The following is a 56,105-nucleotide window of genomic DNA, read 5'->3' on the forward strand; positions in this document are numbered from 1 at the left end:
CCAACGGATCCGGCGTCGACATCTACGCGCGCAAGCTGGCGGAGCCGCTGACCCGCGCCCTCAGCCAGCCGGTGGTGGTGGACAACCGCACCGGGGCGGGCGGCAACATCGCCTCGGACTACGTCGCCAAGGCGCGGCCGGATGGCTACCTGTTCCTGCTCGGCACCGCCGGGACGCATGCCATCAACGCCTCCCTCTACCGCAACCTGCCCTTCGACCCGATGCGCGACGTGACGCATGTGGCGCTGCTGGGCGACGTGCCGAACGTGCTGCTGGTGAACCCGGAGAAGCGGCCGCAGTACAAAACCTGCCAGGACGTCATCGCGGCGGCGCGGGCGCGGCCAGGGGTGCTGAACTATGCCTCCACCGGCAATGGCGCCTCCACCCATCTGGCGGGGGCGCAATTCGCTGCGGCGCTCGGGATCGAGCTGACGCATGTGCCCTATCGCGGCCAGCCGGGGGCGATGCAGGCGCTGCTCTCCGGCGATGTGGACCTGTTCTTCAACCAGAGCGGGCCCTCCATCGGGCCGGTGCGGCAGGGGCAATTGCTGGCGCTGGGCGTTTCCCTGGCGCAGCCGGTGCCGGCGCTGCCGGGGGTGCCGACCATGGCCCAGGCCTGCAACCTGCCGGGCTTCGAGAGCAGCACCTGGTACGGGCTCTTCGCCCCGCCCGGCCTGCCGGCGCCGATCCTGGCGCGGTTCAACGCCGAGGTGGCGAAGATCCTGGCGCAGCCCGATTTTCGGGCCTGGCTGGTGGACAACCAGGGCATCGCGCCGCCGGCCGACACCTCCCCGGAGGCGTTCCGGCGCGTGCATGCGGCGGATCTGGCGCGGTGGGCGGAGATCGTGAAGAAATCCGGGGCGAGCGTGGATTGAGAGGGGGCGTCGCGCCGTAAGGCGCACCTGCGGCGCGACCCCTCTCAAGCTCTCCCCGCCAAAGGCCGAAGGGCCTTTGGAAACCATGAGTCCGGGCCCCGCAGGTTCAACCTGCCGACTCAAGGGGTCCAGGGCCTTTCGGCCCTTGGCGGGTAGGAGCTCGAGGAAGGGCAGCGCCCTTCCTCGACACTCAGGTTCAGCCACGGCGCCCCGCCATGAAGCGGTCGAATTCCTCCCGGTCCCGGGCCCGCTTCAACTGCTCCATGAAGCCGGCGAATTCCTGCTGCTGGGCGTCCAGCGCCCGGCGCTCCTCCTCCAGCCGGCGCAGCACTTCGGCGCGGTGCTCGTCGAAGGCGGTGTTGCCGGAGGAGCGGCGCGGCCAGGCGGGGATGCGCTCCCGCCGTGCTGCCTGCCAGCCGTAGAAGGCGGCGCCTTTCCACAGCAGCAGCAGGGCCAGGCCGATCGGCCACCAGGCGATGAAGCCCAGCACCACCGCGGCGACGGGAAAGACCGGCGGCAAAGCGGGCAGGGGCGGGAAGCCGGGGCGGGCGAGGCTGCAGAAGGACATGGCTTTTCCTCCATGAATGTGCATGACATTCACTTTGGGGCGGGCCAATGCCGATGTCAAGACTATTCACATTCGGCCCAGCAAGGCGGCGACACCGCTTTCCAGCACCGCCTCCGCGCTCGGCGCGCCGGTGGCGGGGGAGGGCAGGCCGGCGCGTTCCAGCATCGCCACCCCATGGCTGAGCGCCCAGACCTGCAGCGCCACCAGCCGCGGGTCCCGCCCATCCGCCGGCAGCAGGGCGGAGATGGTGCTGGTCAGCGCGGTGAAGGGCGCCTCGCCGGCCGGGCCGGGGGCCTCGCCGGGCAGGTGGAAGGCGAACATGGCGGCGTAGTAGCCCGGCTCCTCCCGGGCGAAGCGCAGATAGGCGGGGCCCATGCGCATTAGCGCCTCGTCCGGGGTGGCGCCGCCCTGGGCGGCGGCCTGCAGCCTTTCGCCGAACAGGGTGAAGCCGCGGCGGCAAAGCTCCGCCAGCACTTCCTCCCGGTCCTTGAAGTGGCGGTAGGGGGCGGAGGGGGAGACGCCGGCGCGCCGCGCCGCCTCGGTCAGGGTGAAGCCCATCGGCCCGCGTTCCGCGACGAGCTGCCGGGCGGCGTCCAGCAGCGCCTCCCGCAGATTGCCATGGTGGTAGCCGCGGCGGGCGGCTGGGGGGGACTCGCTCATGGCGGGAGATGGCGCCGACCGGGCCAGGGTGTCGAGAGGGGCGCCGCCCCTCCCGGTCGGGCGCAGGGCGTCCAACCCCGCCAAGGGCCGAAAAGCTCTCGGCGCCAGCAAACCGGCAGATCCGATCCGTGCGGCCCAGACTCATGGTTTCCAAAGGCCCTTCGGCCTTTGGCGAGCGGGGTCGGGCGCGCTGCCCAACGAAAGAAGTCCCTCAACGCCGCCGCTGGAAGAATTCCCGCAGCATCTCCCCCGCCTCGCTTTCCCTGACCCCGCCGATCACCTCCGGCGCGTGGTGGCAGCTTGGCGCCGCGAAGATGCGCGCCCCGTGCTCCACCCCGCCGCTCTTCGGGTCATAGGCCCCGAACACCACCCGCCGCACCCGGTACAGGCTGGCCGCGGCGGCGCAGAGCGGGCAGGGCTCCAGCGTCACGGTCAGGGTGCAATCCGCCAGGTATTTCTCCCTCCGGGCCCCCGCCGCGGCGCCCAGCGCCAGCATTTCCGCATGCGCCGTCGGGTCCTGCCTTGCCTCCACCTCATTCCCCGCCCGCGCCAGCACCGCCCCCGCGGCATCCGTCACCACCGCGCCCACCGGCACTTCGCCGCGCGCGGCGGCGGCCTTTGCTTCCTCCAGCGCGATCTCCATGGGGGTGGGCATGCGGCGGAGCTTGCCCCGGCGCGGCCGGAAGTTCTAGCAAGCCCCTATGCGCACCCGTCCCGTCATCGGCGTCACCCTGGATGCGGAGGAGCCGGGCGGCTACTCCAAGCTGCCCTGGTATGCGCTGCGGAAGAATTACTTTGCCGCCCTGGCCGAGATGGGCGCCCTGCCCATCGCCCTGCCGCATCACCCGGAACTGGCCGAGAGCTATCTCGACGAGATCGACGGGCTGCTGATCACCGGCGGCGCCTTCGATGTCGATCCCGCTTTGTATGGCGGCGGCCCCACCCACCCGACCGTCACGCTGAAATCCGGCCGCACGGATTTCGAATTGGCGGTGACCCGCGGCGCCCTGGCCCGGAACAAGCCGGTGCTCGGCATCTGCGGCGGGGAGCAGCTCCTCGCCGTGGCGCTGGGCGGCACCCTCATCCAGCACATCCCGGACAGCATCGCGGGGGCGCTGGAGCATGAACAGCCCAACCCGCGCGACGAGCCCGGGCATGAGATCAGCATCGCCCCCGGCACGCTGCTGGCCCGCATCACCGGCCGCGCCCGCATGGCGGTGAACAGCGCGCATCACCAGGCCGTCGCCGCGGCCGGGCAGGGGGCGGTGGTGAATGCGCTGGCGCCGGACGGCGTGGTGGAGGGGCTGGAGCATCCCGGCTACCGCTTCGCCCTCGGCGTGCAATGGCACCCGGAATATGCCGTGGACCCGGCCGATCCACTGATCTTCAAGGCCTTCGTCGAGGCCGCGCGTGGCTGAGGAAGACGCAGCAGGCGAGCGTGGCGAGCGGATCGCGCCGGAGGCGCGTGGGGAGAGAATCGCCAAATGGCTCGCCCGCGCCGGCATCGCCAGCCGGCGCGATGCGGAGAAGCTGATCGCCGAGGGCAAGGTGAAGCTGGACAACCAGCCCGTCACCTCCCCCGCCACCTTCGTCCACCCCGGCGACCTGGTGACGGTGAACGGCAAGCTGGTGGCGGAGCCGCAGCGCACCCGCCTCTTCCGCTACCACAAGCCCGCCGGGCTGGTGACCACCCACCGTGACGAGAAGGGGCGGGAGACGGTTTTCGACAAGCTGCCGCCGCAGCTTGGCCGGGTCGTCTCCATCGGCCGGCTGGACCTCACCTCGGAAGGGCTGCTGCTGCTGACCAATGACGGGGAACTGGCCCGCCGCCTGGAACTGCCCAGCAATGCCTGGCTGCGCCGCTACCGCGTGCGGGTGCATGGCGAGGTGGATGAGAAGGTGCTGGCCGGCCTCGCCCAGGGCATCCAGATCGGCCGCACCCGCTACGCCCCGATCGAGGCCGGGCTCGACAGCCGCAAGGGCAGCAATGCCTGGCTCACCATCTCGCTCCAGGAGGGCAAGAACCGCGAGATCCGCCGGGTGATGGAGCATCTCGGCCTGGTCGTCACCCGGCTGATTCGCATCGCCTATGGCCCCTTCCAGCTCGGCGCCCTGCCGCGCGGGGCGGTGGAGGAGGTGAACCCTAAGGTGCTGCGGGACCAGCTCGGCCTTGGCGCGCCGGCGCGGGCCCGGCCGCCCGTCTCGCGCGCCGGCCGCTTCACCGCCGAGGCAGGGACGATCCAGCCCCTGGGCAGGATGACGCTCACCGGCGGCGAAGCCGATCCCGAGGAGGAATAGGGCCGGGCGATGCGGATCATCGCCGGGCGCCATCGCGGCCGCCGCCTGGCCGCCCCTGCCGGGATCGCCACCCGCCCGACCGCGGAGCGGGTACGGCAGGCGCTGTTCGACATGCTGTGGCACGCCCCTTGGGCCGGCCGCGCCGCCATCGAGGGGCAGCACGTGCTGGACGCCTTCGCCGGCACCGGCGCGCTGGGGCTGGAGGCGCTGTCCCGCGGCGCCGCCTCGGCCGCCTTCATCGAGCAGGACCGCGCCGCCCTGGCCGCGCTGCGCGCCAATATCGCCGCCTGCCGGGAGGAAGCCCGCAGCCGGGTGATTCCCGCTGATGCCCTCCGCCCGCCCCGTGCCCCCCGCCCGGCCAGCCTGGTCTTCCTCGATCCGCCCTACTCCCTCCCCCGCTCCGCGGGGGAGGGCTGGGGTGGGGGTGAGACCGCGCGTGGGGGTGAGACTGCGCGTGGAAGTAGGACCGCGCGTGCGGCCGATGCCGCGCCTGGGGCAGGCGCCGAGGCAGCCCCAGCCCCCCCCGGCGCCGGGCACGCGCCCCCGCCGATCATCGACCGCGCCCTCGCCGCCCTCGCCGCCGCCGGCTGGATCGCCCCCGGCGCCCTCATCTCCGCCGAATACGGCGCCCCTCCCGTCGCCCCACCCCCGGGCTTCGACATCCTGGCCGAGCGCGCCCATGGCCCCGCCCATCTGCTGCTGCTGCGCGCCCCATGACGCGCCGGCTGCGCCGCCTGCTCATCGCCTTTCCCTCCGCCGGGCTGGGCGGGGCGGAGCTGCAGACCGCCATGCTGGCCGAGGACCTGGCCGAGGCGGGCATGGAACTGGCCCTGGCCATCGACCCGGCGCTGCTGCCGCGCTTCGCCCGGATGGTCGGCCCCCGCCTCGCCCCCCTGTTGCACCCGGCGGAGATCGCCTGGCGCGGCGAGCGCGGCGCCGGCGAGAACATCGCTCGCCAGGCGCGGGAGGCGGCGCTGCTGCGCGACCTGCTCCGCCCCGATGCGGTGCTGCTGCCGCTGCCCTGGCCGAGCCATGGCCTCGGGCTGCTGCATGGCTTCGCCGGCCTGCCCCTGCTGGCCGTCGCCCATCTGGCGCCGGAGGCCCTGCCGCACGAGGAGGAAGCCGCCGCCCGCGCCGCGCCGCCGGCGCAATTCGTCGCCGTGGCGGCCCCCACCGCCGCCCGCCTCGCCCGTGCCTTCGGCCTGCCGGTGGCGGCGGTGACGGTCATCCCCAACGGCGTCCCGGTCCCGCCGGACAGCCCCGCCGCCCGCCGCGCCGCCCGCGCCGCCAAGCGCGCCATGCTCGAACTGCCGGATACGGCGAAGCTGCTGCTCTTCGCCGGCCGGCTGGACCCGGCCAAGGGGGCCGACCTGCTGCCCGGCATCGCCCAGGCCCTGCGCGGCCGCGCCAGCCTAGCCGTGGCCGGGCAGGGCGGGTTGCGCCCCGCCCTGCAGGGCCAGGGCCTCTGGCTGCTCGGCCAAGTGCCGGATGTGCCGGACTGGCTGCTGGCCGCCGATGCGCTGCTGCTCCCCTCCCGCCACGAGGGCTGCCCGCTGGTCTTCCTGGAAGCCGCCGCGCGGCATTGCCCGGTCATTGCCACCGAAGCGGCGCTGGAAGCCTTCCCGGAGCCCGCAACCCTCGCCGCCCTTTCCCGCGGCCCCGGCATCGCCCGGCTGGCGGCCCTGGCTGTCGAGGCGCTGGACCGCCCCGACCCGGCCCGGATCGCCGCCGCCCACCGCCTGGCCTGCCGGCAGGACCGCGCTGCCATGCTCGGCCAGTATCGCGCGCGGCTGCGCGCGCTCATCGCTTGATCGGCGCGTGATGCCGGTGCATTCCAGCCCGCGATGTTGCGGCCACGAGACAGGCAGAATGCACGCTGAAAATGCAGGCTGAAGTCGCCGTCATCATCCCCGCCTACCGGCAGCCGGCGCTGCTGGCCGAGGCGATGCTGTCCGTCCTCACGCAGGAGGGCGCACCGGAAACCGCCCTGGTGGTGGTGGATGATGGCTGCCCCTTCGCGGCGACGCGCCGCACCGTGGCGGAGCTGGCGGCGCTGCATCCCGGCCGGGTGCACCTGCTGCGGCAGCGCAACCAGGGGCTCTCCGCCGCGCGCAATGCCGGCATCGAATTCGCCCTCGCCGCCTTCCCCGACTGCCGCGCCCTCTATTTCCTCGATGCCGACAACCGGCTGCTGCCGCGCTTCCTCGGCCGCGCCATGGCGGCGCTGGCGGCGGCGGCGCCCGAGGTGGGGTGGATCTACCCGGATATCGACGAATTCGGCGGCCGGGAGAATTGGGGGCTGCCCGGGGAATTCTCCCTGCTCCAGCTCCTGCTGACCAATTACTGCGAGGCCGGCAGCCTGGTGCGGCAGGCGCTCTTCGCTGCCGGGCTGCGCTTCGACACTGCCATGCGCCAAGGCTTCGAGGATTGGGATTTTTGGCTCGCCGCCGCGGCGCGGGGCTGGCGCGGGCAGCATCTGCCGGCCTCCGGCTTCCTCTACCGCCGCCGGCCGGAGAGCATGCTGGCGGCCTCGGAGCGCATCCGCCCGCTGCTGCTGGGCGAGCTGTACCGCAAGCATGCGCCGCTGCTGGCGCCGCGGCGCCTGCTGGCGCTGGAGGCGGCGGAGGCGCCGCGCCATGCCATCCACCTGCTGGATGCCGGCGTGGTGCGCTGGACCCTGGACCCGGCGGAGAAGGGCGAGGAACTGCCCCCCGCCACCGCCCGCCGCCGCCTGGCCGCGGCGCTGGAGGCACAAGGCGCCCGCTTCGCCCCGCCCATCGCCGCCTTCCTGGACAGCGCGACCCTGGCCTTGCTGGCACGCTTCGGCGTGCTGCACCTCGTCTTCTGGTGGGCCGGGCGGCTGCTGGAGAAGACGGAGCATGTCGCCCTGGACATCCTGCCGACCGACCGGCCGGAGATGGCGCTGGAACGGGCGGGGACGGCGCTTCTGGCGCCCGACCGCGCCGCCGCCCTCTTCCTCCGCGCCGCGGCGCTGGCCCGGCCGGTGCCGGAGCTGCCGCCCGGCACGGCACCAGAGGTGGAGAGGTCCGAGGCCGCCCTGCTCCGGCTGCGCCTGCCGCTGGAAGGGGCGGAGGTCCCGGCAAGCCGCGCCCCCTGGCAAGCCGCGGCGCTGGAGCAATCGGCGATGGCCGCGCTCCGCCATGCCCGCCGCCCGGGAAGCGGCGAATGGAAGCGGGAATACCGCCCGCCGCGCGCCGGCATGGCTGCGGCCGCCGCCGCCCTGGCGGGGCTCGGCCCTGCCTTGCCTTTGGCTCCGGGCGGGGGGCGGCGCATCGGCTTCCTGCTGCCGCTCTTCTCCTTCGCCGGGCTGGAGAAGGTGGTGCTGAACCAGGCCATGGTGCTGCGCGCCCGGGGCTGGCGCTGCATCCTCTTCGTGCTCGGTGCCGGGCGGGTGGAGCGCGGGCCGGATTTCGCCGCCGCCTTCGATTCGGTGGTGCCGCTGGACGGGCTCGGCGAGACCGCCGTCGAGTGGCAGGGCGGCTATTTCGGCGCCGGCTTCTCCCGCTTCGACCGGGAAGCCGCCTCGCCCGAGGTGCTCGGGTTGCTGGCCGGGATGGATGTGGTGGTGAACGTGCATTCCCTGGCCGGCCAGGCGCTGATGGCCTCGCTCCGCCGCCTCGGCACCCGCACCTATGGCGGGCTGCACTTGGTGGAGCGCGGCCCCTGGGGCGAGCCCCAGGGCACGCCGCATATCCAGCTCGCCTATGAGCACGCCTATGACGGGGTGCTGGTCATCTCCGAGCAGCTCCGCGACTGGTGCCGGGCGGCCGGCATTCCGGGGGAGAAGCTGCACCTCATCCGCAACGCGCCGGGCCATCGCACCCCGCCCGCCCGGGTGGCGGCTGCGCTCAGGGCAAGGCGGCTGCGCCCGGCAGGGCCGCTGCGCGTGCTCTATCTCGGAAGGCTGGATGCGCAGAAGGGGATCGACCGGCTGGCGGCGATGATCGCCCGGACCCAAGGGGCGGAGCAGAGGGAGGAGATCGCCTGGCGAGTGGTCGGCCGCGCCGTGCTGGGGGAGGCGGAGCTGCCGCTGCCGGTGCCGGTGGAGCCGCCGGCGCTGTCGGCCGAGGCGCTGGACGCGCTTTACGCCGAGGCGGATGTGCTGCTGCTGCCCTCCCGCTACGAGGGGGTGCCGCTGGTGGTGCTGGAAGCCCAGCGCATGGGCTGCGTGCCCGTGGCGACCGATGTCGGGGCGGTGGCGGAGGCGATCGCCGATGGGGTGGATGGGGTGCTGATCCGGCATGACGCGCCGGAGGAGGTGGTGGTGGCCGATGGCCTCGCCGCGTTGCGCGGGCTGGCGGCGGACCGGGCCAGGCTGCGGACGATGGCGGAAGCGGCGGCGGCGCGCATCGCCGCCCTGGGGTGGGAGGAGGCGATGGCGGAATTCCTCGGGCATCTGGAGGCGGTCTGCCCAAGGGAGCGGCCAGGGGAACGCCGTGGGGAGCGCCCCGGGGAATCCCCGGCGCCCCCGCCGACCTCCCACCCGGCAGACCACCCCGGGGCGGTCCCCCTTGGGGCCTGGCCGCCCGCCGCCGGAGCCGCGCCGTGACGTCCCACATCAAGCCCACTCTGCTCGCGGACCTCCACCGCCCCGCCCCGCTGCTGCTGGCCGTCGCCGGAGCCGCGCCATGACGCCGCGCATCGAACCCGCCTTGCTGGCCGAGTTCCACCGCCCCGCCCCGCTGCTGCTCGCCGCCGCCGGGCTGCCGGGGCTGGAGGCGCTGGCCCTGCCCGGGCTCGGCCTCTGGCTGGTCGATGCCGAGGGGCGGCTGCACCGGCCGGGGGGCGACCCGGCGCGCGCCACCCAGCCTTTGGCGGCGGTGCCGGGCGAGGTGCTGGCGATGATCGGCCCGCCTGCGGCGCTGGACGGGCTGCGCGGCTGGTGGGCCGGCGTGGCGCCCGAATTGCCGCCTTTGCTGCCGGCCGGGACCGGGGCAGAGGCGCTGCCCGGCCTGCTGCCTCTGCTGGCCGCCGCCCTCGCCCCGCGCAGCGCCGCCGCGGGCGAATGGCAGCGGGCCCTGGTGGCGGCGCGGCAGGAGGCGGAGGCGCTGCGCGAGGCGATGCACGCCCTGCTGACCGAGGCCGGCCCGCCCCCCAGCCTGCCGCCCCCCGCGCTGGCCCGCGCCGCGGAGCCCGACCCGCGCGCCGCGCTGGCGCCTGCGGGCGGACGGCTGGTGGCCGGCCAGGCGCTCGGCCTGCCGCTGTCCGGCCTTACCGCCCTGGCGCTGCATCTGGCGGAGGCGGCGGTCGGCGGGCTCGGCCGCCTGCGGCTCCGCCTGCATGGCGCCGAGAGCGGCCGGGTGATGGCCGCCTGGGACATCCCTGGGGAGGCGCTGGCGCCGGGCTGGCTGGCGCTTGACCTGCCCCAGCCGCTCGGCCCGGTGCGCGAGGGGGCGGTGCTGGATTTGGCGGCGGAGCTGGGGCCGGGGGATGCGCTGCGCCTCTCCCTGGAGGACCGGGAGAGCGACCTTCCCGTGGCCAGCCCGGCGGCCGCGCCCGGCGTCCCGCCCGACCGTACTCCCGACGGTGCCCCCGGCCGCGCCCTGGCGCTGCGCGCCTGGACCGCTTCGCATGGCCGCCGCTTCGTCCAGCCGCTGCACTGGGATGCGGAGGCGGTAGGGCTGGACGTGGCGCCGCATGGGGTGCGGGTGGCGCTGCCGGAAAGCCTGCTGCTCGGCGCCCGGCTGCCGCTCGGCCGGGTGGAGCGGCGGGCGCTGGGGCGGGAGGCGCCACGGCTCACCGCCCGGCTGCGCGGCGGCGAGGCGGCGCTGATCCTGCTGCCCGCCGTGCCGCTCAACGGGCTGGATCTGCTGACGGTGGAGTTCGCCCCGGCCCTCGGCGATGCCATGGGGCTGGAGGCGGCGCTCTGGTTGCAGCCCGAGGGGGCGCTGGTGGCGGGGCTGGAGGAGCTGAGCCTGGAACCGCCCGGCGCGCGCTGGTCCGGCTGGCGCGGCGCCCCGGCGGGGGAGGGGCTGACCATCAGCCTCGCCTTGCCGCTGGCGGCGCCGCGCGCGGCGATGGTGGCCCTGGCGCTGCGCCATGGCGGCGCGCCGGAGGCGGAGGCGAGGCTGGAGCTGGCGGCGCTGTACGGCAGGCGGGTGGCGCAGCCGAGCGCGGTGAAGCCCCGCCGCCGTGCCCGGCTGCCGGAGACGCCGGAGGAGGCGGGCCGGCCCCGCCTGGCCGCGGCGCGGCTGGAGGACAGCATGGTGCTGGGCGGCGGCAGCTACCGGCATTTGGACATCTCCCTGGAGGGGGTGCGGGCCGGCGGCGAGGCCTGGCCGCGGCTGCGCTTCAAATTCGTCATCAGCGGCGGGGCGCCGGTGCTGGAATTCCGCGCCCGGCCGGACTGGCCCGCGATGTTCGAGCAATGGCCGGAGGACAGCGCGGCGATGCGCAGCGACAAATACGGCCCCTATCTCTGGCTGACCGAGGCGGCGCTGGCCGAGGGGCTGCTGGACGGGCTGGCCCTGCCGCGAGACCGGGCCATGCTGGCGGCGGTGCTGACCCTGCTGCCCGGCGCCGTCGCCACGGTGGCGCGGGATGCCACGACGGACCCGGTGGAGTTCGATCTGCTGCTGGGCAAGGCGCGGCGGCTGGCGGCGGCCTTGTGAAATCCCCACGGCAGCAGCGCGGCATCACCGGCGCGTAGGCTGGACCCCCTCCCCCCGCGGGGGAGGGTTGGGGTGGGGGGTGGCGCACCCGAAGCGGCGCAACGCCCGCCGCGCCGGCGGGCAGGCCTTTCCTCGGATCACCGCCTTCCGAACAGCTTCTCCAGCTCCGCCGCGCCGAGCCTGAGGAAGGTGGGGCGGCCATGGGAGCAGGTGGCGGCGCGGGGCGTCGCCTCCATCTGGCGCAGCAGCGCATCCATCTCCGGCGGGGTCAGGCGCCGCCCGGCCCGCACCGAGCCATGGCAGGCCAGCCGGGCGATCGCTGCATCCAGCCTTTTCTCCAGCGCCACCGCCTCGCCCTCGGCAGCCAGCTCCGCCGCCACGTCCCGCAGCAGGGGCCCGGGATCGGCCGGGCCGAGCAAAGCGGGCAGGGCCCGCACCAGCACCGCGCCAGGGCCGAACCCCTCGATCTCGAGGCCCAGCCGGGCGAGATCCGGCGCGGCCTCCAGCAGCCGGGCGGCCTCGGCCTGCGGCAGATCCACCACAGCGGGCAGCAGCAGGGGCTGGGCGCGGACGCCGCCTGCCAGCAACTGCGTCTTCAGCGCCTCCTGGGTCAGCCGCTCATGCGCCGCATGCTGGTCTACCAGCACCAGGGCGCCGTCCGGCGCTTCGGCCAGGATGTAGGTGTCCAGCAACTGCGCCAGGGCGCGGCCGAGCGGATGGTCGGCCGGGGCGGGCGGTGCCTCGGGCGCTGCGGCCGGGCGGGGCGGGGCGAAGCCGAGGGGCAAGGGCGCCGGCCGGGGCGCCGCCGCGCCGGGCGCGCCGGCCAGGGCGAGCTGCAGCTCCGCGAAGCCGCCGGCCGCCGGCAAGGGCGCCGGGCCAGCCATGGGATGGCGGGACCAGCCGCCCCAGCCCGGGCTCGGGCGGTACTGGGTGAGGGCGGGGGCGGGCGTCGCCACCCCGGCCCCGGCCGAGAGCGCCCGCTTCAGCGCCGAGATCAGCACCCCCCGCACCGCCGCTTCCTCGCGGAAGCGCAATTCCGTCTTCATCGGGTGGACGTTCACGTCCACCGCCTCTGGCGGCAGCTCCAGGAACAGCGCGGCGACGGGGTGGCGGCCAGCGGCGATCAGCTCGCGATAGGCGACGCGCAGCGCGGTGCGTAGCAAGGGGTCCCGCACCGGGCGGCGATTGACCACCAGATGCTGCTCCGTGCCCGTCGCCCGGGTGAAGGCCGGCTGGGCGGCGAGGCCGGAGAGGCGCAGCGGGCCGGACTCGGCGGTGACGGGCAGGGCGGCGGCAGCGAATTCGGCGCCGAGCAACGCGGCGATGCGGTCCTCGCGGGAGGCGGGGGCGAGGGACAGCACCTCCCGCCCTTCCAGCGTCACGCGGAAGCCGGTCTCCGGCCAGGCCAGGGCGAGGCGGCGCACCGCCTCCACGGCCTGGTCGCCCTCGGCGCGGGGGGATTTCAGGAATTTGCGGCGGGCGGGGACGGCGTAGAACAGGTCCCGCACCTCGATGCGGGTGCCGGGGGCGCCGGCGGCCGGCCTCACCTCCCCCTTGCGGCCGCCCTCGACGGCGAGGGCATGCGCATCGCCGCCGGCGGGGCGGGAGGTGATTTCCATGCGGGCGACGGCGCCGATGGAGGGTAGCGCCTCGCCGCGGAAGCCCAGCGTGGCGATGCGGAACAGCATCGCCTCCTCGGCCAGCTTCGAGGTGGCATGGCGCTCGACGCAAAGGGCGAGGTCGGCGGGGGCCATGCCATGCCCGTCATCCTCGACCAGGATGCGGCCGATGCCGCCTTCCTCCAGCGTGACGGAGATACGAGAGGCGCCGGCATCGAGAGCGTTCTCCACCAGCTCCTTCACCACCGCGGCCGGGCGCTCCACCACCTCGCCGGCGGCGATGCGGTTGGCGGTGGTTTCGGGGAGGAGTCTGATCCCCATGACGCTAATCCCCATGACGTCGCTGCGCGCCGTCATGGGGGCCCCGAAGGGGGGTTCCCGAGCGGCGACTCGCACAGGCCGTCGCGGCGAAGCCGCGACGGCGGAACGGGCGGCGCCGGGCGGGGCCGGGGGGCAGGGCGGACGGCGTGGGGCGTGCGGGGACGGGACATGGGACTCGGCGGGAGTCTAGCATGGCCGGCGGGAAGAAGGGGGCCGGCTCGGCACGGCCGCCGGCCCTGGGGGCTGCCCGGTGCCCCGCCGCAGCTTGGCCGTGGTGGGAAGTGCGTCGTCCTGGGCGTGGCGCGATTCCCGGGGCCTCCCTGGAACCGCGCAGCGGCTTCGGGGGGATTACCCGCGGGGATCAAGCCGCGCCGCGAGGGGGCGAGGCTCGGACGCCTCGGCGAGGAGGTCGTCCAGGATGAAGGGGCAATCCGCCGGCAGGGACGGCGCGGCGTGGCCGTCATCGGCGAGATCGGCCAGGGCCAGGCGGCGGGCATCGGTCCAGAGTCCGGCGAGGTCGATCGCCCGGCGCATGGAAGGGCGGTAGCGGCGGCGGGCATTCAGCAGGACGGCGCGGCTCTCCTTCGCCCAATGCCAGGCAGCGTCATCCTCCGGCAGGGCAGGCAGCTTGATGAGATGGGTCAGGGCCTGGAGGAGATGGCTCTCGGTGGCGAAACGCCGCTCATTCCCGACCGCCTCGATCTCCTCGGCGACATGCGCCAGGTCGAGATCGCCGGGCAGGCGATAGGAGGAGGCAAGGCCGCGCAGCAGCCGCGCCTGGTGCTGCGACTAGGCATGGATGTCCTCCTCATAGAGCGCCGGCTGGTCCATGACCGCCAGCCTGCCTTGTCCGCCCCGGGGCGGTCCATCATGCGTTGCGCCAGGCCTCTGAAATGGTGCGCAGCAGCCCCTCCGTCGAGCCGTCATGCGCCCCGGGCTTCGGCTCTCCGGCTTCCAGCTCGGCCAGGATCGGCCCGGCGAGCTGCTTGCCCAGCTCCACCCCCCATTGGTCGAAGGCGTTGATGCCCCAGAGGGCGCCGAGGCAGAACACCTTGTGCTCGTACAGCGCCACCACCTGCCCCAGGGTGAAGGCGTCCAGATGCGGCAGCAGCAGGGTGGCGCTGGGACGGTTGCCGGGGAAGATGCGGTGCGGCAGCAGCCGGGCGATCTCCGCCGGCGCCACGCCGGCCTTCGCCATCTCCGCCTCCACCTCCGCGGCCTCCTTGCCGCGCATCAGCGCCGCGGCCTGGGCCAGCCCATTGGCGAGCAGCTTGCGGTGGCTGTCGGCATGGGCGTGGTCGGGTTTCGCCACCAGGAGGATGTCGCAGGGCACGGGCCGGGTCCCCTGGTGGATGAGCTGCATGAAGCTGTGCTGCGCATTGGTGCCGGGCTCGCCGAACACCACCGGGCCGGTGGCCTGCGCCACCGCGCTGCCATCCAGCGCCACCCGCTTGCCGAGGCTTTCCATCTCGAGCTGCTGCAGATGCGCCGGCAGCCGGGCGAGGCGCTCGTCGTAAGGCAGCACGGCGCGGCTGGGGTAGCCCAGGCCGTTGACATGCCACACCTCCGCCAGCGCCAGCAGCACCGGCAAATTGGCCTCCAGCTTCGTGCCGAGGAAATGCGCGTCCATGGCGCGGGCGCCGGCGAGCAGCCGGGTGAATTCCTCCCAGCCCAGCGCCAGGGCGATGGACAGGCCGATCGCCGACCACAGGCTGAACCGCCCGCCGACCCAGTCGCGGAAGGGGAAGACGCGCTCCGGCGGGATGCCGAATTCGGCCGTCGCCTTCATATTGGTGGAAAGGGCGGCGAAATGCTGCGCCGCGCCCTCGCCCAGCGCGCCTTGCAGCCAGTTCCGCACCAGGGTGGCGTTGGTCATCGTCTCCTGGGTGGTGAAGGTCTTGGAGGCGACCAGCACCAGGGTCCGTGCCGGGTCCAATTGCGGCCGCATCGCCTCCCAGGCATGGGCATCGACATTGGCGAGGTAGTGGGCGCGCATCGGCGCCGTGGGCGTCCAGAGCGCTCGTGTCACCATGGCCGGGCCGAGATCGGAACCGCCGATGCCGATATTCACCACATCGGTGAAGCGCTCGCCGGTGGCGCCGAGCAGGCCGCCGCCATGCACCAGCCGGGTGAATTGCCCCATCCGCCCCAGCACGGCATGCACCTCGGCCGAGGCGTCCTCGCCGCCGGTGCGGAAGCCCGCCGCGCGCGGGGCGCGCAGCGCCATGTGCAGCACGGCGCGGCGTTCGGTGGCGTTGATCGCCTCGCCCGCCGCCATGGCATCCCGCCGCGCCGCCAGCCCCGTGGCATGGGCCAGGCCGAGCAGGGCGGCGAGCCGGGCCTCGTTCAGCGAGGTCTTGGAAAGGTCCAGCAGCAGCCCGTCCACCGACCAGGAGAAGCGGTCGAAGCGGCCGGGATCGGCGGCGAAGAGGGGCCGGATCGCTGCCGCCTCAGGTGCGGAAGCGAGGTTCGTGATCTCCGCCCAGGCCGCCCGGATCGCTTCCTTCATGCCCTGCCTCCCCTGTGCATCCCCTCAATATGGCAGGGCGGATGCGGCGAAAATCCGACGATCCGGTTGCAGCCGGTCACAGGCAGGGGATCGGGCGCGCCGCCCTCGGCGTCGGGCCTTGCCGTGCCATGCCGCAACCGGACCGCCCGTTGACTTGGCGCGGCCTTACCGCGCCAGGCTGTGCCGCAGCGCCGATCGCCAAACGTCCATCGGGCCCCGCAAGCCGCAGAGCGGTCTGCGGGGCGTGACCCGGGGCCCCCGCGGAGCCGCGCAGCGGCTTCGTGGGGAGCTATAGCCCCTGCGGCTCCCCGGCGATGATGGCGGCGAGCGCGGCCGGCTGCAGCACCCGCTGCGCGACCGCGGCCAGCCTCTCCCGCCCCAGCGCCCGCAGCCGGGCCGGGCGTGCCGCCAGCCAGTCCGGCGGCCGGCCATTCTGCCGCATGCCGAGCAGCGTATCGGCGATGCGCCGGCTGTCGGTGAAGGCGAGCGGCAGGGAGCCGGTGAGATAGGCGACGGCATCCGCCAGCTCCGCCTCGGTCGGGCCCTCGCTGGCCATGCGGGCCCATTCCTCGCGCGTCACCGCCAGGGTCTCGGCCACCCTGGCATTCTCCGTGGCGACGCCGCCGATGATGATGCCGCGGCGGAACAGCACCTCCAGCCCGCCGCTGATGCCATAGGCCAGGCCCCGCTGCTCCCTGACCGCCTGCATGAGGCGGGAGGCGAAGCCGCCGCCGGAGAGGATGCGCAGCACCACCTGCAGCGTCTCCCAATCCGGGTCCTCCGCCGCCAGCCCCGCCTGGCCGAAGATCACCGCGGATTGCGGCGAGGCGACCGGCACGACCTGCTGGCCGAAGGCGTGGAATTCCGGCAAGGGCGGCACGGCGGGCGGCTCCCCCGCCGGCAGGCCGCCGAACAGCTCCGGCAGCAGGGCGGCGAGCTGCGGCGCGGTGATGTCGCCGGCCACGGCCAGCAGCAGCCCCTCCCGCCGCACCTGCCGGGCGAGGGCGGCGCGGATCGCCTCCGGCCGCAGCGCGGCGAGGCTTTCCGCCGTGCCGGTGGCCGGGCGGCCGACCGGATGGCCGGGGAAGGCGGCGGCCCAGAAGGCGCGGTTCGCCTGGCCGCGCGGGGTTTCCAGGCTGCGCCGCGCATTGGCGATGCCGCGGGCGCGCACCCGCCCCACCGCCTCTTCGTCCAGCCGCGGCTCCGCCATGGCCAGCCGGGCGAGGCGGAGCGCCCGGGGCAGCGCCTCGGTCAGGCTGCGCAGGCTGCCCTCGAAGGCATCGCGCCCGGTGGAAAAGCCGAGATTGATGGCGTCGTCGCGCAGCGCATCGGCGAATTGGGTGGCCGGCAGCGGGCCGGCGCCCTCGGTCAGCAGGGCGCCGGCCATGGCGGCGGCGCCTTCCTCGCCCTCCGGGTCCAGGCTGGCGCCGCCGGCCCAGGACCAGGAAAGGGAGACGACCGGAACGCTGTGATCCTCCACCAGCCAGGCGGTGAGGCCGCCGGCCGCCACCAGCTGGATGGGCAGGGAAAAGCCGGCAGGCTGGCCGCTCTCCACCGGGGTGGCGGCGGTCACGAGGCGGAGCCCGGCAGCAGCCAGCCGGTGGTGCTGGGCGCGCTGCCCAGCAGGGAGCGGCCGGCGGCGGTCACCTGCTCCAGCGTCACGGCGCGCAGCCGGGCGGGCCAGAATTCCACGGTTTCCAGTTCCAGGCCGATGGCCAGCGCGCCGCCCAGCATGCGCGGCGCGGCGCCGATGCCGTCCAGCGCCAGCAGCGCGCCGGCGGTGAGTTGGCGGGCGGCACGGGTGCGTTCCGCCTCGGCCGGGCCCTCCTGCAGCAGCTTCGCCAGCACGGCATCCACCGCCGCCTCCAGCGCTTCCGGCGTGGTGCCGGGGCGGGCGGTGGCGCTGAGGGTGAAGCTGGCGACGCCCATCGCCTCACTGTCATAGGAGGCGCTGGCGGAGGTGGCGAGGCCGGTTTCGACCAGCGCCCGGTACATCCGGCTGCCCGGGCCGCTGCCCAGCAGATGCGCCAGCAGCTCCAGCGCCCAGGCCGCGTCCGCATCGCCCCAGGTCAGGCTGGGGGCCATGTAGGCGCGGAGGAAGGTGGCCTCCCGCACCGTCGGGTCGCGGCGGGTGAGGCGGGGTTCCACCGCGGCCTCGGGCGGCGCGGCGCGGTCGCGCGGCAGGGCGGGGCGGGCGGGGATGGGGGCGTAGAATTCCTCCACCAGCCGGCGCAGCTCGGCTTCGCGGACATCGCCCGTTACCACCAGCACGGCATTCGCCGGGGCGTAGCGGCGTTCGTAGAAGGTATGCAGATCCTCGCGCGTCAGGGCGCGGATCTCCTCCTCCCAGCCGATGATCGGGCGGCCGCGCCAATGCTGGCGGCCATAGAGCGCCGCCTCGAAGGCTTCGAAGAAGCGGGCGCGGGGGTTGCTGTCGGTGCGCTGGCGGCGCTCCTCCAGCACCACGGCGCGTTCCGGCTCCACTGTCTCCGGCGGCAGCAGGGGGCCGGCGAAGCGGTCCGCCTCCATGCGCATGACGAGGGGGAGGCGGGAGGCCTCCACCGTCTGGTGGTAGGCGGTGACGTCGCGGGAGGTGAAGGCGTTGTCCTGCCCGCCTTCCCGCGCCACGGCCAGGCTGAAGGCGCCGGGCGGCACGTGCGGGCTGCCCTTGAACATCATGTGCTCGAGGAAATGGGCGAGGCCGGAGCGGCCGGCCGGATCCTCCCCGCCGCCGGCGGCGTAGAACAGGTAGTGGGAGACCACCGGCACCCGGCGGCTTTCCGCCAGCACCACGCGCAGGCCATTGGGCAGGCTCCAGGCCGTAGCGCCGAAGAGCGGCCGCGCCGCCGGCGGGGGTGGCGGGGCCAGGGCGGGGGTGGCGGGCTGCGCCGGGGCGGGGCCGGCGAGGGTGGTGGGGAGCAGGCCGGCAGCGGCAATGGCGGTGCGGCGGGTCATCTCGGGCATGCTCCAGCATGTGGGGTGGGCATGGCCCGGTGCAAACCTAATCGGTGGCGGCGCCGGGCCCCCTGGCCGATCGGGCAGGGGGGACGGCCGGAGCACTCCGCCCCTTGCCCTGGCGTGGGGTTGCCGCGCCAGGCGGTGCGGGGCCTGCCTGTCCGGCGCTCCCCATCCCCGGCGAAGCCGCGCGGCGGCGTCACCGGCGCGGGAAGCATGCGGGCAGGGATGCGCCGGTGCAAATTCTATCGGCAGCGCCGGGCTTCGCCCCGCCTGCCTAGAGCGTGATCGGTTGAGGTCGAATCGACCGAAACCGTGAATCACGCGACCGAACAATGAGCTAGAGCGGGGCGGTTGAGCGCAGCTCAACCGATCCCGCTCTAGAGCAGATCGCTGGCGGGCGGCATCGCCCGGAGGCGTGAAGCTGCTCTACAATCCATAAGCTAGAGCGGTTTCGCGCTGCACAGTCAGCGTGAAACCGCTCTAGGGCCTCGATGGCCGAAGCGACCCGCCCGCTGCCCCTGGCACGGCTTCGCCGCGCCAGGCTGTGCGAAGCCTGACCTACCCGGCGACTCCGGGGCCCCCATGAAGCCGCGCCAGTGGCTTCATGGGGAAATCAGAAGATGCTCTCGAGCAGCCGGCGGACGGGGTTGCTGCTCTGGCTGCGCTGGATGATGGGGGTCTCGCCATCCGTCACGTCGCGGCCGAGCGCGGCGTTCTCCCGCAGCCGACGGGCTTCGCGATTGGCATCCAGCGGCGTGCCGGGCGGGTCGGGCTGGCGCCAGAAGATCAGCCGGTCCGCCAGGCCGCGCTCCGGCTGGTCGAGGCGGAGGCTCTCCTCATCCACCCGGCGGCGGATATCGTCGGAAACCGGGCGGCCGGTCTGGGCCAGCAGGGCCGCCTCGCCGCTGCTGCGCGGGCCGGTGGCCGGGCCGGCGAGGGCCGCGCCGGGCACCAGCGCGGCCTCCGCGGCCTGGCGCTGCGTCAGCTCCTGCGGCCGCTCCGCGCCGGGGCGGGGCACCGGCAGTTCGCCCAGAGAAGGGGGCATGGAGAGCGGCGCCCGGGTGGTGACCTGGAATTCGTCCGGCGCATCCCGGGTGAAGCCGAAGCTGCGCGCGGTATCCGGGCCGCAGCCGGCCAAAGGGGCAAGCATGGTGGCCAGCAGCGGCAGGCAAAGGGCCAGGCGAGGGGCAGGCGGGCTCATGCGCCTTCCTTAAGGCCGGAAGGGCGGCGGAACAAGGCATCTGCGAGGAGGGCGGCCACCCCGCAGACGATGCCGGCATCGGCCACATTGAAGACGTACCAGTGCCAGACCTGGCCGGAGAGGGCGAGGTGCACATCGACGAAATCCACCACCGCGCCGAAGCGCAAGCGGTCCAGCACATTGCCCACCGCCCCGCCCACCACGGCGCCGAGGGCATAGGCCACCAGCCTGGTCTCCGCCCGGGCCATCCAGCGCAGCAGCACCAGGGCGATGACGCTGGCCAGCACGGCGAGGATCAGGTGGTTGGTCGGCCCCTTGCCGGAGAGCAGGCCGAAGGTGACGCCGCGATTCCAGACCATGGTGAGGTCGAGGCCGAGCGGGCCGAGCTGGAGCAGCGGGACATTGCGCAGCTCCGGCAGCTTCAGCCCTTCCAGGATCCAGTATTTGCTGGCCTGGTCGGCAGCCAGCAGCAGGGCGGCGGCCGGCAGGCCGAGGCGGAGGCTCATGCCGGCCACCCTGGCAGGCGGCCGGCATGGCCATGTCCTGGCACGCAGCCGCCAGGCCGGGGTCCCCTGCAAGGCTCTCCTTGCAGCGGTGCCCGGCAACCCTGCGCGCATGATCCCGGCATGCTGCCGCCCACCGGGATCAAGCAGCGCCCTCCACCACCGCCTCGCAGCGGCGGCAGAGGGTGGGATGGGCGGCGGAGAGGCCGACCTCCGGCAGGACGCGCCAGCAGCGGTCGCATTTCTGCCCGGGGGCAGGGGCGAAGAGGGCGGCGATGCCGCCCGAATCGGGGAGGACGAGCGCCCCCTCCGGCGGCGGCCCGGCCGAGAGGGTGAGGCCGGAGGTGATGCAGATCTCCGCCCAGCCCTCCGCCGGCAGCAAGGCGAGATCGGCCGCCGGCCCGTAGAGCACCGGCGCGGCCTGCAGCGAGGCGCCGATGGTGCCGTCGGCACGCGCCTTTTCCAGCACGCCGGTGACGGCGCGGCGGATGCTGCGGATGCGCGCCCATTGCTCCGCCAGCGCCTCGTCCCGCCACTCGCCGGGCAGCACCGGCCAGTCGCGCAGATGGATGCTGTCCGCCGCGCTGTCTGCCGCCCCGTCCCCGGCGCCCCAGCGCGCCAGCCAGGCTTCCTCCGCGGTGAAGACCAGCACCGGCGCCAGCCAGGCCGTCAGGCAGCGGTGCAGCGCATCCAGCACCGTCCGTACGCTGCGGCGGCGATGGTCCGTCAGCGCGTCGCAGTAGAGGCTGTCCTTGCGGATGTCGAAGTAGAAGGCGCTGAGGTCGGTGGCACAGAAATTATGCAGCTCTGGGTAGACCCCGGCCCAGTCGTAATCCGCCGCCGCCTTCCTGATGCGTGCATCCAGCTCGCTCAGCCGATGCAGGATGAAGCGTTCCAGCGGCGGCAGCTCGGCATGCGGCACCGTCTCAGCATCCGTGAAGCCGGCGAGGTTGCCGAGCAGCCAGCGCAGCGTGTTGCGGATGCGGCGATAGAGTTCCGCCTGCTGCTTCAGGATCTCCGGCCCGATGCGGAGATCCTCCGCCGTGTCGGAGTTCATCACCCAGAGGCGGAGGATGTCGGCGCCGTATTGCTGCATCACCGCCTGCGGGGCGGTGACGTTGCCGAGGGACTTCGACATCTTCCGTCCCTGCTCGTCCAGCACGAAGCCATGCGTCAGCACCGCCTTGAAGGGGGCGACGCCGTTGGTGCCGACGGATTCCAGCAGCGAGGAATGGAACCAGCCGCGATGCTGGTCCGAGCCTTCCAGGTAGAGATCGGCCGGGAAGGGCAGGTCGTGGTCCGGCAGGACGAAGGCGTGGGTGGAGCCGGATTCGAACCAGACATCGACGATGTCCATCACCTGCTCATAGTCGTCCGGATTGCGTTCGTTGCCGAGGAAGCGGGCGGCGGCGCCGGGCTGGTACCAGGCATCCGCGCCCTCCACGCGGAAGGCGGCGACGATGCGGTCCATCACCGCCGGGTCGCGCAGCGGCTCGCCGCTCTTCTTCTCGACGAAGACGGCGATCGGCACGCCCCAGGCGCGCTGCCGGCTGATGCACCAGTCGGGCCGCGCCGCCACCATGCTGCCGATGCGGTTGCGGCCGATATCCGGGACGAAATGCGTCGCGTCGATCGCCGCCAGCGCCTTGGCGCGGATCTGGTTGGCATCGTCCATGGCGATGAACCATTGCGGCGTCGCCCGGAAGATGACCGGCTTCTTGGAACGCCAGCTATGCGGATAGCTGTGCGTCAGCTTCGATTTGGCGACGAGGGTGCCGGCCTTCTCGCAGGCGGCATAGACCGCGTCATGCGCTTTGAAGACGTGGATGCCGGTGAAGCCCGGCGCCTGCACGGTGAAGGTGCCGTCGTCGTTGACGGTCTCGGGGATCGGCAGGTTGTGGGCGCGGCCGAGGTTGAAATCGTCCTCGCCATGGCCGGGGGCGATGTGGACGAAGCCGGTGCCGGCCTCGGTGGTGACGAAATCGCCGGCGAGCAGCGGTACGTCGAATTCATAACCCGCGCCGCGCAGCGGATGCGCGGCGATGGCGCCGGCGAGCTCCGCGCCCTTCAGCACGCGCTTCACCGTGTGCGCGCCGAGCTTCGCATCCTTCGCGAAGGCAGGCAGCAGGGGCAGGGCGACGAGCAGCGTCTCGCCGGGCACCAGGTAGCTGCCCTCGCCGACGCCCTCCACATGCACCAGCGCGTAGTCGATCTCCTCGCCGTAGGCGACGGCGCGGTTGCCGGGAATGGTCCAGGGCGTGGTGGTCCAGATGACGACGCTGGCGCCGACCAGATCCGCCGCCGCGGCGCGCAGCAGGCGGAAGCGCGCCCAGAGCGTCGGCGAGACATAGTCGTGATACTCGATCTCCGCCTCGGCCAGCGCGGTCTTCTCCACCGGGCTCCACATGACGGGGCGGAGGCCGCGATAGAGCGAGCCATTCATCAGGAATTTGCCGATCTCCGCCACGATCACCGCCTCGGAGGTGACATCCATGGTGGCGTAGCGGCCTTCCCAATCGCCGAAGACGCCGAGGCGCTTGAACTCCTCCCGCTGCACGCCCAGCCAGTGCTCGGCATAGGCGCGGCATTCGGCGCGGAATTCCAGCACCGGCACGGCATCCTTGTCCTTGCCGCGGGCGCGGTACTCCTCCTCCACCTTCCATTCGATGGGCAGGCCGTGGCAGTCCCAGCCCGGGACGTAATCCGCGTCCTTCCCCGCCATCTGGGCGGCGCGGTTGATGACGTCCTTCAGGATCTTGTTCAGCGCGTGGCCGATATGCAGCGGGCCGTTGGCGTAGGGCGGGCCGTCATGCAGCACGAAAGACGGGCGGCCCTTGGACTGGGCGCGCAGCTTCCGCCAGAGGTCGAGGCGCTGCCAGCGCTCCAGCCATTGCGGCTCCCGCTTCGGCAGGTCGCCACGCATGGGAAAGGGCGTGTCCGGCAGGAAGACGGTGCCGCGGTAGTCGCGGGGGGCCGAGGAGGCTTGGGGCGCGGCTTGGGTTTCGGTGCTCATTTCGGGGGCATCTCCGGCCGCCCTGGCGCCGGGCGGCGGGTCGGTGGTGGCAAGCGCGTGACGTCCCGGCCCTTAGATAAGGGCCGGGCCGGTAATTCGCAGCGGGACCGCTCGAAGCTTGACCACCGGGCGCGACATGGCCGGGTTATGGGGAGGGGAAGGGGGCAGGGTCAAGCGGGGGCTTCACAGCCCGGCGAGCGCCGCCCGCGCATCCGCCGCATCCTGGGCGATGGCCACCTTCAGCGCCTCCAGCCCGTCGAATTTCGCGTCCGCCCGCAGGAAGGTGCGGAGGCGGACACCGATTTCCTTGCCGTACAGATCCTCGTTGAAATCGAAGATATAGGTCTCGAGCCGCGTCTCCGGGTCGCCGCCCAGGGTCGGGCGGCGGCCGATATTGGAAACCCCCTTCACCTCCCGTCCATCCGGCAGGCTGACGGTCACGGCATAGACCCCCCGCGCCGGCTCCAGGTGCCGCCCCAGCCAGAGATTGGCGGTCGGCCAGCCCAGCACCCGGCCGAGCTTGTCGCCATGCACCACCTCGCCGCGGATCTCCCAGGGCCGGCCCAGCAAGGCCGAAGCGCGTTCCGGATAGCCGTCCTGCAGCAGCCGGCGGATGCGGGTGGAGGAGATCGGCCCCTCCGCATCCCCCACCGGCGGCACCACCGTGATGCCGATGCCGGCTGCCTCCGCCATGGTGGCCAGGGTCCCGGCATCCCCGCCGCGGCGGTGGCCGAAGGCGAAATCCTGGCCGCAGGAGAGGTGCACGGCGCCCAGGCCGCGCTGCAGCACCTCGGCGAAGAAGGTCTCGGCCGGCATGGCGGCCAGCGCCGCGTCGAAGCGCAGCGCCAGGACGAAGCGCGCCCCCGCCGCCCCCAGCGCCGCCGCCTTGGCGGGCAGCAGGGTCAGGCGGAAGGGCGGGTCGTCCGGGCGGAAATGCTCGCGCGGATGCGGCTCGAAGGTCAGCACGCCGAGGGGGGCGGCCGGCCGGGCCGCATGCGCCGCCCGCAGCACGGCGACATGGCCGCGATGCACCCCATCCATATTGCCCAGCGCCAGGGTGGCGCCGTGCAGCGCCGCCGGCACCTCCTGCCAGGCGGAGAAGATCAGCGGCCCGCTCATGCCCTGGCCGCGATGGCGGCGCGCTGCGCCCGGCTGGGGACGGAGACCAGCGCCTCGCCTTCCATCACCACCTTCCCGGCCACGGTGCAGCGGGTGGAAAGCGTGGCGCGGCGCTTCTCCGCCTGCAGCGCCACCACCTCCACCGTTGCCGTCACGGTCTGGCCGATCCGGACCGGGGCGCGGAATTGCAGGCTTTGCGAGAGGTAGATGGTCCCCGGCCCGGGCAATTGCGTGCCCAGCACCTTGGTGATGAGGCCGGCCGCCAGCATGCCATGGGCGATCCGCTCGCCGAAGATCGTTCCGCGGGCGTAGTCGGCGTTCAGATGCATCGGGTTGGTGTCGCCGGTGACGGCGGCGAAGAGGACGATATCCGCCTCCGTGACGGTCTTGCCGAAGCTGGCGCTCTGGCCGACCGACAATTCCTCGAAACTCATGCCGTCCGACATTCCGGTCCTGCTCCTGAGCCTGGATTCGGTCCTAGCCCCCGCGCCCCAAGGGGACAAGCTTGGGGGGACAAGCTCGGGGGACGAGCGTGGTGGACAAGCGCCGGCATGGGCGCCCTTATGGCGGCGCAGCAGAAGGAGCCCGCCATGCCCGCCACCGAGATCGGCCCCGCCGACCGCCTGCTGGAAGAGCTGCGGGGCTGGGTGGAGCGGGAGACGCCCTCCACCGATGCCGCGGCGGTGAACCGGCTGCTGGATGTGGCGGAGGCGGAATTGCGGGCGGCAGGCGCGGCCATCACCCGGCATCCGGGGCGGGACCGCTTCGGCGATACGCTGGTGGCGAAGACGCCGGGCGAGGGCCCGCCCGTCGTCATCGCCGGCCATGTCGATACGGTGTGGGACCATGGGGTGCTGGCCGGCGCCATGCCCTTCCGGGTGGCGGGCGACCGCGCCTATGGCCCCGGCATCTACGACATGAAGGCGGGCAGCTTCCTCGCCTTCCACTGCGTGCGGGAGATCCTCCGCCAGGGCACGCCGACCCGCCGCCCCATCACCCTGCTGCTCACCCCGGATGAGGAGGTGGGCAGCCCCACCAGCCGCGCGCATATCGAGCGGGAGGCGGCGGGCGCCGCCGCCGTGCTGATCCCGGAACCGGCCGGCGGGCCGCGCGGAAGCTGCGTGACCAGCCGCAAGGGCACCGGCAGCTTCACCGTGCAGGTGGAGGGGAAATCCGCCCATGCCGGCGGCAATTGGGCGGAAGGGCGGAGCGCCGTCGTCGCCCTCTCCCGCCTCATCCTCGAGATCCATGGGCTGACCGATCTGGAGCTGGGGGTGACGACCAATTGCGCCCCGATCTGGGGCGGCACCCGTTCCAACGTCATCCCGCCCGAGGCCGGGTGCCGCGTCGATTTCCGGGTGCCGAGCCTGGCGGAAGCCGAGCGGGTGGTGGCGGCCATCCGCGGCATGGCGGGGGAGGCGGATGGCATCCGCATCACCATCACCGGCGGGCTGAATCGCCCGCCTTTCCCGGAGACGCCGGCGGGGCTGGCGCTGTACGAGAGGGCGAAGGGCATCGCCGCGCGGCATGGCTACGACCTGCCACGGCAGCATCGCGGCGGCGGCTCGGACGGGAATTTCACCGCGGTGATGGGGATTCCGACGCTGGATGGCCTCGGCTGCACCGGCGCGGGCGCGCATGCGCCGGAGGAGCATATCCGCTGGGCGGAGCTGGCGTCGCGCGGGGCGGTGCTGTGCGAGCTGCTGGAGACGCTCGGCTAGCGCCCTGCCCGCAAAGTTCGCTGGATTTCCAGCGAACGCAGCGGACGAGCAATCGCCGGACGACTCGAAAAGTCCGACAGAACAAAGAGCTAGAGCGGTTTCACGCTGACTGTGCAGCGCGAAACCGCTCTAGCTTATGGATGGTAGAGCAGATTCACGCCTCCGGGCGATGCCGCCCTCCGGCGATCTGCTCTAGTGTCCTGCCCTCACGCTCCCGGCGCCCTGCATGGCCGCGTGATCACGCTTTGCCGCGGACGGGTTTTCAGCCCCAGGCCGGGCCGGCACCGGCGCCCGGCGCCGCGCGGCTGGGCGATGGCCGCAGCAGGATTGCGTCGCAGGCGAAGGCAGGCGGCCGGATCGGCATGCCGCACACCATGTGCCGTGCATTGTGCCGTGCATTTGAAGGATTGGACCTGGTCGGGAACATTTCCGCCCAAGGGTTTGGGGCAGGCGATGCGTTTTCCGCGATGTGGCTGAACATTTATCCAGCTTCGCCAAGGAGATGAGCCGGCACCCTCGCTCCCACCTTCCGGTCGCCTACAACGCCTGACGGTAGAGGCCTAGCGTCCGTCCACCGCCCGGACGCGGAGGAAGCTGCCATGGCCACGCCGCTGATCAGCATCGTCATCCCCTTCCATTCCAGCTACGCCGCCTACCTCCCGGAGTGCCTCGAGAGCCTCCGCCAGCAGGGCTGCACGGCGTGGGAGGCGATCATCGTGGATGACGCCTCCCCCGAGCCGGGCTGGGAGGCGCTGGTGACCGGGCTGGCCGATCCGCGCTTCCGCGTGCTGCGCCACACGGCCAATCGCGGCCAGGCGGCCGGGCGGAACACCGGCATGCGGGAGGCGCGGGGCGAGTTCCTGGTGGCGCTGGATTGCGACGATCTGCTGGCGCCGGCGCATCTCGCCGCCCTGTCCGAAGCACTGCGCGCCAACCCGGCGGCCGGCGCCGCCTATTCCGATTATCGCCTGTTCGGCGCGGAGGAGGGCGTGCTGCGCTTCCCGGAAAGGGATTTGCCCAGCCTGCTGACCGAGCAATGGATCCCCCACCCCGGCACCATGGTCCGCCGCGCCCTGTTCGAGGCGAGCGGCGGCTATTGCGAGGAGCCGGTCTTCCGCGCCGGCAATGAGGATTGGGACTACTTCCTGAGCCTCGCCGAGCTGGGCCTGCAGGCGGTGCGGGTGCCGCAGCCGCTGTATTTCTACCGCCAGCATGCCGGCTCCATCACCACCCAGCGCTTCGCCCGCGCGGATGCGGCGATGCGGGAGCGGATGGTGGAGCGGCATGCGGCGTTGTTCGCCCGGCATGGCAGGCGGCGGGCCTTCCTGGCCGGCGGCTACCGCACCAGCGGCAAGGCCTTCTGGCGGGATGGCGAGCGCGGCCGGGGCCTGGCCTGCATGGCCCGGGCGGCGGCGCTGGACCCGGCGGGGCTGGTGGAGGTGCTGGCGCGACGGGTGCGGGGCGGGGCGGGCGGGCCGCAGCCGGCGGCCGCCTGAAAAGCCGGCATGCCGGGCCTTGCGCCGCAAGCGCGAGGCTGGCCGCCGAGCGGCCCCGATAGGCGCCGAAGAGGGGCGCGGCGCCGGTCGGCCTCCCGGCACCGCCGGACCCCGTCGCTCTCCGGCTCAGTCCATCGTGATATTCGCTTCCCGCACCAGCGCCTTCATCGCCTCCCGCTCCTTCGCCAGCCAGGCGGCGAATTCCGCCGGCGGGGTGCCGAGGCCGATCGCCCCGAGCGCCGCCAGCCGCTGCTGCACCCCGGCATCCGCCAGCGCCGCGCGGCAGGTCTCGTACAGCCGCTCCGCCGCCGGTGCCGGCAGCCCGGCCGGGGCGTAGAGCGCATTCCATTCCGACTGGTCGTAGCCGGGGAAGCCCAGCTCCGCGATGGTCGGCACCTCCGGCAGCGCCGGGATGCGTTCCGCCGTGGAGGCCGCCAGCGCCCGCACCCCGCCCTGCTGCGCCAGCGCGCCCGCGGCGGCCACGGTGGCGAAGCCGAAATCCACGTCGCCGGCGAGGATCGCCTGCAGCGCCGGCCCGCCGCCGCGATAGGGCACATGCACCAGATCCAGCTTCGCCCGGCTGGCCAGCACCGCCGCGGCGATGTGGTTGGAGACGGTGTTGCCGGAGGAGGAGTAGGTGACCCGCCCGGGCTGTGCTCGCGCCCGGTCCAGCAGCTCCGCGAAGCTGCGCAGTGGGCTGTCCGGCTTCACCACCACGATCAGCGGATAGATGGTGACGCGGGAAATCGGGGTGAAGGCGGTGAGGTAGTCGAAGCCGAGGTTGCGGAAGACGAAGGGGATGATGGCCTGGCCCGCCGCATCCATCAGCAGCGTCGCGCCGTCCGGCGCCGCTCGCGCCGCCTCCGCCGCCCCGATGGTGCCGCCGGCGCCCGGCCGGTTCTCCACCACCACCGGCTGGCCGAGCAGGCTGGACATGGTGGGGGCGAAGAGCCGCGCCGTGGTGTCCGCCCCGCCGCTCGGCGGGAAGGGGACCAGCATCCGCACCGGCCGCGGCGGTGCCCATTGCGCCCGGGCCAGCGAGGGAATGGCCAGCGGGGAAAGCAGCCCGGCGGCCAGGATCGCGCGGCGCCTCATGACCCGAACCTCCTCTGCAGCATCTCGTCCAGCATGGCATTGAAGGCGTTAGCGGCCTCATAAGCCACCCAGTGGCCGGCGCCGGGAATCACCCCGGTCCAGGCCTCGGGCTGCACCTCGCGCAGGGCGACGAAGCGCTTCTCCACCTCCGGCCAGGCGATGGCGTCACGCTCGCCGTACAGCAAGGCCACCGGGCAGCGCGCCCTCGCCACCGCGTCCTTCAGCGAGGAGGTGCTGGCGAAGCCGCGGCTGCGGAAGCGGGCATGCTGGGTGTTCCATTCCTGGATGGTCAGCGCGAGGTCGTCGATCCCGGCCGGGTCGGCGAACATCAGGCTGGCCAGGTTGTGGCGGTGGGCGGCGATGCGAGCCTCGCCCTGCACGGTGCGGACCTTCACCAGCTCCGTCACCTGGCGCGGCAGGCCGAGGGCGCCGGCGCCGACCAGCGTCAGGCTGCGCAGCTCCGGCCCGGCCTGGGCGGAGATATGGCCGGAGAGCAGGGCGCCGAAGGAGAAGCCGCAGAGGTCATAGCGCGTGCCCTCGCCCAGCAGGGCGGTGAGGCCGGCGCGGACCTCGGCGGCGACGGGGCCGGGATTGTCCGCCGGATGCGGCATGGCGCTTTCGCCGAGGCCGGGCAGGTCCGGGCAGATCAGCAGGCGGCGGGCGGAGAGCGCCTCGATATTGCGGATCCAGTGGCGCCAGGAGCCGGAGCCGCCATGCAGCAGCACGAGGGGCGGCAGGGGGCCGCCAGGGCTGCCCCAGAGGCGCCAGACCATGCTGCCCTCGCCGCAGGGGGTCTCCCGCCGCTCCGCCGCTGCGTCCAGCCGGGCCAGCCTGGCTTCCGATTGCTGCATCCTCGTGCCGCTCCAAATCCCACTCCCGTCCTTGTCGGACGGGGCGGGCGGGAGGGCAAGGGCGGGGGCTCTGCCCCCACGCCCCCGCCAGGGGCGCTGCCCCTGGACCCCGCCGGGGACCGGACCGGTCCCCGGACCCCGGTGTGAGTTTGCGGTTCAACCCGCCGACTCCGTCCGGGGTAGGTCCTGGCCGGCGGGAGTGCAGAGGGCAGAGCCTTCCTGGGGGCTGGGGGGCGAAGCCCCGTCCTTCACCCCCCCGGATACCGGATCGCCACCACCTCGATCTCCTCCACCCCCTGCGGCGTCCGCAGCCGGCGGAGATCGCCGACCCGGCCGCCGAGCAGGGCACGCGCCACCGGCGCCACCCAGGAGATGCGGCCGGATTTGCTGTCCGCCTCGTCCACCCCGACGATCGTCACCGTCACCTCGGTATCATCCGCCCGCGCATAGGTAACGGTGGCGCCGAAGAAGACCTGGTCGCGCTTCGGCGTCCGCGCCGGGTCCACCACCTGCACCTTCTCCAGCCGCTTGCGCAGGAAGCGCACCCGGCGGTCGATCTCCCGCAGCTTTCGCTTGCCGTACTGGTAGTCGGCATTCTCGGAGCGGTCGCCCAGCGAGGCGGCCCAGGAGACCACCTCCACCACCTTCGGCCGTTCCTCGGTCCAGAGCCGCTTCAGCTCCGCCTCCAGCGCCGCGGCGCCGGCGGGGGTCATGTAGAAGGGCGTGCCGGGGGGCAGGCCGGGCGGGCCGGCCTCCGCATCCTCCTCGGTCATGGCGCCAGGGCGCGGATGCGGCCATCCGGGCGGATGTCCAGCGTGTCGGCGCGCTGCACCGCCTCCGCCACCACCGTCACCAGCAGCATGGCGCCGCTGGCATCCACCAGCACCGGAAGCTGTGCCATCAGCTCGTAGCCATCCTTGCCGGCGTAGAGGTAATCCGTCGTCGCCAGCCTGTAGCGCCGATCCTCCCGCAGCGGTTGCCCGCCCACCCGCACCTCCCGCACCCGGCGGCCGCGCGGCGCGCGCGGGTCGTAGGTGAAGGACATGCCGGAGATCTGCGGGAAGCGGCCGTCCAGATTCTCCACCTCGCTCACCCCGTTCTCCAGCAGGCGGCGCAGCTCCTCGCCCGTCGCCTCCAGCAGCATCACGACATTGCCGAAGGGCGCTTCCGCCACCAGGTCGCGCCGCGTCAGCGCATGGCCCGCCGGATATTCCCGGTTGCCGCGCAGCCCGCCGCCATTGATCAGTGCCACATCGGCGCCGAGATGCGCCCTGAGCGCATCGGCGAAAAGGTCGCCGATCGCCGCTTCTCGCCCGCGCACCATGGCGGTGCGACTGTCGAGCGGGGCGGCGAGGGTGGCCAGCCGCTCGCCCAGCGCCGCGTGCAGCTTCGTCTCCACCGCCGCGACCAGCGGTGCGATGGCGGGGGAGGGCGGGATGCCGGCATTGGGCAGCATGCGCCAGCCGATGGAGGCGATGCGCGCCCGCTGCCCCGGCTGCTTCTCCACGCTCAGCTCCACCACGCCGAGCCAGAAGGCGTCCGAGCCCGCCTTCAGCACCAGCGCGCCGCCTTCCAGCAGCGCCGCCGGGTCATGGTCATGGCCGCCGAGGACGAGATCGACGCCGGCTCTGCGCTGGATCTCCTTATCCTGCTCCAGGTCGAGATGGGTGAGGGCGACGACGAGATCGACGCCCGCGGCGCGGAGCGCGGCGGCGGCTTCCTGCACCGCCTGGACCTCCGGCAGGAAGGTGATGCCGGGCGCGTTGGAGACGCGCGCGGTGGAGCCGGTGAGGACGCCGACGAAGCCGATGCGGAGCGGCCCCGCCTGGCGGATGACGGTGGCGACGGCGCCGCCGAAGATCTGCCCGTCCGGCCCCAGCACATTGGCGCCCAGCCAGGGGAAGCGCGATTCGGCGATGCGCCGCGCCGCCACCTCCGGCCCGAAATCGAATTCATGGTTGCCCAGCACGGCGACGTCGGTGCCGAAGGCGTTGAAGATCTCGATCATATGCGCCCCCCCGGTGATGGAGGACGCGAGGGAAGGCGAGATCAGGTCGCCGCCGAAGGTGAGGAAGACCGGGCCGGGCGCCGCTCCACGCTCGCGCTCGATGAGCGTGGCGATCTCCGCCAGCCCGCCATGGCCGTCGCGCGGCAGGTGCTCATAGATGTCGTTCAGGTGCAGGAAGGTGAGGCGGGTGGTCTCCGCCGCTGCCGGCAGCGCCAGCAGGCAGAGCAGGGCGGCGCGGAGCAGCAGCCGCCGGGCGGGAGGGAGCATCGGAAAGCCGGGTCCAGGAATCACCGCAGAGTTGCGGCGGCGGCGAGAAGGGTCAAGCGTTGCGATCATCCGGTGGGGCGAGCAGCCGCGCCAGCGCATGGCCGAGCGGCACCATTCCCGGGATGACCTGGCGGGTGAAGAGGTCGAGCACCGCCGCCAGATGCGCCGCATGGCCGCCAGGCACCGCGCCCGGCGGGGCGAGGCGGGGGCGCAGCGCATCCGCTGCGTGCTCTGCCAGACGAATCGCGGTCTCCCTCGCGGCGGGGAGGCGGGCAGGGGAGAGATCCTCGCCCAGCCAGGCGGGCAGCGCCGCCAGCAGCGGCGGCCAATGGGCGAGGTGGAGATAGAGGCTCGGCACCACGCCAGCATCGCCGTGCCGGGCGGCGAGGCCCTGCACCAGCGACGCGACCTCCGGCGCCAGCGAGTCGAGGCGCGGCAAGGGCGGTGGCGCGGGCAGCATGGGCGGCGGCGGGATCGGCGCCGGCGGTGCGATGGCCGCGCGCGGCAGGCCGGCCAGCTCGCGGCGCAGCGCGGTCAGCAGGATGAGGTTGGTGAGGTTGCCGCGGGTGTAGACGGCGACGAGGTCGCGGATGGGCGCCCGCGCTGTCGGCGCGAGCCCGGCCGCGACCCAGGCGGCGGCAGGGAGCGGCGCGGGCGGGGCGGGCAGCGCCGCCGCCAGCCGCTCCCGCGCCGCGGCGAGGGTGCCGTCCTCCAGCGGCGGGCGGATGGCGGCCCAGGCCCAGGGCAGCACGCCGGGCAGGGTGGCGAGGTGCCGGTGGATCAGGTTCACCAGCGGCACCCCGCTCGCCCGCTTCAGCGCCGCGTAGAGCGCGGCGATGTCGGGCGGCGCCTCCGCCTCGCGCAGCTCGGGGAGGACCACCCGTGGCGCCCTACAGCGTGGTGACGTTCATCGGCGCCGGCATCCAGGCATAGCCGCTGCCCTCCTTCGCCACATGGCCGAGGCCGGGCCAGGGGAAATGGTAGGAGAGGACCGCGTGCTTGTCCGTCGCCAGCCGGTCCAGCATGCGGCTGCGGCTCTGCGCCGAGAGCTTCGGATCGGTGTCGAAGGAGAATTCCCACAGCGGCTGGCGCAGCAGCAGGATGTGGTGATGCGCCATGTCGCCGGTGTTCACCACCGTGGTGTTGCCGGAGGTGATGGCATAGACGGTGTGGCCCAGCGTATGGCCGGGGACGGAGATGGCGGTGACGCCCGGCACCACCGGCTGCTCGTCCCGCACCATCACCATGCGGTCGCGATAGGCGCTGAGGTTCTTCTTCGCGCCGTCGATGAAGGGCACCATGAAGTCCGGGCCGCGCTTGTTGGCATCGTCGGTCCAGAATTTCAGGTCCACCTCGCTCAGCGCCACCTGGGCGTTGGGGAAATTGCGGTTGCCATTGGCATCCACCAGCGCCCAGCAATGGTCGCAATGGGCATGGGTCAGCACGACCAGGTCGATCTGCTCCGGCTGGATGCCGGCGGCGCGCATGTTCTCCAGCAGCTTGCCGGTGGTGGGGCCGAACATCTTGCTGGCGGCGCCCATGCTCTCGCCCATGCCGGTGTCGAACAGGATGAGCTGGCGGCCGGTGTTCAGGACAAGGGCGTTCTGCTCCAGCGTCGCCGTTTCGGGGTCGAGGAAGTTGGAGGTGAGGAGCTGGCGGATCTGGTCGGGCGGGGAGGCGGGGAAGGCAGGTTCCGGCTTGCCGAGGGGCAAATTGCCGTCGGAGACGATGGTCGCCTCGAACTCGCCGATCTTGAAGCGGTGCCAGGCAGGCGGCAGGCGGTTCTGCATCGGCGCCGCGGCCCGGGCGAGGCCGGGCGGCAGCAGGGGCAGGGTTGCAGCGGCGGCGGCCGCGCCGAACAGGCTGCGGCGGGTGATCTCGGACATTGTTGTTCCTCCCCCATCGGTCTGGGCCGCAACATGGTGCGGAGCATCAGCATGGCACAACCGGAGCGGGTGTTGTCCATCGGCGTGGGATGAAATTCGTCTCACCTGACGCGGCTGGAGGCTTTTCCCTCCCCGCTTGCGGGGGAGGGCCAGGGTGGGGGTGGTTGAGTGCGTGGGGGTGGTTGAGTGCGTCGAGCCCGCGCCCCTTCTCCGCAGAGCGGAGAAAGGGGCGGCGTCTCAGGTGCCGCAGAAGGTTTGCAGCACGCGCTCCTCCGGCTGGGGCGGCAGGCGGTAGCGGTCGGGCGTTTCCGGCTGGTCCTCGTAAGGGCGGGCGAGGACGGCGAGCAGCGCCTCGAAGGGTGCGAAGTCGTTGCGCGCGACGGCGGCGGTGATGGCCGCTTCCACCAGATGGTTGCGCGGGATGAAGGCCGGGTTCACCGCGCGCATGCGGGCGGCGCGGTCGGGCAGGGGCTCGGCGGCCAGGCGTTCGCGCCAGCGCGCGGCCCAGGACTCGTAGCGGGCGGGCTCGGGGAAGTATTGGCGGGGGGCGTCGCTGCCCTCCGCGGCCTCGCACAGGGCGCGGAAGGTGAGGGTGAAATCCGCCTGGCTCTCCGCCATGGCCTGCAGCAGATCCTGCACCAGCACCGCGTCGCCCTCCTGCGCGGCGAACAGGCCGAGCTTGGCACGGAGGCCATCCAGATACCCCGCCTGGAAGCGCGGCGCGAAGGCGGCGAGCGCTTCCTGCGCCTGCTCCAGCGCCGCTTCCTCGCTTTCCGCCAGCAGCGGCAGCAGGGCTTCCGCCAGCCGTGCCAGATTCCACTGCGCGATGCGCGGCTGGTTGCCATAGGCGTAGCGGCCGCCCTGGTCGATGGAGCTGAACACCGCCGCCGGGTTGTACTCGTCGAGGAAGGCGCAGGGGCCGTAGTCGATGGTCTCGCCGGAGACGGCGCAATTATCGGTGTTCATCACGCCGTGGATGAAGCCGAGCAACAGCCAGCGCGGGATGAGATCCGCCTGCGCCGCGACCACCCTGCCGAAGAAGGCGAGGTAGGGGTTGGGGGCTTCGGCCGCTTCCGGATAGTGCCGGGCGATGGCGTGGTCGGCGAGCGCCCGCACCGCCTCCTGGTCGCCGCGGGCGGCGAAATACTGGAAGGTGCCGACGCGGATATGGCTGGCGGCGACGCGCAGCAGCACGGCGCCGGGCAGCACCTCCTCGCGGAACACGTATTCGCCGGTGGTTGCGGCGGCGAGGCTGCGGGTGGTGGGTACGCCGAGGGCGTGCATCGCCTCCGAGACGATGTATTCGCGCAGCACCGGGCCGAGCGCCGCGCGGCCATCGCCGCGGCGCGACCAGGGGGTAGGGCCGGAGCCCTTCAGTTGCAGGTCGCGCCGGCGCCCGTCGCGGCCGACGACCTCACCCAGCAGGATGGCGCGGCCATCGCCGAGCTGCGGGGTGAAATGACCGAATTGGTGGCCGGCATAGGCCTGGGCGATGGGCAGGGCGCCTGCGGGGATGCGGTTGCCCGCGACCACCTCGGCATCGATATCCGCCGGGTCGATGCCGAGCTCCGCCGCCAGCGCCGCATTCACCTTGATGAGGGCGGGCGCCTTCACCGGCGTCGGATCGAGCCGGGCATAGAACCGCTCGGGCAGGCGGGCGTAGGTGTTGTCGAAGGCGATCATGGGGGGGATGTGGGGCCAGAGGGCCGCGCTTTCGAGAGGGGCTCTGCCCCTCTCGAGCTTACCCCGCCAAAGGCCGAAGGGCCTTTGGAAACCACGAGTCTCGGACCCGTCGGTCGAGACGCCGAACTCAAGGGTTCAAAAGGCCCTTCGGCCCTTTGCGGGATGGAGGAAGGGCAGAGCCCTTCCTCAAGCCAGCAGCGCCGCGATCTCCTCTTCGCTGAACCCCGCCTCCGCCAGCACCGCCCCGCCCTGCTCGCCACGCAGCGGCGGCGGCCCGCCCGCCTCCGCCGGCGTTCCGCTGAAGCGCGGCGCCGCCGCGGGCTGCACCGCCCCGTCCCGCGCCAGGAAGGTGCCGCGCGCCAAATTGTGCGGATGCGCCGGCGCTTCCTCCATATCCAGCACCGGCGCGACGCAGCCATCGCTGCCCTCGAACACCGCCGCCCAATCATCCCGCGTGCGCGTCCGGAAGGCGGCGGCGATCTCCGCCTTCAGCGCCGGCCAGCAGGATTTCTCCATCCGGTTCGGCCAGCGCGCCGCATCCAGGCCGAGCTTCGCCATCATCACGGCGAAGAATTGCGGCTCGATCGGCCCCACCGCGAGCCAGCGGCCATCGGCGCATTCATAGGTGTCGTACCAGGGGGCGGCGCCATCCAGCATGTTGGTGCCGCGCGCATTGTCCCAGCGGCCGCAGGCCTTCATGGCGTAGATCGGCGCCATCAGCAGCGCCGCGCCATCCACCATGGCGGCATCCACCACCTGGCCCTGGCCGCCGCGCTGCACGGCAAGCAGCGCCGCCAGCACACCCATCGCCAGCAGCATGCCGCCGCCGCCGTAATCGCCGACGAGGTTCAGCGGCGGCACCGGCCGCTCCCCCGGGCGCCCGATGGACCAGAGCGCGCCGGTGAGGGCGATGTAGTTCATGTCATGCCCCGCCGCCTGGGCCAGCGGCCCTTCCTGCCCCCAGCCCGTCATGCGGCCATAGACCAGGCGGGGATTGACGCCGAGGCAGGTCTCCGGTCCCAGCCCCAGCCGCTCCATCACGCCGGGGCGGAAGCCTTCGATCAGCGCATCGGCGCGGGCGACCAGCCGCAGCACCGCCGCCACCGCCGCCGGGGATTTCAGATCCAGCGCCAGGGAGCGGCGGCCGCGGCCGATGAACTCCCGCCGATCGCCCGGCGGCCCCTCCTTCCGGTCGATGCGGATGACGCTGGCGCCGAGATCGGCCAGCACCATGCCGCAGAAGGGGCCCGGGCCAATGCCGGCGAATTCCAGGATGGTGAGGCCATGCAGCGGACCCATGCGGAACTCCTCCCGTTTGCCGCAGCCTATCACCTGCGGCGGGATTTGACAGGAATCCCCCAGAGACCCGAATTTGGCGGCAAATCAGGGAGGAGGGTCCGAATGGCCCGTCACAGCGCCGTGCATGAGCTGCCGGAGGGGCCTGGCGGGCTCGGGACCGCCCCGGTGCCGTGCCGGGGGCGGTGGCCGTGAAGCCGGGTGGTGCGCCCCATGCCCGCAGCGCCGGCCGCATCGGCGGCGGCGCGCTGACCCGGATCGTCCGGCGGCAGCGCCTGGCGGCCGCCGGGCCGGGCGCTGGCATCGCTATCTCCCGCCATAGCAGCCAGGCCGAAGGCGCGGCAGCGCCGGCGGCGGAGGCGGCCACCGCCCGCGGAATTGCGGCCCCGGCGACGCCGCTGTGATCAGCCGCCGTGCCTTGGCCGCTGCCGCGCTGCCCCTGGCCCTGCCCCGGGGCAAGGCCCGCGCCCAGGGCTGGCCGTTGCGGCCGGTGCGTCTCATCCTCCCCTACGCCCCCGGGGGGACCAACGACATCCTGGCGCGGCTCTACAGCCAGCGCCTGGCGGAACGGCTCGGCCAGCCTTTCACGGTGGAGAACAAGCCGGGCGAGCAGGCGATTCCCGGGACGGCGCTGGCGGCCCGCGCCGCCCCCGATGGCTACAGCCTGCTGGTCGGCGCCAGCGGGCCCATCGTCTTCAACCCCGCCACCCATGCGCATCTGCCCTATGACACACAGCGGGACCTGGCGCCGATCTCCATCCTCGCCGCCTTTCCGCTGGTGGTGGCGGTGGCCCGCGATGCGCCCTTTCCTACCTTCCAGGATCTGATGGCCTTCGCCCGGGACCATCCGGCGGGCACCAGCTACGGCGCCAGCGCCGCCAGCTTCCGCCTGCCGACGGAGCTGCTGAACCAGCGCGCCGGCACGCGCTTCGCCTACACCGCCTTTGACGGCAGTGCGGAGACGGTGGAGGCGGTGGCGAAGGGTGAGGTGACGATGGCGCTGGTCGATTCCGGCTCGGTCTCCGGCGCCTATGCAGCCGGGCGGGTGCGGGTGCTGGCGGTGACGGCGCCGCACCGCCTGCCCGCCTGGCCGCATTGCCCGACCATGGCGGAGCTGGACTACCCGGACCTGACGCTGCGCCTCTGGAGCGGCATGCTGGCGCCGGCCGGCACGCCGGCGCCCATCCTGAACCGGCTGGCCACGGAGCTGGCGGCGATTACGCGGGAGCCGGCGGTGCTGCAACGGCTGCGGGGGCTGTCGCTCGATCCTGTCGGGTCCTCGGCGGAGGAATTCCAGCGGGTGATCGAGACGGAGCTGCCGCTCTGGGCAGAGGTGGCGAAGAAGGGAGGGATCAGGCTGGAAAGGTAGGGGCGGCCACCCCCGCCCCTTCCTCCCCCGCAAGGCGGGGGAGGAAGGGGCCCGCGCCCAGGGGGGCGTGGAGGGGGCTACTCGCTCGGCGGCACGTCCAGCCGGCAGACGATGCCTTCCAGCCCCGGCACCGCCGGGTAGCGCCGCATCACCTCCGGGTCATGGCCCGGGACGATGTGCTGCGGGCTGGGGGCCAGCTTGCGCAGCTTGTCGAAGCCCTCCAGCATCTCGCCGATATGGAAGGCGGTGGTGAAGGGTCGGCCGGCTTCCATGTTCTCGTAGAAATGCGTGACGTCGGAGGCGAGCACCACCGTGCCGCGCCGGGTCTCCACCGTCACGCATTGCAGGCCGGCGGAGTGGCCCTTCACCAGGTAGGTCCTGATCCCCGGCGCGATCTCCGCATCCCCGCCCAGCATGTGCACGCGCTTGCCGAAATTCAGCTTCACCATGCCGGCGATGTCGTCCGGCTCGAAGCTGTGGGACAGCTTCGGGTAGCGCATGTAGCGGCCGCAGGCGTAGTGCATCTCGGATTCCTGCAGGTGGAACTCCGCCTGCGGGAATTTGTCGAAGCTGCCCACATGGTCGTAGTGCAGATGGGTGAGGATCACATCCTTCACCGTGGCGGGGTCCAGCCCCACCAGCTTCAGGCTCTCCGCCGGGCAGCGCAGCCATTGCCGCTTGCGGCGCTTGGCCACCGCCTCGGTGAAGCCGGCATCGATGACGAAGCTCCGCTCCTTCCCCACCGCGGCCCAGACGAAATAATCCATCGGCATCGGCGCGTCGTGCGGATCGCCGCCGATGAAGTGCTCCGTACGCTTCGCGTCGCGATGGGCGTAGCGGATGGCATAGACCTCGTACATCAGGTCTTGTCCGCGTCCAGCACGGCCTTCACCGCGGCCTTGTCCACGGCGATCTTCACCCCCGCTCGCTCATTCTGCATCAGCATGGGCACCCGGCTGTCGCGATGGCCCCAGCCGCGGTTCATCGCCTCCTGCATCTCCTCCAGCACCAGGTGGGAGAGGCGCATCGGCACGCCATGCTTGCGCCCGAGGTTCAGCGCCAGGGTCACGTCCTTGCAGGCGAGCTTCAGGGAAAAGGCCGGCGGGTCGTAGCTGTCCACCAGGTACTGGTCGCCGATGCGGTCGAACATCCGCCGGCGGCCGAGCGCGCCCTGGCGGATCGCCTTCCACAGATGCAGCGGGTCCATCCCCGCCTTCACGCCCATGCTGAACGCTTCGGCGACCACGGTCTGGATGGCGTAGCCGGAGAGGTTGTGCACCAGCTTGGCGACGGTCGCCGTGCCGATCGGGCCGATATAGGCGGCCTGGTCGCCGAAGCTGTCGAGCACCGGCTTCAGCTTGTCATAGGTCGCCTTGTCGCCGCCCACCCAGATGGCGAGCTTGCCGCTGGCCGCGCCGGTCGGGCCGCCGGAGACCGGCGCGTCGAAGACCTGCACGCCCTTTTCCGCCAGCGCGTCATGGGCGCGGCGCATCAGGTCCTGGCTGTTGGTGGAGAGGTCGAAATAGGCGGTGCCGGCGCGGGCGCCGTGGATCAGCCCATCCTCGCCGAAGATCACCCCCTCCACCTCCATCGGGCCGGGCAGCGAGGTGAAGATGACGTCGGCGCGCTCCGCCACCTCCTTCGGCGTCGCCGCCCAGTCGGCGCCGGCATCGAGGAAGCGCTGGGCGTTCTGCCGGGCGATGTCGTTCACCACCAGCTTGTACTTGCCGCGCTGCTGCAGGTTGTTGGCCATGCCGGCACCCATGGTGCCGAGGCCGATGAACCCGATGATCATGCCTTCTTCCCTTCCCCCTCATAGACATCGCTGGCGATATGCGCGGCCGTCATCGCTGCCGGCCAGCCGGCATAGATCGCGAGATGCGTGACGATTTCGCCGATCTCCTCCCGCGTCACCCCATTGCCGAGGGCGCGGCCGAGATGCGTCGCAAGCTGCTCCTCCCGCCCCAGCGCGATCAGGGCGGCGACGGTGATCATGGAGCGGTCACGCTTGGAGAGGCCCGGGCGCTCCCAGATATCGGCATAGGCGAATTCCTCGGTCATCGCGACCAGTTTGGGGAAATTCGCCTTCAGCCGCTCGCGGCGGGCTGAGGGTGGTGCGGCCATGTCCTCTCTCTCCGTTTCTCCCGGGCGCGATCCTGCGTCCGGCAGCGGGAGAGGGCAAGGTGGGCAAAACAAAACGGGCCGGCCTTGCGGCCGACCCGTCCCGCTCCCGCCCCCTTGCGGGGGCAGGCCATATCGGCGCCATCAGGCGCTAGCTGCGGTTGCCGCCGTGGCTGGACTGGCCACCCTTGCGGCCGGCCTCGCTGGCCTTCTCGCGATCCTGGGCGAAATTGCCCGGATTGTGCTCGGCGCCGCCGCCGCCATGGCTGTGCTGGCCGCCCATGCGGCCGGCTTCGCGGGCCTTTTCGCGGTCATTCGCGAAGTTGCCGGGGTTGTTTTCCTTCCCCTGATGGGTCCCGCCGACATGACCCGCCTCACGGGCCTTCTCGCGGTCATTCGCGAAGTTGCCGGGGTTGGTGTTCTGGCTGCCGCCCTGATTGCTATTCGCCATGTGCGGAGTTCCTTCCGTTGTTGGCGCTCGGCCGCCCGTAGGCGACCTGCCCAGCCCCAACGTCGCAAGCCCGGCAGGGATGCAGCATCGACCCCGGTCGGGCAAACAAATCCATATCTGTTTCAATAAGATAACGCGGTCGGAGGAGGCATTTCGCGGGGCCCTGGAGGGGTTTGCGGCGGCAATTCCGGACCCGGTCCGGGGATGGGCGGCAACGGGTCCGGGCCGGGGTCGGGGCGGGGCCCGGGCGGCTGGGGCGGGATCTCCGGGCCGGGAAAGCCCGGCGGGGGCGGGGTGGGGGGATCAGCAGGCATGTGGCGTCCTCATCTTGCTTGGGGCCTGCCGCCGCAACGCACCCCCGGGGGCGATGTTGCCCGGTGACCCGGGTTACCGCGCGGCGCCGGGCGGCGGCGCTTCCCTGGCGACACGGCCAGGGAGCCTCGCCATGGAGCAATTCATCCTCGTGCTGCTGGTCCTTCGCGGCGTGAGCGGGCCGGTGCCGCCGCCGCCGCATGACCACCCGCCCTTCCCGAGCCTCGCGGCCTGCGAGGCGGCCGCAGCGCAGAAGCCGGTGCCGCCGGGGATGCGGCTGGTCTGCCTGCCAGTGGCGGCGGGCCCACCGGTGATGGGGGCGATGCACTATTAAAGTGGGGGGTAAATTGAGGGGAACTCCGGCGGGCAGCGGCGCGGCGGTGCGCGGCGCCGTGACGCCACCCTGTCCCGCCGCATCGCCCTGCCCCCTGCAGCCGCGGCAGCGCCGGCCTTCATGCTCCAGCGAAGGGGGAGGAGAGCCCTACCGCGTCCGCCGCCCCAGCATCGCGCCGCCGATGACGGTCAGCGTCAGCGTCACCGCCAGCAGCAGAAAGGCGAGCGCCGCGCCGAAGGGCCAATTGGTACCCTTGACGAATTGGTCATAGACCGCCGGCGCCATCATCTTGAATTGCGGCCCGCCGAGCAGGACGGGGGTGGCATAGGCGTTCATGCAGAGGATGAAGACCAGCACGCAGCCGGCGGCGACGCCCGGGGCGGCCAGCGGCAGCACCACGCGGCGGAAAGCAGTCAGCGGCCCGGCGCCGAGATTGGCCGCGGCTTCCTCCACCTGGCGCGGAATGCCCTCGATGACCGCTGCCAGCGTCAGGATCATGTAGGGCGCCACCACGGCGAGGATGCCGGCGATGACGGCGCCCCTGGTGTAGAGCAGCGTCAGCGGCTCGCCACTCAGCCCCAGCCCCTGCAGCGCGGCGTTGATGGCGCCGTCGCGGCCCAGCAGCGCCATCCACCCCGCCGCGCGCACCACATTGCCGACCAGCAGGGGGAAGAGCGTCAGGATCATCGCCAGGCTCTTCCACCGGCTTTCCATCCGCGCCAGCCAATAGGCGGGGGCGAGGCCGAGCAGCAGGGCGAGGAGCGTACAGGAAAGGGCAACGGTCATCGTCGTCGCCATCACCTCCTGGTAATAGGGGTCGGCGACGGCGCGCAGGTAATTGGCGGGCGACAGCGCCTCCACCATGAGCTGGGTCGGGCTGTACTCGTTCAGGCTGATGCGCAGCAGCAGGGCGAGCGGCGCGACCAGCAGCAGCAGGACCAGCAGGGTGGCGGGGAGGATGAGGGCCGCCATGATCTCAGCCCTTGAACTCCTTGGTCCAGAATTCCAGCACCTGCGGCACCATCCGCGCCATGTAGCCGTAATCCGGCGCACGCAGCTTCGCCTGGTCCTCTGGCGAGAGGTTGATCTCCTTCGCCAGCTCCGGCGGCAGGGGCGCATCCGTCACCGTCGGCACATAGCCCATGCGGTCGGCGAAGGCGGATTGCGCCCGCACATCCAGCATGGCGTCCATGTAGCGCCAGGCCTGCTCCTTGTTCCGCGCATTCCTCGGCACCGCCATTTCATAGGTGATGGAGGTGGCGCCCTCGCTCGGCACCACATGCTCCAGCGGGATGCCGGATTTCTTCCACATGAAGCCGCGGGCGAGCCACATCACGGTCAGCCACACCTCCTCCGACTTCAGCGCCGCCGCCAGCGCCTCATTGGAGGGGTAGACGCGGGCGCCGAGCCGCTTCCAGTCGCGCAGCTTGCCCCAGGCAGGGGCGAAATCGCCGTTGCCGCCGCCGCCGACGATCGCTGCGGTTTCCACATACTGCGCATAGAGCAGGTCCGAGAGGCCGATGCGGCCCTGGTATTTCGGGTCCCATAGATCGGCATAGCTGCGCGGCGCGGGGGAGACCTTGTTCGGGTTGTAGAGGATGACGCGCGCCGAATAGATATGCGGCAGGGCGTATGGCTTGCGCAGGGCGGGGATGATGGCGGATTGGCGGCGCACGCTGTCCGGCACGGGGTCGAACATGCCGTGCTGGGCAAGCTCGTACATGTCCACGTCGGAGAGGGCGGCGACATCCATGCTGCCGCGCCGCGCTTGGCGTTCCGCCAGCAGCTTGGCCTTGCGCGGCGGGGCGGGCGCCACGTCCTGCACCGGGTCCAGGCCGGCGGGGCGGGCCACCGGCTCGTCCACCGCCTGGCGCAGGATGTCTCCATAGTCGCCGCCCCAGGTGCCGACCACGAGCTGCGTGCCCTGGGCGCACGGCAGCCGGGGAGCCCCGGCCGTCAGCGCCGCGACGGCCAGGGCCAGCTTCCGCCTGCCGACCGGTTGCCGGAGGGCGGCAGGGCCTGCAAGCGCCAGGCGGTTGGCCAGAACAAGGCTCACCGCTTGAACTCCTTGTTCCAGAAATCGACGAGCGCCGCCTGGTTCCTGGCGATGTAGTCGTAATCCGGCGCGCGCAGCCTTGCCTGCTGCTCCGGCGTCAGGCTGATCTGCCGGGCGAGGTCGGGCGGCAGCACGGCATCCGTCACCGTCGGCGCATAGCCCATGCGGTCGGCGAAGGCGGTCTGCGCCCGCGGATCCAGCGCGGCGTTCAGATAGGCCATGGCGCCGTCGCGGTTGCGGGCATTCTTCGGCACGGACATCTCGAAGCAGATGCTGGTCGCGCCCTCTGCCGGCACCGCATGCTCCACCGGGATGCCGGCCTTCTTCCACATGAAGCCGCGGGCCAGCCACATGATGGTCAGCCACACCTCCTCGGATTTCAGCCCGGCCGCCAGCGCCTCGTTCGAGGGATAGACCTTGGCGTCCAGGCTGCGCAGCTCCATCAGCTTGCGCTTGCCCGGCTCGTAGTCGCTCTGACTGCCGCCGCCGGCCAGGGCGGCGGATTCGATGTTCTGCAGGTAGAGCAGATCCACCAGCCCCACCCGGCCGCGATATTTCGGGTCCCACAGATCGGCATAGCCCTGGGGCGGCGCCGAGACCTTCGCCGGGTTGTAGAGGATGACCTTGGCCGAATAGATATGCGGCACCGAGTAATCCCGCTTCAGCGTCGGAATCGCCCTGGCCAGGTTCGGCACGCCTGCGTCCGTCGCCGGTTCGAACACCCCCTGCTGCGCCATGGTGTACATGTCGATGTCGGAGAGACAGCAGACATCCATGCTGCCGCGGCGGGATTGCCGCTCGGCGATCAGCTTCGCCTTGCGCGGATCCTGCGGGCCGACATCCTGCACCACCTCCACCCCCTGCGGGCGGAGCAGCGGGCGGTCGATATGGCCGGCCAGCAGCTCGGCATAGTCGCCGCCCCAGGTGCCGACGACCACCTGCCCGGATTGCGCGCGGGCGAGGCCGGGCAGGCCGGCGGTGAGCGCCGCGGCAAGGGTGGAGCGGCGGGTGAGGCGCATGGCGGCGGGGCGGGTCGGCTCGTCCTGCATCATCCCTTGAACTCCCGGGTCCAGACATCGAGGGTCGCCGCATTGGTGCGGGCGAGATAGTCATGTACCGGCTGCAGGCCCCTGGGGCGCAGCAGGGGCTGCTCGATCTCGCCGATCAGCAGCGCCGCGCAGCCGCCGCCCCAGATGCCCACCACCAGCTCCCCCGTCTGGGCCTGGGCGAGGGCGGGTGCGGCCGAAGGCGCCGGCAGCAGGGTGCGTCGGGCGGGGCTCATGCGGGCGTCTCCGGGGCGGGCAGGTCGCCGGGCGCGGCGCAGAGCAGCCGGGCGAGCGCCGGATCCCATTCGGCCATCACCCGGTCGCCGACGGCAAGGGCGCGCATGGCGCTGCCTTCCGCCGGCGTCGGACGGATGGCGAAGAGGCGCGCGCCGGCGAGGTCCAGATGATATTCCGTCTGTGCCCCGAGATAGGTGATGGCCGACACCCGTGCCGCCATGCCGTCCGCCCCGGCCGGGGTGATGGCGATGGCTTCCGGCCGCAGCGCCAGCATGTTGGCGCCCGGCGGGCCGGACAGGGCGCAAGGCAGCACGGCGCCGGCGGCGGTGCGGAACAGCCCCTGCCCCTCCACCGCGCCGGGGACGAGGTTGCAGCGGCCGATGAAGCCGGCAACGAAAACATCCGCCGGACGCTCATACAGCTCCTCCGCGCTGCCCACCTGACGGACGCGGCCGCGGTCCATCACCACCAGCCGGTCGGCCATGGTCAGCGCCTCCTCCTGGTCATGCGTCACGAACAGGGTGGTGAGGCCGAGGCGCTGCTGCAAAGCGCGGATCTCGACGCGCACTTCGGCGCGCAATTTGGCGTCGAGATTGGAAAGCGGCTCATCCAGCAGGAACACCGCCGGGTTCACCACCAAAGCGCGCGCCAGCGCCACGCGCTGCTGCTGGCCGCCGGAAAGCTGGCGCGGCAGGCGCTCGGCATAGCCATCGAGGCGCACCAGGCGCAGCGCCTCCTTCACCCGCGCCTCGCGCTCGGCGCGGTTCACCTTGCGCATCTCCAGGCCGAAAACGACGTTCTGCGCCACGCTCATATGCGGGAAGAGGGCGTAGGACTGGAACACCATGCCGGTGTCCCGCGCATAGGGCGGCAGGCGCGTGACGTCGCGGCCGGCGATCAGCACGCGTCCCTCGCTGGGCGGAACGAAGCCGGCGACCATGCGCAAGGTGGTGGTCTTGCCGCAGCCGGAGGGGCCGAGCAGCGCCACCAGCTCCCCCTGCGCCACCTGCAGATCCACGCGCTCCACCGCCATGGTGGCGCCGTAGCGGCGGGAGAGGCCGTCAAGGGTCAGCGTGCCCATGCGTCAGACCACTCGGCTCAGCTTCACGAAGCGGTCGGTGATGAGCATCAGCGCGCCGACCAGCGCGATCTGCACCGTGGCAACGGCGGCAAGCGTCGGGTCCACGCGGAACTCCAGGTAATTGAGCATGGCGACCGGCAGGGTGACGCGGCCCGGGCCGACCAGCAGCAGGGTGAGCTCGAGATTCTCGAAACTCTGGATGAAGCTGAACAGCGCCGCGGCGACGATGCCGGGGCGCAGCATGGGCAGGGTGACGCGGCGGAAGACGGTGAAGGGCCGCGCGCCGAGATTGGCCGCCGCCTCCTCCGCCGCCCGGTCCAGCCCGGCGAGCGAGGCGGAGACCAGCCGCACCGTCCAGGGAATGGTCAGCAGCACATGCGCGGCGACGAGGCCGGCCAGCGTGCCCTTGATGTCGTCATCCACCCAGAATTCGGCGCGGACGTAGAAGAGGTAGAGGGCGGTGCCCGCCACCACCCCCGGCACCGCCAGCGGCCCCAGCAGCAGCGTGTTCAGCGCCTGCCGCCCGCGCCAGGCGCCGCGGCTGATGGCCAGCGCTGCCGCCGTGCCGCAGGGCACGCCGATGACGGTGGCGGCCAGGGCAAGCTGCAGGGAGGTGACGAAGCCCCGGGCGAATTCCCGCTTCTCCCAGGCATTGGCGTACCAGTCGAAGGTCAGGCCCCGGGGCGGGAAGCTGACGATCTCCTGCGCGAAGACGCTAATGACGACGACGGCAAGCACCGGCGCCAGGATCAGCCCATAGGCCCCGGCCACCGCCAGGGCGAACAGCATCCGCCGCATCCGCGACCCGCCCATCCCGCCTCCGTCTCCCGCGCCGCAGCATGCGGGGGGACGGGCCGGGTGGTCAACGATTCAGCCGGTCGATCAGCGCCTCGCCGCCCTTCATGACGAAGGGGATGCGTTCCCCCTGGCCGGTCAGCACGCCGATATCGGCGAGCGGGTCGCCCTCCACCAGGATGAGGTCGGCGAGCGCCCCCGGGGCGATGACGCCCAGCTCCCCCTCCTTGCCCAGCAGCGCGGCGTTGATGCTGGTGGCGCTGCGCAGCACGTCGGCGGCCGGCAGCACCTGGCGGCGGATGGTGAACTCATCCGACTGGCGGCGATGCATCTCCGCCAGCAGGTCGGTGCCGAAGCCCATGCGGACGCCGGCGCGGGAGAGGATTTCCAGGCTGCCGAGGCCGGCGCCCTTCACCTCTGCCAGCTTCCGCATGCTCTCGGGCGGCAGGCCGAGCGAATCACCCTCATCCTCCAGCGCCTCGTAAGTAACGAGGGTGGGGACGGCGAAGGCGCCCTTTTCCGCCATGAAGGCGGCGGTCGGCGCGTCGATCAGGTTGGCATGCTCGATGGAGTGGACGCCGAGGCGAACGGCCCGGTGGATACTCTCCGGCGTATAGGCGTGCGCGAGGACATAGCTGCGCCAGGCGGAAGCTTCCCAGACGGCGCAGGCGATCTCCTCATCGCTGTATTGCAGCGCGTAGATCGGATCGGAGGGCGAGGCGACGCCGCCGCTCGCCATGATCTTGATGGCATGCGCGCCGCGCTTCAGCTCGCCGCGCACCGCCTTGCGCACCTCATCCACGCCGTCGGCGATGACGGCAATGGCCTGGGTCGGCGCGCAGCAGCCGCAGAATTGCTCCAGGAACACGTTCGGCCGCATGTCGCCATGCCCACCGGTGGGGGAGAGGGCGCGGCCCGGATAGAACAGCCGCGGCGCGGCGATCAGCCCGGTCTCGACGGCGATGGCCAGCCCCCAATCGGCGCCGCCGGCATCGCGCAGCGTGGTGAAGCCGCGTTGCAGCGACTGCTTCAGCCGCTCCGCCGCGCGCAGCGCCTGCAGGCTGCGCGGCAGCCTATCCAGCCGGCCGAGATCGGCATCCACGCCATAGGCGTGCACATGCGCGTCGATCAGCCCCGGCATCAGGGTGCGGCCGCCGCATTCCACCAGCCGCGCCGCGGCGCTGCCGATCGGCCGGTCCGCCACCTCCTTGATGCGCCCGTCCTCCACCAGGACCTCGAGCCCTTCGGCCAGCGCATCGGCCTTCCCGTCCCAGAGCCGGAGATTGCGGAACAGCGTCGTCGTCATGCCGGCCTCCTGGCGTGCTGCGCGGAAAGCATCGCGGATCGCGCCGGCTTGCGCCAGAGGCTCGGGCAATACATGCTAACTATCTGAAAATAAACATAAATACCTCGACACCTCTACAGGAATCGAAAGTGAAGAGATGAACATCCATTCAAAGATCATCGCCCTGCTCTGCCTCGCCTTGCCCAGCGCCGCCGCGGCGCAGGAGCCGCAAGCGGCCGGACCGGCAGAGGTGGAGCTGCCGCCTATCGTCGTGCAGTCCCGCGCCTTCGAGGCTGCACGCAACGCCATCGCCCCCGCCCTCGGCGCCAGCCGCTATGAGATCGACCGCGCCGCCATCGCCACCCTGCCCCAGGGCGAGAATGCCCGGCTGACCGACGTGCTGCTGCAGGCGCCCGGCGTGGTGCAGGAGGCCTTCGGCGATCTGCATGTCCGCGGCGACCACCGCAATTTGCAGTACCGGCTGAACGGCGTGCTGCTGCCGGAGGCGATCAGCGGCTTCAGCCAGCTTTTCGATGCGCGGGCGCTGCGCAGCGTCTCGCTCATCACCGGCGCGCTGCCGGCGCAATTCGGCTACCGCACCGCCGGCATCGTGGACATGGTGCTGCGTTCCGGTGTCGAGGATGCGGGCGGCGCCGTGAGCCTCTATGGCGGCAGCTTCGGCACCCTCCAGCCTGGCTTCAATTACGGCGGCATGGCCGGTCCCGTGGAGTATTTCGCCAGCCTCTCCGGCCTCGCCAGCGACCGCGGCTTCGAGAACCCGACCCGTGGCCCGGACGGCATCCACAACGAGACGCGGCAGGTGCGCGGCCTGATGCAGGTGGCGGTGCCGGTGGGCGAGACCACGCGGCTTTCCTTCATCGCCGGCACGGTGCAGGCGCGCTACCAGGTGCCGAACACGCCCGGGCTGGTGCCGGAATTCACCGCCTTCGGCCAGTCCAGCTTCGACAGCGCCAGGCTGAACGCCAGGCAGGTGCAGCGCAGCAGCTTCGCCATCCTCGCCGCGCAGCATGCGGCGGGGGAGGTGGATCTGCAGCTTTCCGCCTTTCTCCGCTCCTCCTCCGTCCGCTACCGGCCGGACGGGCTGGGCGACATTCTCTTCGACGGCTTCGCCAGCGCCGTCCGCCGCGAAAGCCTGGCCTACGGGCTGCAGGGCGACGCCGCCTGGCGCGTGGCGGAGGCGCATACCCTGCGCGGCGGCCTCTTCCTTTCCGCCGACACCACCCGCAGCGCGACGGACAGCACCGTGCTGCCGCTGGACGGCCTGGGCGGCACCTTCGACGCCCCCTTCGGCATCCGCGAGCGCAGCCGGTCCGAGCAGCTTCTCTACGGCCTCTACGCCCAGGATGAGTGGCGGCTGGCGGAGAGCCTGACGCTCAATCTCGGCGCCCGCTTCGACGTGGTGGCGGGCACGCTGGAAGCCTCCCAGCTCAGCCCGCGCGCCAATCTCGTCTGGCAGCCGGACGAGGCCACGACCGTCGCCCTGGGCTATGCGAATTACTTCACCCCGCCGCCGGCGGAGCTGCTGGGGCGCGTGGACATCCCGCGCTATCTCGGCACGACGCTGGAACCCTCCACCCTGCGCGCCGATCCGGTGAAGGCGGAGCGCTCGCACTATCTCAACCTCGGCGTCCGCCGCCGCTTCGGCGAATCCCTGACCCTCGGCGTGGAAGCCTATGCGCGCACGGTGCGGGACATGCAGGACCTCGGGCAATTCGGCCGGGCCTACATCTTCTCGCCCTACAACTACGCCAAGGGCCGCGCCTATGGCGTGGAGTTCACCGCAGATTGGCGGGAAGGGCCCTGGCGGCTCTACGGCAACCTCTCCATCAGCCGGTCCGAGGGCAAGGGCCTCGTCTCCAACCAGTATTTCTGGACCGCCGAGGAGCTGGCGCAGGTGCAGCGCAAATGGGTGCGCACGGACCACGACCAGCTCCTCACCGGCTCCGCCGGCGCCAGCTACGAGGCCTGGGAGGGCGGCACGCTCTCCGCCTCGCTGGTCTATGGCAGCGGCATGCGGCGGGGCTTCGCCAACAGCCAGGTGATGACGCCCTATGCCACGGTGAATCTCGGCCTGTCGCAGCGCCTGACCCTGCCGGATGGTGGGGAATGGACCTTCCGCGTCGATATCCTGAACCTGTTCGACCGGGCCTACCTGCTGCGGGACGGCACGGGGATCGGCGTCGGGGCACCGCAATATGGGATGCGGCGGGGATTCTTTGCGGGCATCTCGCGGGCGATTTGAGAGGGGCTCTGCCCCTCTCAAACTCTCCCCGCCAAAGGCCGAAGGGCCTTTGGAAACCATGAACTAGAACAGGAGGCCCTTCCTCAGCAGCCCATGCACGCCCTTCTCGCCGTTCACCGTCTGTGTCACATGGAAATCCACGGCCAGGGAACAGAAGCCATAAACCTGCTCGCGCGAGAGATTGGTGCGGGAGGTGATGAAGGCGATCATCTCGCGCAGCGCGGTCTTCATCGCCTGGTCCAGATCCTCATGCATGCCCATGCTGATGTAGTGCGTGGGCGTCTCGGCACGGGGATAGGCCAGGGCAGGCTTGCCGCCCTCCGCCTTGTGCAGGACGAAGGTGAAGACGCCGTTCAGGCAGGTCTCCAGCGCCGTCACGCAAACCTCGCCATCCCCCTGCACGCCATGGCCGTCGCCCACCGAGAAATTCGCTCCAGGTACATGCACCGGCAGGAACAGCGTGCTGCCCTGCTGCAACTGCTTGTTGTCCAGGTTGCCGCCATGGATCCGCGGCTCCTTGGAAGAGATCCGGCCGAAGGCGGGCGGCGGCGCCACGCCCATCACGCCGAAGAAGGGCGCCAGCGGCAGCTCCGTGCCCCAGGGCAGCCGGCAGACCCGCCGTGCCTTGTCCACCGGAATGACCATGAGATGCGGCTCGTGGAAATCCTCCGGCAGGGTGCCGGCCAGCGGGCGGATCATGTTCCAGCCCCAATCGCTGCCCGGCTCGATGCTCTCGATCCGGATCTCCAGCATGTCGCCCGGCATGGCGCCGGCGATGGCGATCGGCCCGGTGCAGATATGCCCGGCCGTCATGCCCGGATTGGCCTCGATGATCGCCGCCAGCGCCGGCGGGATGGTCATGCCGCTGCCCGGCTCCGGCAGCACGCCCGGCCGGCCGGAGACGCATTCCACCGCCACCGTGTCGCCGGAGGCGATGGTGAGAACCGGCGGGAAGACGGCGTCGAAGACGCCGAGGCGGACGGTCTCGGGCGTGGCGCGCAGGGAATGGCTGGCCATGGGCGGCTCTCTCCGGGGCGTTGGGGGTGGGGCTGAGGGTCTACTTGCAACCGCCATGCCGCCCTCGGCAAGCCTGGCCCGCCGGCAAGTCATGGCGCTGCGCTCGGCATGCGTGGCGTCCGAAGGGGACGGTGCGTCCCGGCTGAACCCCGAGGCAGGCGGCCAGTACGGCAACCTCACCTATGGGCACCTGGCGTAAGCCGGTTGCATCGGGTGGGCGATTGAACCTGCAAACTCAGGGCGGGGTCCGGGGGGAAGCTCTTCCCCCCGGCAGGGTCCAGGGGCAGCGCCCCTGGTGGTGGTCTGGGGGCGAGCTCCCGTCAGGCGACCGGCTCTGCCTTGTAGTCCGCGTCGGACACCGGCTCGAACCACGCCGTGCTCTCGCCGTTCGGCCCGTCCTCGGACATCGCCAGGTGGGAGAAGATGCGGTCCGGCGCCGCGCCGTGCCAGTGCCGCACGCCCGGCGGGATCACCACCGTATCGCCGGGGTAGAGCGCCTGCACCTGCTCGCCTTCCTTCTGGATGCGGCCGATGCCGGTGAGGCAGTAGAGCGTTTGCCCCACCGGGTGGGTGTGCCAGTTGGTGCGCCCGCCCGGGGTGAAGGTGACGACGCTGCCGCGCATGCGGGAGGGCGGGGTGACCTTCAGCACCTCATCCGAAAACACCGTGCCGGTGAAGTTCGAGGCCGGCGCCGATTTGGTGGCGCGGGACTCGGCACGCAGGATCTTCATGGTTCGCTTCCTTCACTCCAGGCGCAGATTGGCGGCGCGGATCACCGTGCCCCATTTCTGCAATTCCTCGCCGATCAGCACGGCGAATTCCGCCGGGTTGCGGGTCCACACCGTGGCGCCGGCGCGGCGGATGCGTTCCGCCGTCTCCGGGCCGGTGGCGATGCGGATGATCGCGTCCCCTAGGCGGTCGCGGATCGGCGCCGGCAGCCGCGCAGGGCCGACGAAACCGAACCACACATAGACTTCGTACCCCGGAAACCCGGCTTCCTGGAAGGTGGGCACGTCCGGCATGGTCGGGTCGCGCTCGCTGCCGGTGACGCCGAGCGCCCGCAGCCTGCCGCCTTCCACATGCGGCAGGGCGTTGGGGATGTTGTCGATGAAGAATTCCAGCCGCCCGGCGATGAGGTCGGCGAGGCCAGGCGCGCTGCCGCGATAGGGCACATGGGCGATGTCGGTGCCCGTGCGGTACTTGAACAGCTCCGCCGCGAGGTGCGGGGAGCTGCCGGCGCCGGAGCTGGCGTAGCTGAGCTTGCCGGGCGCGGCCTTCGCCGCCGCGACCAGATCGGCGAGCGTCCGGTAGGGGCTGTTCGCCGGCACCACCAGCGCATTCATCACCCGGGCGCAGACGGCGAGCGGCGTGAGGTCCTTCTGCGGGTCATAGCCGGTATGGGCGAAGAGGAAGGGGTTCATGGTGAGGTTGGCGGTATTCGCCACCACCATGGTGGCGCCGTCCGGCGCCGCCTGCGCCGTGGCGGTGATGGCGACCGACCCGCTGGCGCCCGGCCGGTTCTCCACCACGCCGAGCTGGCCAAGCATGTCGCCCATCTTCTCGCCGATCAGCCGCGCCAGCGTGTCGTTGATCGCGCCCGGGGGGTAAGGCACCAGGATGCGGATGGGCCGGTCCGGGGACCATTGCTGGGCGCGGGCCGACCCGTGGCGCAGGAGAGGGGCGAGCAGGGCAGGGGCGGCAAGCAGGGCACGGCGGTGCATGGTGGTTTCCTCCCATTCGTTGAACGGAAGGCTACACTCAACGCAGCCGCTGGCGCAGTTCGAATTTCTGGATCTTGCCGGTGGAGGTCTTGGGCAGCGGGCCGAAGGTGATGCGCTTCGGAGCCTTGAAATGCGCCAGGCGGTCGCGGCACCAGGCGATGATCTCCGCCTCGGTCGGCGGGTTCGCTCCATCCACGGGGGTGACGAAGGCGTGCGGCACCTCGCCCCATTTTTCGTCCGGCGCCGCCACCACCGCGGCTTCCATCACGCCGGGATGGGCGTAGAGCACCTCCTCCACCTCCAGCGTCGAGATGTTCTCGCCGCCGCTGATGACGATGTCCTTGGCGCGGTCCTTCACCTCGATATAGCCGTCGGGGTGCATCACGCCGAGATCGCCGGTGTGGAACCAGCCGCCGGCGAAGGCCGCCGCATTGGCCTTGGGGTTGCGCAGATAGCCCTTCATCACCGTATTGCCGCGCAGCATCACCTCGCCGAGCGTCGTGCCATCCGCCGGCACCGGGGCCATGGTGGCGGGGTCCAGCACCGCGGCCTCTTCCAGCATCGGGTGGTTCACGCCCTGGCGGGCTATGAAGGCGGATTTTTCGGGCAGCGGCATCTCGTCCAGCCCGGGCTGCCAGAGGCAGATGGTGGCGGGGCCGTAGCACTCCGTCAGGCCGTAGAGATGCGTCACGGCGAAGCCCATCGCCTCCATCCCCGCGATGACGGTGGAGGGCGGCGCGGCGCCGCCGGTGGCAATGGCGACCTGGTGGGGCAGGGGGCGCTTCTTCTCCGCCGGCGCGTGGATCAGCATGGTCAGCACGACCGGCGCGGCGCACATATGCGTCACGCCATGCTCCGCGATGGCGGCGAAGATGGCGCCGGCCTCGACGCGGCGAAGGCAGACATGGGTGCCGCCCTGCAGCGTGACCGCCCAGGTATAGGTCCAGCCATTGCAGTGGAACATCGGCAGCGTCCACAGATACACGCTGCGCGGGGTGAGGCTGAAGGCCAGCGCATTGCCGCTGGCATTGAGATAGGCGCCGCGATGGTGGGCGACCACGCCCTTCGGGTCGCCCGTGGTGCCGGAGGTGTAGGAGAGCGAGATCGCCTCCCACTCATCCGCCGGCAGGCGCCAGGGCGTGGCCGGATCGCCAGTTTCGAGGAAGGCTTCATACTCGGTGCCGCCGATACGCTCCGGGCCGGGTGCCTCGCTGTCCACGATGTCGATCAGCACCGGCGGGTCCGGGACATCCGCCAGGGCGACGCGGGCGATCGGCGCCCACTCGCTGTCCACCAGGAAGGCGCGCGCGTGGGAATGCCGCAGGATGAAGCCGATGGACGCCGCATCCAGCCGGATATTGATGGTGCAGAGGACGGCGCCGGCCAGCGGCACGCCGTAATGCGCCTCCAGCATCTCCGGCGTGTTCGGTGCCAGGATCGCGACGACATCGCCCGGCCGGATGCCAGCCTGCGCCAGTGCCGAAGCGAGCCGCTGCGCCCGCTCCGCCATCTGCGCATAGGTAATGCGGCGCGCGCCATGAATGACAGCGGTGCGATGCGGGTAGATGCGCGCCGCCCGCGCCAGGAAGGACAGCGGCGAGAGCGGAACGTGGTTCGCGCTCAGCCTCGGAAGGTCACCGTCATCCACGATGCACGCCCCACTGGAAGAATTCCTTGCCCTGGCGGCGGAGGAAATTCGCCAGCACCATGCGGTGCACCTCCGAGGCGCCATCCACCAGCCGTGCCTGGCGGGCGTAGCGGTACATCCACTCCACCGGCGTGTCCTTGGAATAGCCGCGGGCGCCGAGCAATTGCAGGGCCGTATCCACCGCCTTGTGCAGCGCATCCGCGGCGACGATCTTTGCCATGGAGATCTCCTTCCGCGCCAGGCTGCCATTGTCCAGCAGCCAGGCGGCGCGCATGGTCAGCAGCCGACCGATATCCAGCTCCATCGCCGCCTGGCCGATCATCTGCTGCACGCTCTCCTTCTCGGCCAGCGTCGTGCCGAAGCTGCGGCGCTGCTCGATATGGGCGGAGGCGATTTCCAACGCCCGGCGGCCCATGCCGCCCCAGCGCATGCAGTGGGTGAGACGGGCCGGGCCGAGGCGGATCTGGGTGACGCGGAGGCCGTCGCCGACGCCCATCAGGACATTCTCATCGGCGATCTCGAGGCCATCGAATTCCAGCTCGCAATGCCCGCCATGCTCCTCCGGCCCCATGATCGGGATGCGGCGGATGATGCGCCAGCCGGGCTGGTCGGCATGGAAGAGGAAGGCGGTCAGGCCGTTGCGAGGATCGTCGCTGGTCCGCGCCATGAGGATGAAATGCTTCGCCGTCCCGGCACCGGTGATGAAGTGCTTGCGGCCGGTGATGATCCAGCGGTCGCCCTTCCGCTCGGCCCTGGTGAGGGTCATGGAGGGGTCGCTGCCGGCGCCGTTCGGCTCGGTCATGGCGAAGCTGCTCTGCACCTCGCCATCGATGATGGGCTGCAGCCAGCGTTCCTTCTGCGCTTCCGTGCCGACCATGTTCAGCACGCGCATATTGCCGTCATCCGGCGCCGCGCCGTGGAACACCACCGGGCCGAAGATGCTGCGGTTCATTTCCTCATAGCAGGCCGCCAGGCCGACCATGGGCAGCCCGCCGCCGCCCCGTTCCTGCGGCATCTGCAGGGCCCAAAGGCCCTGCGCCTTGGCCTCGGCGCGTAGCTTATCCAGCAGCGGCTTCGCGATGTTCTCGTGCTCGTCATAGCTCGCCGGGTCGGCTTCCAGCGGGATCAGCCTGGCCTCGACGAAGGCACGGATGCGCTGCGCGATCTCGGTGATCTCGGGAGAAAGGCTGAAATCCATCGGCGGGAGTCCTAGAGCGCGTTGACGGAATGGCCGCCATCCACCGCCAGCACCGCGCCGGTCATATGCGCGCCGGCGGCGGAGGCGAGGAGGAGCAGCGGGCCGGTGAGGTCCTCAGGCTGGCCGAGGCGGCGCTGCGGCACCCGCTTGACCACGGCCTGCCCGGCCTCCGAGGCGAAGAATTCGCGATTGATCGGCGTTTCGATATAGCCGGGGCAGAGCGCGTTCACGCGGATGCCATGCCGCGCCCATTCTACCGCGAGCTGCTTCGTCAGTTGCACCAGCCCGGCCTTGGAGGCGGTGTAGCCGGCGACGCCCATCAGGATGCGCAACCCGCCGATGGAGGCAATGTTGACGATGCTGCCGGGCCGCTTCGCCGCCACCAGCCGGCGCGCCGCCTCTCCGGCGACGAGGAAGCAGCCGCGCAGGTTCACGTCCAGCACGCTGTCCCAATCCTCGGCGCTCTGCTGCAGGGCCGGCTTGGTCACCGCGATGCCGGCATTGTTCACCAATATGTCGCAGGGGCCGAAACCGGCCTCCGCCGCGTCGAAGGCGGCGGCGATGCTGGCGGGGTCCGTCACGTCCAGCGGCA

50 protein-coding genes and 1 pseudogene (2 of these 51 running past the window's edge) are annotated in these 56,105 nt (G+C 72.1%); 13 read left to right on the forward strand and 38 right to left on the reverse strand.

Features of this window, described 5'->3' with window-relative positions; genetic code table 11:
* A protein-coding gene (locus E5N76_RS18085) for a Bug family tripartite tricarboxylate transporter substrate binding protein (protein WP_149538731.1) crosses the window boundary here: on the forward strand, positions 1-875 show its 3' portion. 109 nt of this gene lie to the left of the window's left edge; the window shows 875 of its 984 coding nt (coding positions 110-984); its start codon lies off the left edge, out of view; the stop codon is at positions 873-875.
* A 196-nt stretch (positions 876-1,071) separates the two neighbouring features.
* Here the strand turns inward: E5N76_RS18085 and E5N76_RS18090 are convergent, their stop codons facing one another.
* From E5N76_RS18090 to E5N76_RS18100, 3 genes are all read right to left on the reverse strand, one after another.
* The gene (locus E5N76_RS18090; protein WP_149538732.1) at positions 1,072-1,443 is read right to left on the reverse strand and encodes a DUF2852 domain-containing protein; all 372 of its coding nucleotides are present in this window, start codon (positions 1,441-1,443) and stop codon (positions 1,072-1,074) included.
* Between the two features lie 66 nt (positions 1,444-1,509).
* On the reverse strand, positions 1,510-2,103 hold the full coding sequence (locus E5N76_RS18095) for a TetR/AcrR family transcriptional regulator (RefSeq protein WP_149538733.1): 594 nt from the start codon (positions 2,101-2,103) through the stop codon (positions 1,510-1,512).
* 211 nt (positions 2,104-2,314) lie between these two features.
* Complete coding sequence (locus E5N76_RS18100; protein WP_235907759.1) at positions 2,315-2,758, reverse strand: nucleoside deaminase; 444 nt, start codon at positions 2,756-2,758, stop codon at positions 2,315-2,317.
* A gap of 46 nt (positions 2,759-2,804) precedes the next feature.
* On the opposite strand from E5N76_RS18100, the gene E5N76_RS18105 reads away from it, so the two are divergent.
* The 6 genes and pseudogenes from E5N76_RS18105 (at position 2,805) to E5N76_RS18130 (ending at position 11,033) form a co-directional block, all read left to right on the forward strand.
* Positions 2,805-3,521, forward strand: a complete 717-nt coding sequence (locus E5N76_RS18105) for a gamma-glutamyl-gamma-aminobutyrate hydrolase family protein (protein WP_149538734.1) — start codon at positions 2,805-2,807, stop codon at positions 3,519-3,521.
* Between the two features lie 31 nt (positions 3,522-3,552).
* Positions 3,553-4,401 carry a pseudouridine synthase gene (locus E5N76_RS18110; RefSeq protein ID WP_149538841.1) on the forward strand — a complete coding sequence of 283 codons (849 nt, stop codon included), beginning with the start codon at positions 3,553-3,555 and terminating at the stop codon, positions 4,399-4,401.
* A gap of 9 nt (positions 4,402-4,410) precedes the next feature.
* A pseudogene (locus E5N76_RS30575) lies at positions 4,411-4,923 on the forward strand (RsmD family RNA methyltransferase); the annotation flags it as partial.
* A 191-nt stretch (positions 4,924-5,114) separates the two neighbouring features.
* Positions 5,115-6,212: a glycosyltransferase gene (locus tag E5N76_RS18120; RefSeq protein WP_149538736.1), complete on the forward strand. Its 1,098-nt coding sequence runs from the start codon at positions 5,115-5,117 to the stop codon at positions 6,210-6,212.
* A gap of 71 nt (positions 6,213-6,283) precedes the next feature.
* On the forward strand, positions 6,284-8,971 hold the full coding sequence (locus tag E5N76_RS18125; RefSeq protein ID WP_149538737.1) for a glycosyltransferase: 2,688 nt from the start codon (positions 6,284-6,286) through the stop codon (positions 8,969-8,971).
* Positions 8,972-9,050: 79 nt separating this feature from the next.
* Positions 9,051-11,033 carry a DUF6212 domain-containing protein gene (locus tag E5N76_RS18130; protein ID WP_149538738.1) on the forward strand — a complete coding sequence of 661 codons (1,983 nt, stop codon included), beginning with the start codon at positions 9,051-9,053 and terminating at the stop codon, positions 11,031-11,033.
* 137 nt (positions 11,034-11,170) lie between these two features.
* Here the strand turns inward: E5N76_RS18130 and mutL are convergent, their stop codons facing one another.
* The 10 genes from mutL to E5N76_RS18180 all read right to left on the reverse strand — a co-directional run bounded on the left by mutL (position 11,171) and on the right by E5N76_RS18180 (position 24,722).
* Positions 11,171-12,973, reverse strand: a complete 1,803-nt coding sequence (gene mutL, locus E5N76_RS18135) for a DNA mismatch repair endonuclease MutL (protein WP_149538739.1) — start codon at positions 12,971-12,973, stop codon at positions 11,171-11,173.
* 348 nt (positions 12,974-13,321) lie between these two features.
* Positions 13,322-13,744, reverse strand: a complete 423-nt coding sequence (locus E5N76_RS18140; protein WP_149538740.1) for a DUF29 family protein — start codon at positions 13,742-13,744, stop codon at positions 13,322-13,324.
* Positions 13,745-13,841: 97 nt separating this feature from the next.
* Positions 13,842-15,482 (reverse strand): glucose-6-phosphate isomerase, encoded by a 1,641-nt coding sequence (gene pgi, locus E5N76_RS18145; protein WP_149538741.1) that lies wholly within the window; start codon positions 15,480-15,482, stop codon positions 13,842-13,844.
* 289 nt (positions 15,483-15,771) lie between these two features.
* Positions 15,772-17,055, reverse strand: a complete 1,284-nt coding sequence (locus E5N76_RS18150) for a M16 family metallopeptidase (protein ID WP_149538742.1) — start codon at positions 17,053-17,055, stop codon at positions 15,772-15,774.
* A complete protein-coding gene (locus E5N76_RS18155) occupies positions 17,052-18,446 on the reverse strand; it encodes a M16 family metallopeptidase (protein WP_149538743.1) in 1,395 nt (464 codons plus the stop codon). The genes E5N76_RS18150 and E5N76_RS18155 overlap by 4 nt, the downstream gene beginning before the upstream one ends.
* Before the next feature lie 607 nt (positions 18,447-19,053).
* On the reverse strand, positions 19,054-19,641 hold the full coding sequence (locus E5N76_RS18160; RefSeq protein ID WP_149538744.1) for a DUF3035 domain-containing protein: 588 nt from the start codon (positions 19,639-19,641) through the stop codon (positions 19,054-19,056).
* Positions 19,638-20,147: a signal peptidase II gene (gene lspA, locus E5N76_RS18165; protein WP_149538745.1), complete on the reverse strand. Its 510-nt coding sequence runs from the start codon at positions 20,145-20,147 to the stop codon at positions 19,638-19,640. The genes E5N76_RS18160 and lspA overlap by 4 nt, the downstream gene beginning before the upstream one ends.
* Before the next feature lie 139 nt (positions 20,148-20,286).
* On the reverse strand, positions 20,287-23,157 hold the full coding sequence (gene ileS / locus E5N76_RS18170) for an isoleucine--tRNA ligase (protein WP_149538746.1): 2,871 nt from the start codon (positions 23,155-23,157) through the stop codon (positions 20,287-20,289).
* A gap of 183 nt (positions 23,158-23,340) precedes the next feature.
* Positions 23,341-24,276 (reverse strand): bifunctional riboflavin kinase/FAD synthetase, encoded by a 936-nt coding sequence (locus E5N76_RS18175; protein WP_149538747.1) that lies wholly within the window; start codon positions 24,274-24,276, stop codon positions 23,341-23,343.
* Positions 24,273-24,722: a MaoC family dehydratase gene (locus E5N76_RS18180; RefSeq protein ID WP_149538748.1), complete on the reverse strand. Its 450-nt coding sequence runs from the start codon at positions 24,720-24,722 to the stop codon at positions 24,273-24,275. Before E5N76_RS18180 ends, E5N76_RS18175 begins: the two co-directional genes overlap by 4 nt.
* Before the next feature lie 144 nt (positions 24,723-24,866).
* Here E5N76_RS18180 and E5N76_RS18185 point away from each other — a divergent pair, with 144 nt between their 5' ends.
* Entirely contained in the window at positions 24,867-25,997 is a 1,131-nt protein-coding gene (locus E5N76_RS18185; protein ID WP_149538749.1) for a M20 family metallopeptidase, read from the forward strand.
* 599 nt (positions 25,998-26,596) lie between these two features.
* Positions 26,597-27,493, forward strand: coding sequence for a glycosyltransferase family 2 protein (locus tag E5N76_RS18190; RefSeq protein ID WP_149538750.1), 897 nt, complete (start codon positions 26,597-26,599; stop codon positions 27,491-27,493).
* 126 nt (positions 27,494-27,619) lie between these two features.
* Here the strand turns inward: E5N76_RS18190 and E5N76_RS18195 are convergent, their stop codons facing one another.
* From E5N76_RS18195 to E5N76_RS18230, 8 genes are all read right to left on the reverse strand, one after another.
* Positions 27,620-28,588 (reverse strand): Bug family tripartite tricarboxylate transporter substrate binding protein, encoded by a 969-nt coding sequence (locus E5N76_RS18195; RefSeq protein ID WP_149538751.1) that lies wholly within the window; start codon positions 28,586-28,588, stop codon positions 27,620-27,622.
* Positions 28,585-29,439, reverse strand: a complete 855-nt coding sequence (locus E5N76_RS18200) for an alpha/beta fold hydrolase (protein ID WP_149538752.1) — start codon at positions 29,437-29,439, stop codon at positions 28,585-28,587. Before E5N76_RS18200 ends, E5N76_RS18195 begins: the two co-directional genes overlap by 4 nt.
* A 248-nt stretch (positions 29,440-29,687) precedes the next feature.
* Positions 29,688-30,212 (reverse strand): transcription elongation factor GreB, encoded by a 525-nt coding sequence (gene greB, locus E5N76_RS18205; RefSeq protein ID WP_149538753.1) that lies wholly within the window; start codon positions 30,210-30,212, stop codon positions 29,688-29,690.
* The gene (locus tag E5N76_RS18210) at positions 30,209-31,714 is read right to left on the reverse strand and encodes a bifunctional metallophosphatase/5'-nucleotidase (protein WP_149538754.1); all 1,506 of its coding nucleotides are present in this window, start codon (positions 31,712-31,714) and stop codon (positions 30,209-30,211) included. The genes greB and E5N76_RS18210 overlap by 4 nt, the downstream gene beginning before the upstream one ends.
* A gap of 52 nt (positions 31,715-31,766) precedes the next feature.
* Positions 31,767-32,594 carry a hypothetical protein gene (locus E5N76_RS18215; RefSeq protein WP_149538755.1) on the reverse strand — a complete coding sequence of 276 codons (828 nt, stop codon included), beginning with the start codon at positions 32,592-32,594 and terminating at the stop codon, positions 31,767-31,769.
* 10 nt (positions 32,595-32,604) lie between these two features.
* Positions 32,605-33,600, reverse strand: coding sequence for an MBL fold metallo-hydrolase (locus E5N76_RS18220; protein ID WP_149538756.1), 996 nt, complete (start codon positions 33,598-33,600; stop codon positions 32,605-32,607).
* Between the two features lie 237 nt (positions 33,601-33,837).
* Complete coding sequence (locus E5N76_RS18225; protein WP_149538757.1) at positions 33,838-35,283, reverse strand: protein adenylyltransferase SelO; 1,446 nt, start codon at positions 35,281-35,283, stop codon at positions 33,838-33,840.
* A 186-nt stretch (positions 35,284-35,469) separates the two neighbouring features.
* A complete protein-coding gene (locus tag E5N76_RS18230) occupies positions 35,470-36,582 on the reverse strand; it encodes a CaiB/BaiF CoA transferase family protein (RefSeq protein ID WP_149538758.1) in 1,113 nt (370 codons plus the stop codon).
* Positions 36,583-36,752: 170 nt separating this feature from the next.
* Here E5N76_RS18230 and E5N76_RS18235 point away from each other — a divergent pair, with 170 nt between their 5' ends.
* Together E5N76_RS18235 and E5N76_RS18240 are read left to right on the forward strand one after the other, a co-directional pair.
* Entirely contained in the window at positions 36,753-36,983 is a 231-nt protein-coding gene (locus E5N76_RS18235; protein WP_149538759.1) for a hypothetical protein, read from the forward strand.
* Positions 36,980-37,948, forward strand: coding sequence for a Bug family tripartite tricarboxylate transporter substrate binding protein (locus E5N76_RS18240; protein ID WP_149538760.1), 969 nt, complete (start codon positions 36,980-36,982; stop codon positions 37,946-37,948). Before E5N76_RS18235 ends, E5N76_RS18240 begins: the two co-directional genes overlap by 4 nt.
* A 77-nt stretch (positions 37,949-38,025) precedes the next feature.
* Here the strand turns inward: E5N76_RS18240 and E5N76_RS18245 are convergent, their stop codons facing one another.
* The 4 genes from E5N76_RS18245 to E5N76_RS18260 form a co-directional block, all read right to left on the reverse strand.
* Positions 38,026-38,808: an N-acyl homoserine lactonase family protein gene (locus E5N76_RS18245; RefSeq protein WP_149538761.1), complete on the reverse strand. Its 783-nt coding sequence runs from the start codon at positions 38,806-38,808 to the stop codon at positions 38,026-38,028.
* Complete coding sequence (locus E5N76_RS18250) at positions 38,808-39,743, reverse strand: NAD(P)-dependent oxidoreductase (RefSeq protein WP_149538762.1); 936 nt, start codon at positions 39,741-39,743, stop codon at positions 38,808-38,810. Before E5N76_RS18250 ends, E5N76_RS18245 begins: the two co-directional genes overlap by 1 nt.
* Positions 39,740-40,072 (reverse strand): carboxymuconolactone decarboxylase family protein, encoded by a 333-nt coding sequence (locus tag E5N76_RS18255; RefSeq protein WP_149538763.1) that lies wholly within the window; start codon positions 40,070-40,072, stop codon positions 39,740-39,742. Before E5N76_RS18255 ends, E5N76_RS18250 begins: the two co-directional genes overlap by 4 nt.
* Before the next feature lie 148 nt (positions 40,073-40,220).
* Positions 40,221-40,520: a con-10 family general stress protein gene (locus E5N76_RS18260; RefSeq protein ID WP_149538764.1), complete on the reverse strand. Its 300-nt coding sequence runs from the start codon at positions 40,518-40,520 to the stop codon at positions 40,221-40,223.
* Between the two features lie 445 nt (positions 40,521-40,965).
* Here E5N76_RS18260 and E5N76_RS18270 point away from each other — a divergent pair, with 445 nt between their 5' ends.
* Positions 40,966-41,166, forward strand: coding sequence for a hypothetical protein (locus E5N76_RS18270; RefSeq protein WP_149538765.1), 201 nt, complete (start codon positions 40,966-40,968; stop codon positions 41,164-41,166).
* A 147-nt stretch (positions 41,167-41,313) separates the two neighbouring features.
* On the opposite strand, the gene E5N76_RS18275 is transcribed toward E5N76_RS18270, so the two are convergent.
* The 7 genes from E5N76_RS18275 to E5N76_RS18305 form a co-directional block, all read right to left on the reverse strand.
* Positions 41,314-42,138: an ABC transporter permease gene (locus E5N76_RS18275; protein WP_149538766.1), complete on the reverse strand. Its 825-nt coding sequence runs from the start codon at positions 42,136-42,138 to the stop codon at positions 41,314-41,316.
* Positions 42,139-42,142: 4 nt separating this feature from the next.
* On the reverse strand, positions 42,143-43,222 hold the full coding sequence (locus tag E5N76_RS18280) for an extracellular solute-binding protein (protein ID WP_235907760.1): 1,080 nt from the start codon (positions 43,220-43,222) through the stop codon (positions 42,143-42,145).
* The gene (locus tag E5N76_RS18285; protein WP_235907761.1) at positions 43,219-44,274 is read right to left on the reverse strand and encodes an ABC transporter substrate-binding protein; all 1,056 of its coding nucleotides are present in this window, start codon (positions 44,272-44,274) and stop codon (positions 43,219-43,221) included. The genes E5N76_RS18280 and E5N76_RS18285 overlap by 4 nt, the downstream gene beginning before the upstream one ends.
* Complete coding sequence (locus E5N76_RS18290; RefSeq protein WP_149538767.1) at positions 44,271-44,504, reverse strand: hypothetical protein; 234 nt, start codon at positions 44,502-44,504, stop codon at positions 44,271-44,273. The genes E5N76_RS18285 and E5N76_RS18290 overlap by 4 nt, the downstream gene beginning before the upstream one ends.
* Complete coding sequence (locus E5N76_RS18295) at positions 44,501-45,586, reverse strand: ABC transporter ATP-binding protein (protein ID WP_149538768.1); 1,086 nt, start codon at positions 45,584-45,586, stop codon at positions 44,501-44,503. Before E5N76_RS18295 ends, E5N76_RS18290 begins: the two co-directional genes overlap by 4 nt.
* Positions 45,587-45,589: 3 nt before the next feature.
* Positions 45,590-46,375 carry an ABC transporter permease gene (locus E5N76_RS18300; protein WP_235907762.1) on the reverse strand — a complete coding sequence of 262 codons (786 nt, stop codon included), beginning with the start codon at positions 46,373-46,375 and terminating at the stop codon, positions 45,590-45,592.
* A gap of 73 nt (positions 46,376-46,448) precedes the next feature.
* The gene (locus tag E5N76_RS18305) at positions 46,449-47,687 is read right to left on the reverse strand and encodes a metal-dependent hydrolase family protein (RefSeq protein WP_149538770.1); all 1,239 of its coding nucleotides are present in this window, start codon (positions 47,685-47,687) and stop codon (positions 46,449-46,451) included.
* A 136-nt stretch (positions 47,688-47,823) separates the two neighbouring features.
* Between E5N76_RS18305 and E5N76_RS29610 the strand changes: the two genes are divergently transcribed.
* On the forward strand, positions 47,824-49,929 hold the full coding sequence (locus E5N76_RS29610) for a TonB-dependent receptor (protein WP_187830248.1): 2,106 nt from the start codon (positions 47,824-47,826) through the stop codon (positions 49,927-49,929).
* Positions 49,930-49,992: 63 nt separating this feature from the next.
* Here the strand turns inward: E5N76_RS29610 and E5N76_RS18315 are convergent, their stop codons facing one another.
* The 6 genes from E5N76_RS18315 to E5N76_RS18340 all read right to left on the reverse strand — a co-directional run.
* Complete coding sequence (locus tag E5N76_RS18315) at positions 49,993-50,946, reverse strand: acetamidase/formamidase family protein (RefSeq protein ID WP_149538771.1); 954 nt, start codon at positions 50,944-50,946, stop codon at positions 49,993-49,995.
* A gap of 320 nt (positions 50,947-51,266) precedes the next feature.
* Positions 51,267-51,677, reverse strand: coding sequence for a (R)-mandelonitrile lyase (locus E5N76_RS18320; protein WP_149538772.1), 411 nt, complete (start codon positions 51,675-51,677; stop codon positions 51,267-51,269).
* Positions 51,678-51,689: 12 nt separating this feature from the next.
* Positions 51,690-52,667 (reverse strand): Bug family tripartite tricarboxylate transporter substrate binding protein, encoded by a 978-nt coding sequence (locus E5N76_RS18325; protein WP_149538773.1) that lies wholly within the window; start codon positions 52,665-52,667, stop codon positions 51,690-51,692.
* A gap of 37 nt (positions 52,668-52,704) precedes the next feature.
* On the reverse strand, positions 52,705-54,315 hold the full coding sequence (locus E5N76_RS18330; RefSeq protein WP_235907763.1) for an acyl-CoA synthetase: 1,611 nt from the start codon (positions 54,313-54,315) through the stop codon (positions 52,705-52,707).
* On the reverse strand, positions 54,308-55,513 hold the full coding sequence (locus tag E5N76_RS18335) for an acyl-CoA dehydrogenase family protein (RefSeq protein ID WP_149538775.1): 1,206 nt from the start codon (positions 55,511-55,513) through the stop codon (positions 54,308-54,310). Before E5N76_RS18335 ends, E5N76_RS18330 begins: the two co-directional genes overlap by 8 nt.
* An 11-nt stretch (positions 55,514-55,524) precedes the next feature.
* A protein-coding gene (locus tag E5N76_RS18340; protein WP_149538776.1) for an SDR family NAD(P)-dependent oxidoreductase crosses the window boundary here: on the reverse strand, positions 55,525-56,105 show its 3' portion. 187 nt of this gene lie beyond the right edge of the window; only the last 581 of its 768 coding nucleotides appear in the window; its start codon lies beyond the right edge, outside the window — the gene reads right to left on this strand; it ends in the stop codon at positions 55,525-55,527.

The sequence above is a fragment of the Siccirubricoccus phaeus genome (genome assembly GCF_008360935.1).
Lineage (GTDB): Bacteria > Pseudomonadota > Alphaproteobacteria > Acetobacterales > Acetobacteraceae > Siccirubricoccus > Siccirubricoccus phaeus.

Coding starts and splice junctions, on each gene's coding strand:
- E5N76_RS18090 (WP_149538732.1), bottom strand. CDS start 1,443: ATGTCCTTCTGCAGCCTCGCCCGCCCCGGCTTCCCGCCCCTGCCCGCT.
- E5N76_RS18095 (WP_149538733.1), bottom strand. CDS start 2,103: ATGAGCGAGTCCCCCCCAGCCGCCCGCCGCGGCTACCACCATGGCAAT.
- E5N76_RS18100 (WP_235907759.1), bottom strand. CDS start 2,758: ATGCCCACCCCCATGGAGATCGCGCTGGAGGAAGCAAAGGCCGCCGCC.
- E5N76_RS18105 (WP_149538734.1), top strand. CDS start 2,805: ATGCGCACCCGTCCCGTCATCGGCGTCACCCTGGATGCGGAGGAGCCG.
- E5N76_RS18120 (WP_149538736.1), top strand. CDS start 5,115: ATGACGCGCCGGCTGCGCCGCCTGCTCATCGCCTTTCCCTCCGCCGGG.
- E5N76_RS18125 (WP_149538737.1), top strand. CDS start 6,284: ATGCAGGCTGAAGTCGCCGTCATCATCCCCGCCTACCGGCAGCCGGCG.
- E5N76_RS18130 (WP_149538738.1), top strand. CDS start 9,051: ATGACGCCGCGCATCGAACCCGCCTTGCTGGCCGAGTTCCACCGCCCC.
- mutL (WP_149538739.1), bottom strand. CDS start 12,973: ATGGGGATCAGACTCCTCCCCGAAACCACCGCCAACCGCATCGCCGCC.
- pgi (WP_149538741.1), bottom strand. CDS start 15,482: ATGAAGGAAGCGATCCGGGCGGCCTGGGCGGAGATCACGAACCTCGCT.
- E5N76_RS18155 (WP_149538743.1), bottom strand. CDS start 18,446: ATGCCCGAGATGACCCGCCGCACCGCCATTGCCGCTGCCGGCCTGCTC.
- E5N76_RS18160 (WP_149538744.1), bottom strand. CDS start 19,641: ATGAGCCCGCCTGCCCCTCGCCTGGCCCTTTGCCTGCCGCTGCTGGCC.
- lspA (WP_149538745.1), bottom strand. CDS start 20,147: ATGAGCCTCCGCCTCGGCCTGCCGGCCGCCGCCCTGCTGCTGGCTGCC.
- ileS (WP_149538746.1), bottom strand. CDS start 23,157: ATGAGCACCGAAACCCAAGCCGCGCCCCAAGCCTCCTCGGCCCCCCGC.
- E5N76_RS18175 (WP_149538747.1), bottom strand. CDS start 24,276: ATGAGCGGGCCGCTGATCTTCTCCGCCTGGCAGGAGGTGCCGGCGGCG.
- E5N76_RS18180 (WP_149538748.1), bottom strand. CDS start 24,722: ATGTCGGACGGCATGAGTTTCGAGGAATTGTCGGTCGGCCAGAGCGCC.
- E5N76_RS18185 (WP_149538749.1), top strand. CDS start 24,867: ATGCCCGCCACCGAGATCGGCCCCGCCGACCGCCTGCTGGAAGAGCTG.
- E5N76_RS18190 (WP_149538750.1), top strand. CDS start 26,597: ATGGCCACGCCGCTGATCAGCATCGTCATCCCCTTCCATTCCAGCTAC.
- E5N76_RS18195 (WP_149538751.1), bottom strand. CDS start 28,588: ATGAGGCGCCGCGCGATCCTGGCCGCCGGGCTGCTTTCCCCGCTGGCC.
- E5N76_RS18200 (WP_149538752.1), bottom strand. CDS start 29,439: ATGCAGCAATCGGAAGCCAGGCTGGCCCGGCTGGACGCAGCGGCGGAG.
- greB (WP_149538753.1), bottom strand. CDS start 30,212: ATGACCGAGGAGGATGCGGAGGCCGGCCCGCCCGGCCTGCCCCCCGGC.
- E5N76_RS18210 (WP_149538754.1), bottom strand. CDS start 31,714: ATGCTCCCTCCCGCCCGGCGGCTGCTGCTCCGCGCCGCCCTGCTCTGC.
- E5N76_RS18220 (WP_149538756.1), bottom strand. CDS start 33,600: ATGTCCGAGATCACCCGCCGCAGCCTGTTCGGCGCGGCCGCCGCCGCT.
- E5N76_RS18225 (WP_149538757.1), bottom strand. CDS start 35,283: ATGATCGCCTTCGACAACACCTACGCCCGCCTGCCCGAGCGGTTCTAT.
- E5N76_RS18230 (WP_149538758.1), bottom strand. CDS start 36,582: ATGGGTCCGCTGCATGGCCTCACCATCCTGGAATTCGCCGGCATTGGC.
- E5N76_RS18245 (WP_149538761.1), bottom strand. CDS start 38,808: ATGTACGAGGTCTATGCCATCCGCTACGCCCATCGCGACGCGAAGCGT.
- E5N76_RS18250 (WP_149538762.1), bottom strand. CDS start 39,743: ATGATCATCGGGTTCATCGGCCTCGGCACCATGGGTGCCGGCATGGCC.
- E5N76_RS18255 (WP_149538763.1), bottom strand. CDS start 40,072: ATGGCCGCACCACCCTCAGCCCGCCGCGAGCGGCTGAAGGCGAATTTC.
- E5N76_RS18260 (WP_149538764.1), bottom strand. CDS start 40,520: ATGGCGAATAGCAATCAGGGCGGCAGCCAGAACACCAACCCCGGCAAC.
- E5N76_RS18270 (WP_149538765.1), top strand. CDS start 40,966: ATGGAGCAATTCATCCTCGTGCTGCTGGTCCTTCGCGGCGTGAGCGGG.
- E5N76_RS18275 (WP_149538766.1), bottom strand. CDS start 42,138: ATGGCGGCCCTCATCCTCCCCGCCACCCTGCTGGTCCTGCTGCTGCTG.
- E5N76_RS18285 (WP_235907761.1), bottom strand. CDS start 44,274: ATGATGCAGGACGAGCCGACCCGCCCCGCCGCCATGCGCCTCACCCGC.
- E5N76_RS18290 (WP_149538767.1), bottom strand. CDS start 44,504: ATGAGCCCCGCCCGACGCACCCTGCTGCCGGCGCCTTCGGCCGCACCC.
- E5N76_RS18295 (WP_149538768.1), bottom strand. CDS start 45,586: ATGGGCACGCTGACCCTTGACGGCCTCTCCCGCCGCTACGGCGCCACC.
- E5N76_RS18300 (WP_235907762.1), bottom strand. CDS start 46,375: ATGCTGTTCGCCCTGGCGGTGGCCGGGGCCTATGGGCTGATCCTGGCG.
- E5N76_RS18305 (WP_149538770.1), bottom strand. CDS start 47,687: ATGACGACGACGCTGTTCCGCAATCTCCGGCTCTGGGACGGGAAGGCC.
- E5N76_RS29610 (WP_187830248.1), top strand. CDS start 47,824: ATGAACATCCATTCAAAGATCATCGCCCTGCTCTGCCTCGCCTTGCCC.
- E5N76_RS18315 (WP_149538771.1), bottom strand. CDS start 50,946: ATGGCCAGCCATTCCCTGCGCGCCACGCCCGAGACCGTCCGCCTCGGC.
- E5N76_RS18320 (WP_149538772.1), bottom strand. CDS start 51,677: ATGAAGATCCTGCGTGCCGAGTCCCGCGCCACCAAATCGGCGCCGGCC.
- E5N76_RS18325 (WP_149538773.1), bottom strand. CDS start 52,667: ATGCACCGCCGTGCCCTGCTTGCCGCCCCTGCCCTGCTCGCCCCTCTC.
- E5N76_RS18335 (WP_149538775.1), bottom strand. CDS start 55,513: ATGGATTTCAGCCTTTCTCCCGAGATCACCGAGATCGCGCAGCGCATC.